This is a genomic window from Microbacterium sp. NC79, assembly GCF_019061125.1.
Taxonomy (GTDB): Bacteria; Actinomycetota; Actinomycetes; order Actinomycetales; family Microbacteriaceae; genus Microbacterium.
Genome location: NZ_JAHQYI010000002.1, coordinates 282,471 through 339,867, shown reverse-complemented (window position 1 = coordinate 339,867; position 57,397 = coordinate 282,471). Strand labels below are relative to the sequence as shown.

Genomic DNA, 57,397 nt, shown 5'->3' with positions numbered 1-57,397 from the left:
AACCCCGCGCATCGCGTTGTATGTGTCGCGCACGAAGCCGTTAAAGGCATCCTGATACCCCATGGGGTGGCCAGACGGAACCACAGACAAGCGGGCAGCATCGGGTGTCAGCTGAGAAGCATCACGGCTGCGCATCAGAGTGCCAGCGCGGGTTCCGATCGCCAACTGTTCGGGCTTCTCCTGTTCAAATCGCACCGACTGCTCAGAGCCGTGCAGCTCAAACTCGAGCGCATTCTTGCGCCCCGCGGCCATTTGCGACACGAGAAGCGTGCCAATGGTTCCGCTCGCAAACTCCACCAGCACTGCGGCAATGTCTTCGTTGTGTACCGGCTGGCCACCACGCTCGGCATACACCGTGCGCGAGCGCGCCGACAGGCGCACGATGCGGTCGCCCGCCACGAACTCAACCAGATCGCACAGGTGCGAGCCGATGTCGGCGAATGCTCGGGACTCGCCGTCAGACATGCGCCAGTTGGCGTCGGTCTGCAGCAACATCCAGTCTTGCAAATACGAAGCCTGAACGCTCAACACGGCGCCAATCGCACCCTGCTGAACCAGCGCGCGCGCCTCCCGCACCATCGGGTGAAAGCGGTACACAAACGGCACTGCATTCACTACGCCAGCCTCAGCGGCGGCGTTGACCAGAGCGCGAGCGTCAGCAGACGTCGCGGCAAGCGGTTTCTCGCACACCACCGCGACACCCGCCGCCAACACCTGCGCGGTGATGGCAGGGTGCGTGTCATTCGGTGTGCAGACGTGCACGACATCGGGCTTCAACGCCAACAGCTCGTCAAGCCCCGCAACCGCGGGCACGCTAAACGCCGCAGCAGTCTCTTGCGCTGACGCGAGCGTGCGCGACGCGATGCCCACGAGGTCAGCGCCCGCGGCGCGAGCGGCGCGCGCGTGCACTTCACCCATGAACCCCGCGCCAATGATGCCAACGCGAAGCGCAGTCATGGTTCCATTCGTCGTCACAGCACTCATCCCTTGACCGCGCCGCCAGACATGCCGGCGACCAGGTTGCGCTGCACAACAAGGAAGAACACCACAACCGGAATCGAGAACAGCACCGAAGCCGCGATCAGCCCGCCGTAGTCGATGCCCGTGTCTTGGTTGAACGACACGAGCCACACCGGCAGGGTGTACTTTGCCTGCTCCTGCAGCAGGATGTACGCCATGATGTAGTCGTTCCACGCCTCAATAAAGGTGAACACGGCCGTCGAGATGAGACCGGGCAGAACGAGCGGGAAGTAGATGCTCCACAGCACACGCATGTCGCCGGCGCCGTCGAGACGGGCAGCCTCGTCAATCTCTTCCGGGATCGACTGGAAGAACCCACGTAGCACCCAAATCGAGAACGGCAGTGCGCTCGCGAGATAGGCCAGCACCAGCGCCCAGTACGTGTTCAACATGTTGGCGTCACGGAACGTGAGGAACAGCGGAATAAGCAGAGCGATCGAGGGAATCATCTGAATCGCGAGGATCGTCACCAAAATCGCCTTGCGACCGAAGAAGCGGAACCTCGTGAGCGCTGCCGTCGCCAGGAAACCGACACCGATCGAAGCGATCACGACGATCGCGGCGATCAGCAGACTGTTACCGAGTGACGTCAAGAAGCCGGGCTTCGTGAACGCACGAACGAACGCGTCGATGCTGACGGGTGTGGGGAAGAAGGCCGGCTCAACCGAGGTTAGCTTGTCGGGCGTCTTGAATGCCGAGTTGAGCATCCAGTACGTGGGGAAGCCCCACAAGATAACGAGGGCGAACGCCAGAATGTGTGCGCCCGGGCCGCGACTGCGTAGGCTCCGCCGGCGACGCTTGACTTTAAGAGGAGTACTCACAGCTGTTCTCCCGAACGGACGAGACGGCGGACGTAGAAAGCGGTGACGAACATCAAAATGCCCGCGGTGACGACAGCAATTGCCGCGCCCTGACCGTAGTTATTGCCCGCGAATGCCTCACGGAACGACCAGATGCCCAGCGTCGTGGTTCCGCCCTCGGGGCCACCGCCCGTGAGGATCCAGATCTGGTTGAAGATGTTGAATCGCCAAATAATCGTGAGGATCGACACCAGGTAGATGATCGCCTTGAGGAAGGGGAAAGTCACCGTCATGTAGATCTTGAGCCCGCTCGCACCATCGAGCATGGCGGCTTCGTAGTACTCACGCGGAATCTGCGATTGGCCCGCGTAGAGGGTGAACGCAATGAACGGCGCACCCTGCCAGACAACAAGCAACGTCACCATGATCCACGCGTCAGTCGGCGTGGTCAGCCAGTTGTGGTCGGTGAAGTCTCCGAAGATGCCGAGCTTGGTGATGAGCCAGTTCACAACACCGTAGGGCGGCTGGAACAGCCACTGCCATATAAGCGTGGCGGTCACCGTCGGGATGGCCCACGCGAGAATCAGCACGACGTTGAGGGCGATACGCATGGGCTTGTTCAGACGCATCATCAGCTCTGACATCAGCATGCCGAGGCCGACCGTGATGATGAGGCAGGCGGCCGTAAACGCGACCGTGCGAAGAATGACGGGCCAGAAGTCGTCACTCGTGAAGATGTTGACGTAGTTGTCGAAGCCGACCCACGGCGTCTCGCCGAGGAACAGCGACTTCATGCCGAAGTCTTGGAACGAGCTAATAACCAGGCGAACCAGCGGGTAGCCGACGGCGGCCAGCAAAACGATGGCTGCCGGGGCGAAGAGGAAGAGCGGCGTCAGAGACGCCGACCCCGTCATACGACGAGATCGGCGCCCCTGTGGAGCCGCAGTGTTGCGGAGACTCATAGTGAAACGGCGTTATCCGGCGTTCAGAACGTCGTCGAGGTGATCTGCGAACTTCGCGGTTGCCTCTTCGACCGAACGTGCGCCCGTGGCGATCTGCACGAACAGGTCGTTCAGCGTCTTGTCGGCCTCGAGCGTTGCCCAACCAGCCGATGCGGGCAGCGTGATGCCCTTCTTGCCAGCGGTGTAGAACGCCTGTTGGATCTCCGGAACCTCGTCAACAATCGCATCGATGTAGGTCGGCGAAACCGGCACCGCGCCGTTGTTCAGCGCGACAAACTCCTGCTGAATCTCGGGGCTGGTGAGAATCTTGATGTACTCGGTTGCGAGGTCAGCGTTCTTCGACTTCGCAGCAATCGACACGACGGAACCAGCAGCCATCACCGGAGCGAGCTCGCCCGGGTGGTTGATGCTCGGCATCGGGAAGCTACCGATCTGGCCCACGAGGTCGGGGTTACCGGCCTCGATGGCAACGATCACGCTGGGGTTACCAGCGATGGTCGCCGATGCCTTGAGCTCTGCCATCACGCTCGAACCCTCAGGCGAGGTCGAGCTCGCGGTCTGCGACGACGCGGCCGAGTAGGTGTTCTGGAACTCCTTGTACTGCTCCAGGCCCTTGATCGACTCAGCGCTGTCAATGTCAGCGACCCATTTGCCATCCTTGAGCTTCGAGAAGCTTCCGCCAGCGTCGTAGACGAACGGCATTGATGACTGCCAGTCAGCACCCGCAAGGTAGAGCGCGGAGAAGTCCGATGCCGGGTTCTTTGCCTTGACGGCGTCGAGAGCCGCGGTGAACTCGTCCCAGGTCTCAGGCTCTTCGGTGACGCCTGCGTCTGCCCACATCTGCTTGTTGTAGGCGATCGCGTAGGTCGAAACACGCAGCGGCGCAGCGTAAACCTTGCCATCAACGATCGACGGAGCTTCAAGGCTCTCGTTCCACTCGACACCGTGCTTGAGTTCGTCAAGAACGTCGGTGAGGTCGCGAACGGCGCCGTTGGCGGCGAACAGCTGGATGTTCGTGTTTCCGATCTGCACGACGTCCGGCGGGTTGTCCGATGAAAGCGCCGTCGTCAGCTTGGTGACAATATTGTCCCACTGCTGAACTTCAACCTTGACCTTGGCGCCCGTCGCCTCTTCAAAGCGAGCGTTGACCTCAGGAACGGTCACGTCAAGGAACGCGCCCGTCTGCATGAACCAGACCGTGAGTTCACGGTCTTCGTTCGAGGTGACGTCGTCGGTCGGTGCTGCAGCCGTGCAGCCTCCGAGAGCGAGGGCGGAGATGAGTAGAGCGGCTCCGATGCCTGCCGCCCGCGTCGTAGGGCCGAATGCGGCGCGAGTGTTTTTCATGGTGGTTCCGATTTCTTTAGGGGGTCGTGCGGTTATGCCGACGTTTGTTGCTCGATTGCGATGTCAGCGCGCCGGGGCGAGCATGGTGATCAGGGCCTTGAGGTGCACGATCATGTCGACATCACTGTCGAGAAGCCATTGCGTCTGGAGGCCGTCGAGAGTCGCGAGGATGAGAGTCGCGATCACGGCCGGGGCCAGATCGTTGCGGATGAGTCCGTCTTGCTGAGCGCGTTCAATGCGCTGCGTCCAAGCGGTGCGGTTGCGCTCGTACAGCTGGGTGAAGTACTCGCGGCGATCGGTAGACGTGGCATCGGTCGCGGCAAGCGCTGAAACCACGGAGAACAGACCGATCAAACCCGGAACCGTCGCGTTGTGCGCGATGAGCTCAAGGAGGGCATCGAACTCGGCTCCTTCTTGGGTGGGGAAGCTTTGCCGGTTAACCCCATCGCGGTGCTTGACAAGCTCAAGCATCAGGTTGTCGAGCGACCCGAAGTGGTGCAGAACACCAGCTTTGGAACGCCCAACGCCATCCGCCACGCCCTGCAAGGTGGTCGTGTCAAAGCCTGACTCGGCCACCATCTTCAGGGCCGTGTCGAGAACTTCGAGACGCAACTGTTCCGTCTTTGCATATGCGCCACGGGCGTTGGTGGAAGGGGTTTTCTCTGCCATGGCGAAACACTACCTCTGGTTGGGATTAAAAATCAACCAACGGTCGAAATTGGGTATCAACCTGTTGTATCGTGCTGTTTGCATGCCTGGTACCTGTGCGTGTTCCGCCGAAGAGAGGCACTGATGACTAGCCCTGAATTGTCCGTCCAGCTGTACACCGTGCGAGAAGCGCTTGCCGCTGATCTGCCGGGCACGCTCGCCAAGCTGGCCGCCGCGGGCCTCAATAACGTCGAGGTGTTCTCCGTTGACGAGAACGCCGCAGCCATGCGCGATGCCGCCCAGGCCGCCGGTTTGACCATTCGCAGTGGTCACGAATACTTCCTCTCGGATCACGTGTCATCGCCGACGCGTTCGTTCGAGGTTCGCCCCGTCGAGCAGACGCTGGACTACGCGGCCGAAATGGGTCTTGACTACCTGATCGACGCATACGTTCCCGTCACCCGTTGGGCATCTCGTGACGAGATCGAAAAGACGGCCGAGCGCCTCAACAACGCCGTCGAGATTGCTGCTTCGCGCGGCATTCGCCTCGGTTACCACAACCATTCCCACGAGTTCCACAACGAAATCGATGGCACGAGCGCTTACGAAATCTTCGCCGGCCTCGTTGACGAGCGCGTCGGGCTCGAAGTCGATGTGTTCTGGGCCGCCACCGGCGGGCAAGACGTTCCTGCTCTCTTGCAGCGTCTTGGTTCCAAGGTTCGTGCTCTGCACGCGAAAGACGGCATCATTGGCGAAGACCCGTACCGTGCCGAAGACCGCTCGAAGGTCGATCTTGACCAGCGCATCGCCGGCCAGGGTGAGCTACCGTTGACCGAAATTCTTGCGAGCGCAGCGGCGGCTGAACTCGTTGTCATTGAATTTGACCGCTACAACGGTGACATTTTCGACGCGATCGAGAAGAGTGCCGCTTGGCTCCGTGAGGCAGGTGTTCGATGAGCGCGGCTCCCATGGGGGTCGGCATCATCGGCACCGGAATGATCAGCACGAAGTACCTCGACAACCTCACGACATTCCCCGATGTCAAGGTCGTCGCGCTCGGAGACCTTGATGTTTCGCGCGCCGCGGCGCAGGCAGAGAAGTATGCTGTTCCGGTCGCTGGTACCCCGGATGATGTGCTCAATCATCCTGACGTTGAACTCGTCATTAACCTGACGATCCCGGTCGCCCACGTGCCCGTCAGCCTTGCCGCCGTTGAGGCGGGCAAGCATGTCTGGAGCGAGAAACCGATTGGCGTGAACCGCGAAGAGGCGCGGGGGTTGTTGTCCGCAGCTACTGCCACCGGAGTTCGGCTTGGCATCGCCCCCGACACAATCCTTGGCCCGGCTGTTCAGACCGCGCTGCGTGCGGTCCGACGCGGCGATATCGGGGTTCCGCTCTCCGCACAGACGACCATGCAGTACATCGGCCCGGATCTATTCCACCCGGCGCCTGAATTTCTGTTCGGCTTTGGCGGCGGCCCAGTCGTTGATATGGGGCCGTATTACATGAGCACCCTTGTGAATCTGTTCGGACCGGTCGCCCGCGTTGCTGGCGTTGGGCTCAAGGGTCGCGAAATGCGCAAGATTGTCGTTGGCGAGCGCGCTGGCGACGAGTTCCCTGTCGAGGTACCGACCCACGTCCAGGCAATCGCTCAGTTCGAGCAGGGAGCTACGAGCCAGAGCGTTTTTAGCTTCGACTCACATATTTCGCGCTCAGGTGTATTCGAAGTGATCGGCACTGAGGGCACGTTGATCATCCCCGACCCGAATCGCTTCGTCGGTGAGGTGCGCATCGCTCGAGCGCCGTCGAAGTACGAAGAGCTGGATACACCATTGTGGGAGGTGGTTGAACCCACCGGAACTGAATCGGGGCGAGGTCTCGGCGTGCTCGATATGGCACGCGCAATTCGCGCTGGCGAGCCGCACATCGCCACGGGCGAGCTTGGCTACCACGTATTCGACGCTCTAATGGCGATCGAGGAATCGGTTTCGCTCGGACAGTTCGTCGAGGTCGCCAGCACCGTCGGCGAGATTCCACTCGTTCCCGAAGGCCGCGACCCGTTTGCCGCGACGCTGTAGTTGCCGGTGTTCCCCTGGTACACGCTCCACGAACTCCGGAGTGTGTACCAGGGGACTTCGATGTACATGCGGCTGTCCGCAGCTCCCGCGTGACGGTACCCCTGGCCCGCAACTCGTCATGTCGCGAGGTCCGGAATCCTGGCCGGTCCACTTCTCAAGAATCACACCCACCTTCTCTCATCTTCTTCTAATGTTTTCTCCTCCCAATCTGGGGAATATCGACCTCTCAATGTCGGAGGCCCCTGGGAGAATTGAGGCATGAGCAACACGACCCACGCTCTCGCCGACGCCACCCACGTCGTGCGCGAGAGCGTGGGTGAAATCGTGTCGACAGAGAGTGTTCGGGCGCTCACCGATGACGAGTTGCGATGCCTCGCGGTCGAGGCCGGCCAACTCTTGCGCTCGGTCGAAGCTGCCCTCATCGAAGTGGCAGGAGAAGTTGAAGCGCGGTCTCAATCAACAGCGCGCGAAGAACGCTTCAGCGTGCGCCACGGCTGCGCACGCACCAACGAGTTCCTCCAGCGCGCCACCGGCGTCAGCGCACCCACCGCAGCCAAATGGTTCCGCGCATCCGCAGCCCTCCGCGGCCGCACCTGCGTCACCACCGGTGAAGCCCTCCCCGGCGCGCTCCCCAAACTTCGCCAAGCACTCGCGTGCGGAGCCACCGGAGTCGACGGCATCCTCGCCATCGCCGGCCCCATGCTCACTGCCCGCGACCGCGCTGACGCGGCCGGCTTCGCCTCCGCCGACACCGCCATGGCACTCGTCGCCATCACCGGCGACGGCACCCAAGACTCAACAGTCCAAGACGAAGCCACGCAAGATTCAACAGACCCCGACGCCGCACCCCAGGTTCCGCACCTCCCCGACGCCGAAACCGCACGCGCCACCGTCGCCGCCGACGGCTGGCTGCCGGTCGCGGCCGACGTGCTCAAAGTGCACGCACACACCTGGGCCACCTGGCTCGACCAAGACGGCGCCGAACCCGCCGACGCCCGCGCCGCCAAGCAGCGCGGCATCACCCTCGGCGCCGCGCGCGACGGCCTCATCCCTATCAACGGCCTCCTCCTGCCCGAAGTTGCCGCCCAATTCGCACGCATCGACGCCGCCATCAACAACCCCCGCCTCCAACCCGCAAAAGGCCAGGCGGAAGACGCAACCACGGGGCACGACGGAACCACCGGTGCAGAAAGCGGAACCACGACAGACGCAGGGGGAGTGCGGTTTGTTGACTCCGCATCGCTTGCAGACGCTCACGCCGACCGCCGCACCGCGGCCCAACGCCGCCACGATGCGCTGGCGACCGTGCTCGGGGTCGCCGCCGCGTCTGAAAAACTCCCCACGATCGGTGGCGCCGCGCCCACCCTAGTGGTGCGCGTTACTGAAGAAGAGCTCACCTCAGGGCGGGGCTGGGCGCAGGTCGACAACTTTCCCGTTTCGCTCGCCACCGCACGTCACACCGCGTGCTCCGGCGCCATCCAACGGGTGACCACCACGTCCACCGGCCGCATTACGCGCATCGAAACCGAAGAACGCGTTTTCAATCGCCACCAGCGCCGCGCGATCGCCCTCCGCGACGGCGGATGCATCATTCCCGGCTGCTCCGTCACTGCCGCCTGGTGCGAAATCCACCACGTCACCGACCACGCCCGCGGCGGGCCCACCCATACCGACAACGGGGTACTCCTCTGCTGGCATCACCACCGATACCTCGACACCCACGGTTGGAACATCCGCATGCGGGGCGGAATACCCGAAGTGTGCCCACCCCGCTGGATCGACCCGCAGCAACGCTGGCGTCCCGCCCGGCCGCCCGGCCCGCCAAACTTGTCGCCGCGTCGAACGTAGGGGAGAAGTGCGTCGCGCAGTCATGTTCTCCATGCGGGCGCGGGCAGCAGGTGACTGGACCTACCCGCCAAACCTGTCGCTGCGTCGAATCTCGGGGAAGTGCGCCGCGCTGTCACAGCCGCGGAGCGTGGGCGGGGCTGACCAAACCGACCCGCCTTGCGATTACGGGTCAGGTGCCGACCGAACCCACCCGCCTGGCGAGCGTTGACAGGGGCCGACCGAGTCGACCCGTCTTGCGAGCGCCGGTCAGGGCCGACCGAACCCACCCGCCGAGCGGACTTTGGTGCTTGATGCTACGGTCTGAGGCATATGTGACTTTTGACCTGCGGTTTGTGTGAGAGGGAGAACGATGATGTTGGCCTCAAAACGATTGTCAGCAGTAGGTGCAGTTTTCATCGGGGTGCTGTGGTTGTCTGCCTGCGCTGGGCAAGCGACGCAGGCGCCGACGGAACCAACAAACAGCGCCGCGGAGGGTGCGGCAGAGGCGCAGGCGGCGGAACCTGCAGGATCGGCTGAGGGTTCGCGCGACGCCGAAGATGCTGACGCGACAGTACAAGCCGAGGAGACCGAAGCGGCCACACCAGAAGTTCGTACGCAGGAGAAGAGTTGCGGGTGGGATGCTCCGCGTCTGGACTCCGGCGTTCCGGCAACGCTCCCGGCCGATGCCGCCGGAGACCTCGCAACGGCCCTCATTGGCAGCTGGCAGCACACGCACTTCGATTCGGGTGCCGGATTCGAAATCGTCGACACCGCCGACGTGCGCTTTGTCTTCCCCTCCGCAACCGAAATGCTGTACTGCCAAGACGTGCCAGGCGTCACTGACCAGCGACAAGCAGAAGCGGCGGTCACGCTCGACGGCACCACGATTGCGCTACCCCCTCCGGCAACCGGTTACCGGGCGATCGCATGGGATGAAAGCGCGATGCTGTGGGAGAACCTCCGCGACGGCTCAACGTTCTTGCTGCAACGCCGCTGACACGGCGCCAAGCGCTGGCCGCAAGCATGCAGAGTAAACGCGCGACCGCCCCGATCACCGCCGGTACCTCACGCGGCCGCGCACTTCAACCCCTTACTCCGGTGCTCGCGTCGCCCATACGCTAACCCTATGAGCGGACTCATTCCCTACATCCTGTTCGACGGCACCGCGGCCGAAGCCCTCACTCGGTACCAAGAGATCTTCGGCGGCACCCTGCACCTCTACGACTACAAAACCCTCGGACGTACCGACGGCCCGCCCGAGGCGATCGGCCACGGCATGCTCATCGGAGATGTTGAACTCGCCGCCGCCGACGCGGCCCAGGGCGAGGCTGCACTCTCAATGACCGGCCTTCATTTCTCCCTCCTCGGCACCAAAGACCCCGGCACCCTCACACAGTGGTTCGATGCTCTTGCCGACGGCGGAACCATCACCGACCCGCTACAGAAGCGTGCGTGGGGAGACTACGACGGCACCGTCATCGACCGTTTCGGCGTCTCATGGCTGATCGGATACCAAATTCCTGAGGCGGCAGACACGTCAGTCGAAATGTCGTAACCCCGCGAAGGAATACTCCGTAACCGAGCACTCGCCAGCGAGATCGATAGATAAAGACCAAAACATATTCAAACTGAAACGTGGATAACGTTTACTTTTGGCCTTGGGCTGAGTAGATTTGTTTTCTTGCGTGTGGGAGAGACACGCGAATAACAAGACAAACCCGAACTTGGAGTCGAACGTGTCCGCTCAATCAGAGGTGCCGACCGTGCGCCACCCACGCAGAAGTATCCACCGTCGCGGCATCGGCAGCCTTGTTGCTGCCGCCCTCGTCACCGTTGGGCTTCTGGTTCCGGCCCTCACGGTTCCGGTGACGGCATCTGCAGAACCCGCGCCCTCGAGCACGGACGTTGCAAAGAGCTCCACGTCGGTCAGCATTTCCAGTCCAACAACGTTTTGGTCAATGGAGGACGTGGTGATCACAGCCGCGGTTGCGGGATCGCCGGATGCTTCTGCGCCGAACGGGCGGGTATCGGTCACGTTAAACACGCTCTACGCGTTCGATTCCGTCTATGACGGCAAAGACACAGCCACTATTAATATCGGGCATCTCCGGCCAGGCACGCATGTGATGACCGTCACGTTCGAGGGTAATGATGACCACCTCGCGTCGACTGTTCAGCACACGGTCACCGTTCTCGCCTCGGCGGGAGCTGCAACGAACGCCTCGGTCGTGCTGGGGCACAGCAAGGTCGACGTCAGAACCGCTATGCCAGCCACATTCGTCCTTTCAGGTGCATCGGATGTGCCCATTGCAGAACGGGCCTTCAGTGTCGCCGTCTTTCGGTATCCAGACATGACGTCGCCCGTGTTTGCTACCGATCTCCGATCCGACTCCGCTGGGATGGGTTCAATCGAGATTCCCCCACAACCGGTTGGCGCGTACGTGGTCAGGATCATTGTTCCCCCAACCGCATCTCACGCTCCTGCCACGCACACGTCGTCATATGACGTGACCCCGATCGTGACAACGACGACCCTCACGATCTCACCGCTTGACCCAAGCGGGATGCGCCCGGCCTTCACCGACATTACCTACACCGCGACGGTGACGCCCGCCATGGCTGGTATCCCCGTCAGCCTCCTGAAGACGTCACTGGTGCCCCCAGCGTCGGTCGTGCTTGGCACGGCCATCACTGACGCAAACGGTGTTGCGACCTTCACCGCGCGTACCGGCGCGCTGAGTCCCTTACCTGAGGTGTTTGCCGCGAAGGCAGAACCTACGGATCCCAACATCTTCTCGTCGACCAGTACGCCAATTGTGTCGGCCGTTGGCCTGCGGTATGCGAGCGCTGTGGTCACCACGCCTCCCACGGCTCGCATGACCGAAACGGAAACGAGCCTGGATGTCATCTTCCCCGGCGCGCCCGACGAGCTTGCCGGCTCCTCGGTATCCGTCTACCGCGGCGCCACCCACGTTGCCACCGAAGTTGTTTCTCAGGAGGACGGCTTCTTGCGTGCCGACTTTCAGATTCCTGCGCCAGCAGTACTCGGCCCGGACGTCCTCAACTTCCGCATGACGTCGTCGCAACCCTCCATCGTGACGATCTTCACCTATACGACCCCCACTGTATGGACGCTTGCCCCGCAGAACCTCGCCATCGAGGCGTTCCCCAGCGTCGACGCGATGACACCCATGCCGATCGCCGCGACGGTCACCGACGAGGGCGCTCCCGTTGCTTATCGCGATCTCACGCTCAATGTTTACGGTGTTGACGGCGGCCTTCCGCTGTTCACCACTGACCTCACCACCGGTGCCGAAGGTGCAGCCGGTGCTATGGTTCCGCCCCTCCCCGTTGGCAGCTACCGCGCCACAATCACCGCGGCGGCAACCGGTCTCTACGATGCGCTTTCCGAATCGGTGACGTACGACGTCGTTCCGATCGCATCGACAACCACTCTCACCGCGTCACCAACCGCGGTGCACGGTTCCGACCGCACGTTCACAGCCACGGTCGACGGCGACGACCCGACGGGTCTCGTGGAGTTCGTTGACGATGGCACCGTCATCGGCACGGTCGCCATTGTCGATGGCACAGCATCGATCACCATCGACACCCTCGATGTCGGCGACCACACGATCGTCGCGAACTACCGTGGCGACGTGCGCCATGCCGTGTCGCACGCGTCAATCACGGCGACCGTGAGCGGGTGGACAAGCGTCGTCACGACAAATCTGTCGGCAACGGAGGCGCTCGTCGCGGACGCTGTGGAGATGGACGTCACCGTCGCGCTGATCGATCCGAACGCGCCGACGATCTCGCGCGCGATTGGTTCGGCCAGTGCGCAGGCGAATGGAGCCGTCGAGCTGTTGATCGACGGACAGGTCGTTGGCGACCCGGTGGCATTGGTGGCTGGTGCTGCGACGCTTGCCGTGCCGACTACGACCGCCGGTACGTTCGACGTCGCGGCGCGCTACATCCCCATGCTCCCGTGGGTCAGCGGTACGGATTCCGCGACCAGCACGCTGACGGTGTCGCTGGCGGCGCAGAATATCGCGATTGAGGCATTCGCCAGTGTCGACGCAATGACACCGATGCCGCTCGCCTTCATCGTGACCGACAGTGAAAGCAGCCCCCTCGAAGCCCGCGACGTGACCGTCAACATCTACGGCGTTGACGGTGGCCTGCCCCTTTTCACCACCACCCTCACCACGGGTGCTGAAGGTGCCGCAGCCGTCATGGTTCCGCCCCTGCCTGTCGGCTCCTACCGCGTCATCGCCACCTCGCCGCAGACCACGATGTTTGCCGAGGCCACCGCATCGGCAACGTACGACGTGGTTCCGATCGCGACGACGGTGAACGTCACCGCGTCGCCGACAGCCGTGCACGGTTCTGACCGCGTGTTGACCGCAACGATCGACGGCGAAAACCCGACCGGCGTCGTTGAGTTTGTCGACGATGGAACGGTACTCGGCACCGCGCCGATCGTTGACGGCGTCGCAACGTTCACCGTCAATACGCTTGAGGTCGGGTCCCACACGCTGGTGGCCGACTATCTCGGCGATGACCGTCACGCACCGGCAGATGCGTCAACGACGGCCACGGTCGTCGCGTGGACCAGCACCGTCACGTCGCAGCTGTCAGCCGCCGAGGCGCACGTTGGCGACGCGGTCACGCTGCAGGTTTCTGTCACGCTAAGCGACCCGACCGCACCGTCGGTTACCCGCGCGATTGGTTCGCCTTCGACGGCGAACGGAACCGTGGCGCTGCTGATCGACGGAAAGATCGTCGGCGACGCCGTTGCGTTGACCGATGGCGCGGCGACGCTCACGGTGCCAGCGACGAGCGCAGGTTCGGTGTCGGTATCGGCGCGATTCGTGCCGGCCGACGCGTCGATGACCGCCGCGGACTCGGCCGCGCACACCCTGGCGATCGCTGACGTGCCCGAGCCGACTCCGGTGCCGACGCCGGAACCTTCGGAGATGCCGACGCCGTCTGCTTCGGTAACGCCGTCACCCACCTCGACGTCTGCGCCGCTCGCGTCCACCGGCGCGGGTGAAGCCCAGGGGCTCGCACTCGGCGTGCTGCTCCTGATGACAGGACTAGCGATCGCGGCAGGACGGGTATTGCGCAAACAGCGCACCTAACCCGCGCGAAAGCTATCGCGTGCGCTGCCTCTGCCGCCGCGCGACCGGGCCGAGGTCATTCCCCCAGATGACCTCGGCCCTCTTCCTCCCCGAGACCACCTTCTCGGCCAGCGCTCGGCACACCTCGGTACGATCGAGCGAGGGGGAGAGATGAAGACACCACCGATGGCAATCGCGATGCTTATCGCGGCTGCGCTGATGCTCACGGGGTGTGATGCGCACAGTGCGCCGGTCACACAGCCGACGATTACCGTGCCTGATGAACTCACCCCAACGAACGTGCCGGAGCCGCAGCAAAAGCTTGACGCGGCGTGCGCGTCATCGTGGGTCAAGTTTGAGCGGGCGCTCACGCAGTTCGACGCCGCCAGCACCGAGGCTTCGCACGACGCCGGCGTCGCCTTCGACGCAGAAGAACCCTTCGCCGTCGCTCCTGACGCTCCCGGCGCCGCCGACTACTACGCGAGTCTCAGCGACCTGACTTCGGGCTTCGGCGACACCGTCGTCAACATCGCCGCCGGCATCGAAAACGCTCGCGTACACGACGCGTTGACGAAAATTGGCGAGGGCCACATCGACGCCGGCGCGTTCTTAGCGACCTACACTGACGCCACCACCGACGATGACCTCACTCGTTTTCACGACGAGTACAGCGCCACCATCTCTGAGATGCTGACCTACGCATCGCTGTGCGGTGAAACGCTGAGCGGCGGAACCAGCGACAGCTGACGCTGGAAGGTCACCTTCCCCGCATCCTGCGCCGAGGTTCCGCGCCCTACTCGATCGGCGCGATACGCCCACGGGTGTGCTCGACCGGATACTTCAGCCGCGTCTTCTCCAGCTTCGACAGCAGAATCTCATCGAGGTCAAACCCCATCACGCGGGCCAGGGCGATGCAGTAGTGCAAAACGTCGGCGAGCTCATCGGCAACCTCTTGCCTGTCAGCCTCGTCGCTCCACTGATAAAGCTCAAGCAGCTCGGCCGCCTCGATGCTGATGCTTTTCGCGAGGTTGCTGGGCGAGTGAAACTGCTGCCACTCCCGCTCCTCGGCGAAGTGACGCAGGGTGTCGAGCGTGTGTTGACTCACCATATGCCGACGCTACCAGCGCGGCGGCCGGGGCTACAGGGTTGCGGTGTCGAGCAGCATCGTAAACGGGCCGTCATTGACCGATGACACCCGCATCATCGCGCCGAACTCACCCGTCTCAACGTGCGCGCCCGCCGCACGCAACAGCTCAACGACTCGTTCGACGAGGGGCTCGGCATGCGGTCTTCCTGACGCCGCCGTCCACGATGGGCGACGCCCGCGACGCGCATCGCCATACAGGGTGAACTGGCTCACGACGAGAATCGGAGCGCCCACATCTGACGCGCTCTTCTCGTCATCGAGAATCCTCAGGTCCCAAATCTTGCGCGCAATCTTCGCAGCCTCGGCCTCACCATCGTCATGCGTGACACCCACGAGCGCCAACAATCCGGGCTCCGACAGCTCGCCGACAATGGTTCCGTCAACCTCCACCGACGCGCTCGCTACCCGCGTGACAACTGCTCGCATTCTCCCAATCTAGCCGCGCATTGCGACGCCGCGACGCCAGTACCCCATGAACGCGACCTGTGTGCGATCGATGCCGAGATCCTTCACGAGGTGACGGCGGAGGGTCGTGACGACGCCGGATTCACCCGCGATCCAGAAGTACCGTTTTTCGGGTACGGAACCAGGGGCGGCGGCGGAACCATCGGTTGCGTGGGTGGGGTGGGTGGCGGAAGCGCCAGCGGCGAGTTGTTCGCCCAGACCCGAGTAGGCGGGGGTCTCCCACAGCAGCTCCTCTGTCTCGACATCCTGAATCTCAACCTCGGCAGATTCCGTGCCGAGGTAGTCGAGCACCGCAGGAATGAGGAGGGTGCCGTGCGCCTCGCCGTGTGCGCGAGCGAACCAGCGCACCGTGAACCCGGCGGGTGTAGCGATTGGCAATACGTCGGCGGCCGATGGAACCTCAATAAAGGCGACACCGCGCAATGCGGGGGAGTCTTCGATGATGCGCGCGATCGCCGGGGCGGCCGTTTCGTCGCCAGCGAGCACGACGCTCGGTGCAGCGGCCGGGGAAAACTCAATGCCTCCCCAATCCCGCCCGCGGCGCGGTCCGGCGATCACGAGTTCCTGACCCACCCGCGCCTGCGACGCCCACGTTGACGCGGGGCCGGTGAGGCCCGGCTGCAGGTGCAGCACAAAGTCGACATCGATCTCGGTCTCACCGTCCACAACGCGAATATCGCGGATCGAGTACGTGCGCATCGAACCCCGCTCGTGCTCTGGCAGCGCCACCCAGCCCTGGTACCAGCCGTCTGCTGCCGAGATGCGGGGAAGCACGCCACTCGCGGGCGGAAAGATCAGCTTGATCCGCAGGTCGAACACCGCGCCGGGCGTTGCGAATTCGCGGAGGTCTTCGCCGGCAAACGTGACACGCACGAAGCTCGGAGACAGGGGAATGACGGCGGCGACGGTGACCCGCGCGACGACGAACGGAGGAACGTCGATGCTTTCGTCGCGTTTTGGGTCACTGTGCTCGCTCAACGGGCGGGATTCGGTGCGGGTGGTTTCAACGGACATGATGTCTTCCCTTCGGGGTAACCATCGGCGTGCCCGAAACCGGGTCGATGGTGATGTGATTTGCAATGCCAAACACGTGCTCAACGGTCGCCGACGTCAATACGTCAGTCGAGGTTCCGTGTGCGATGATCTGCCCGTCTTTCATGGCGATCAGTACATCGGAGTAGCGCGCGGCAAGATTCAGGTCGTGCAGCACCATCACGATCGTGGTACCGCGCTCGCGGCAGAGGTCGGTGAGCAGATCAAGCACGTCAATCTGATGGGCGACGTCGAGAAACGTCGTGGGCTCATCAAGTAGCAGAATGTCAGTCTCCTGCGCGAGCGCCATCGCGATCCACACCCGCTGCCGCTGGCCGCCGGAGAGCTCATCGACCGACCGCTCGGCAAGCTCGGCAATGCCGGTCGCTTCGAGCGCATCGGCGACGACGGCGTAGTCGTGTTCGCTCCAACGGGCGAGGGCCTTTTGGTGCGGGTGACGCCCGCGGCCAACCAGATCGGCGACCACGATTCCCTCCGGAGAAACGGGACTCTGCGGCAATAGCCCCAGCACCCGCGCCACCTCCTTCGTCGGGCGAGCGTGAATGGACTGGCCATCCAGAACTACGGAACCAGCGGCCGGGGTGAGGAGGCGAGAGAGCGCCCGCAGCAGGGTCGATTTGCCGCATCCGTTGGCGCCCACGATCGACGTGATCGCGCCGGGAGTGATCGTCACGTCGAGGTCATTGACGATGGTGCGATCGCCGTAGGCGAGCGAGAGCGCCTCGGCCGAGAGCTGGTGCACGCCGGTCATAGTGATCCTCCGGATCGGTTGGTGCGAATGAGAAGCCAAATCAGATAAGGCGCGCCCACCACTCCCGTAATGACGCCGACGGGCAGGCGAGCGTCGAACGCGAACTGGCCGATCAGGTCAGCGGTGATCACGAGCAACGCCCCGACGAGGGCAGACGGAATCAAGAGCGAGCTGCCGGGGCGCACGAGTCGTGCGGCGATAGGCCCCGCCATGAATGCGACGAATGCGATCGGCCCGGTTGTGGCTGTCGCGAACGCGAGCAACACCACGGCGCCCGCGATCAGCGCGACCCGCGTGATGTTGAGGCGTACGCCGAGGCTCGCGGCCGAGTCGTCACCCAACGACAGCAACGTGAGACCGCGGGCGGTGAAGACGAGCGGAATGATCACGAGCGCCCATGCGAGCGCGAGTGGCCACACGCGCTCCCACGATGCTCCGTTGAGGGAGCCGGTGAGCCACCGCATGGCCTCTTGAATGTCACGCTCGCCCGCCCGGGATAGGAGATAGGAGACCACACTGTTGAGCATCGCCGCCAGACCGATACCCATCAGAATGAGGCGGGCCCCAGCGAACCCGCCCTTGTTAGACAGCAGGTAGAGCGCGCCCGCCGTGAGGACCGCACCGCCCAGGGCGAGAAGAGAGACGGCGGAGTCGCTCCATCTGAGAGCCACGATCCCGATCACAGCCGTCGCCGAGGCGCCCGGTGCGATGCCGATGATCTCGGGAGAGGCGAGCGGGTTACGCAGCAGCGTCTGAAATGTGACGCCCGCGACGCCAAACGCGGCACCCGCCAAGATCGCGGTCACCGATCGAGGCAAACGTAGTTCGCCGACCGTGAACGAGGCACCCGGAACCTGCTCGCCGAGAAGCACACGCATCACCTCGGCCGGGGAGTAGAACTGCTTGCCAATCATGAGGCTCACCACAAACACGGCGACCACGAGTGCGGCCAACACCAGGCTTACGACAAGTCGTTGGCGCTCGCGGGAGCGGCGGCTCGCGCGCACCTGGGCGGCCAGAGCTGTGCGTCCGGCGGTAGTCGTGGTTCCGAAACCAGAAATCACAGTCATGACAGCTCCCGCACGCGCTGGCGACGAACAATCCAGATAAAGAACGGGGCGCCGAACACGGCGGCGACAATGCCCACCTCGATTTCGCCAGGTCGTGCGATGACGCGGCCGAGCACGTCGGCGCCGACGAGGAGGGCGGCCCCGGTGACGGCGGCGAACGGAACCAGCCAGCGGTGATCGGTGCCGACGAGCAGGCGGCAGAAGTGGGGAATGACGAGTCCGACGAAGCCGATGGGGCCGGCGATGGCGGTTGCGGCACCCGCGAGAATAACCGCGCCGAGCGCCGAGATGAGGCGGGTGCGGGCGACGTTTTCGCCGAGCCCGGCGGCGAGGTCATCGCCGAGTGCGAGCGAGTTCATGCCGCGGGCGCTGAGCAGGCAGATCGCGGCGCCGACGGCGAGCACGGGGGTGAGGAGGGCGATCTTTTCCCAGCTGGCGCCACCCACCCCGCCGATCTGCCACGACTGGTAATTCTGCAGCAGGTCAACGCGCGGCAACATGATGGCGCCGATGAGACTACCGAATGCCGCCGTCGTGGCGGCGCCAGCCAACGCGAGCTTGAGGGGAGTCGCGCCGCCACGGCCGAGAGATCCGATGGCGTACACCAAGATGGCGGCGCCGGTCGCTCCCACGATCGCGAAACCGATGTACGCGATCGGGTGGGTGATACCGACGAACGCGATACCGATCACGACCGCGAGCGAAGCGCCATGGGTGACGCCGAGAATGCCCGGGTCAGCGATCGGGTTGCGAGTGACCGCCTGCATGGCGGTGCCGGAGACGGCGAGTGCGGCACCGACGAGGATGGCCAGAACGGTGCGCGGGATGCGCTGCTGCACCGCAGCCTCGGCAACGCCGTCACCGGTTCCGCTCAGCGCACGCAGCACCTCATCAACCGTCACCACCCGCACGCCGAATGCCACGGACAGGCCAGCGAGCACGGCGAGGGCGCCGACGCTGGCGAGCAACCAGAGGGTGCGCACCGATGTCGAGCGCCGCATAGTGGCGGTGCTCGACATCGGTGCGACGAGGGTGTTGGTCACTTCGCGGCGGCGTCCGCGAGGATGGCGAAGTAGTCGGTGATACCCCACCCGATCGACAGCGGCGACGGGTTGGCCGAAGCCGCGAGCGGCGTCGCATTCGGCAGCACGGCCACGCGGCCGGCGGCGATTGCGGGAATCTTCGACAGCAGCGGGTCAGCCTGCAGCGTCGCGACGGTGGTCTCATCGCCGTACGTCACGAAAACGTCGACGTCGTTGAACAGCTCGGCCTCTTCTGCGCTCACCTCGACGAAGAAGTCCGTGGTGTTCTTCGACTTCTCCTCGATGATGGCGGGCTGCGCCACCCCGAGGTCAGCGAGGAAGCTCGGGCGCGTGTCGTGGGTGGTGTAGAAGCTGATCTTGCTGAGATCGGTGAGGTCGAGGTACGAGAACATCACGGATGCCTCGGCGAGCGCAGGCTCGGCAGTGAGGGCGTCGGCCGTGGTCTTCTCGAGGTCGGCGATGAGCTTCTCGCCCTCGTCGGCCAGGCCGATGGCGGTCGCGTTCATTTCGATCATCTGTTGGTAGGTCGTGCCCCACGCGACGTCGGGATACGCCACCACCGGGGCGATCTTCGAGAGCGTCTTGTAGTCATCTTCGCTGAGGCCCGAGTACGACGCCAGAATCACGTCGGGCTCGGTGGCGGCGATCTCGTCGAACGGAATGCCATCGGTTTCGTCAAACAGCACTGGTGTCTCGGCGCCGAGCTCTTCGAGCTTGTCTTCTACCCACGGCAGCACACCGTCGCCGTCGTCATCGCCCCATGTCGCCTTGCTCATGCCGACGGGCACAACGTCGAGCGCGAGCGGAACCTCGTGGTTCGCCCACGCGACCGTCGCGATGCGCTCGGGCTTTTCGGTGATCGTCGTGGTGCCGTACACGTGCTCGATCGTCACCGGGAAGGCATCGGCTGATGCGGGATTGGCGCCGATCGCGGCGGAACCATCGGGTGCGTTTTGAGTGTTGGGCGCGGCAGAAGTGGCGCAAGCGGTGAGGGTGAGTGCCAGGACGGCGACCAGGCTCAGGGGAGCGAGGCGTGAAGTGCGCATGAGCGGTCCTTCGGATAGCGGAAGAGGAATCCTCGCCAAAGAATCTTGATCAGATGTTGGTAAGGCTTGCCTAAGCTAGCATAAGATTGTGCACAGAAAAACTGCCCAGATGCATGAATCACCGGGGCTATTTGTGGCGCGCTCCTCTCGCACAAATGGCGCGTGGCGAGCGTCGCAACGCGCGCCGATATGCACCAGGAGTGACTCTCAGCGAAGAGACCTAAGATCGATAAGTGACCTCGCACGATGACTCCCCAATCGACCCCGCTGATTCCGCACCTGTGCAGACCCCCGCGGGTGATGGTTCCGTCGCCGATTCTCCTGAGGACTCCAAGCAGGCCGCTATCGCCGCTGTGTTGGATGGCACGTTTGCCGGAATCGACCCGGCCGAGCTTCAGATCGCGCTGAAGGTGCTGAACCAGGTGCAGTTTCTCGAGGCTGACCACCCCGACCACATCACGGTGCGCCGGGCGACGAGCGACATGGTCAAAGACATTCGCGAGACTCGCCGCAATATCCGTAAGTTTGCGGCGCGCGCGGCCGATGCCGCCGTTATTGCGAACACGGCGACGGGTGCGCCCGACCGCATCGACGATGAGACCCGCGGTATTACGCTGACCACGTCGATCGAAGCGCCGATCGCGGGCGAGTTGCTGAAGCCGCAGAACTGCTACATCTGCAAGCAGCCGTTTACGCGCGTTGATGCGTTTTATCACCAGTTGTGCCCCGACTGCGCGGCCTCCAGCCACCGCAAGCGTGACGCCCGCACTGACCTCACAGGCAAGCGTGCGCTGCTCACCGGTGGTCGCGCGAAGATCGGCATGCACATTGCGCTTCGCCTGCTGCGCGACGGCGCGCACTTGACGATTACGACGCGCTTCCCGCGCGACGCCGTGCGACGCTTCCAAGCGTTGGAAGACTCGGCCGATTGGCTGCACCGTCTGCGCATCGTTGGTATCGACCTGCGTGACCCCGCCCAGGTGATTTCGCTCGCCGACTCGGTCGCAGCTCAGGGCCCGCTCGACATTCTGATCAACAACGCGGCGCAAACTGTGCGCCGCTCACCCGGTTCGTACTCGCTGCTCGTTGACGCCGAGTTGCAGCCGCTGCCCGACGGCCCGCTGCCCGAAATGGAAACGTTCGGCCACACCGCCGACCCGCACCCGCACGCACTCGAGGCTTCGGTTGCCGAGAACCCGCTGTTGTCGGTGGCTGCGCTGGGCGGAACCGTTGCTGTTGGTGCGCCGGCGATCACGGCGGAAGAGTTGACACGGTTGTCGATGGCGGCTGGTGCCGCGTCCATCGAGAAGCACCGCGATGGCACTGCGATCGATGCCGGTGGCCTCGTGCCCGACAAGGAACACTCCAACTCGTGGGTGCAGAACGTCGGCAATATCGACCCGCTCGAGATGCTCGAAGTGCAACTGTGCAACACCACGGCACCGTTCATCCTGATCAACCGCTTGCGCCCGTCGATGGCGTCGGTCGAGGCCGGTCGCGCGTACATCGTGAACGTGTCGGCCATGGAGGGGCAGTTCGCCCGCCGCTACAAGGGCCCTGGTCACCCGCACACCAATATGGCCAAGGCCGCGCTCAACATGCTCACCCGCACCAGCGCAGGTGAAATGTTCGAGGCCGACAACATCTTGATGACGGCTGTTGACACCGGCTGGATCACCGACGAGCGCCCGCACTACACGAAGCTGCGCCTCGCAGAAGAGGGCTTTCACGCACCCCTCGACCTGGTCGATGGCGCCGCCCGCGTTTACGACCCGATCGTGCGCGGCGAGGCAGGCGAAGACCTCTACGGCGTCTTCCTCAAAGACTACAAACCCCACCCCTGGTAAGCGCGGGGGAACGGCAAAACGCCAGCACCGTGGGGTGCTGGCGTTTTCCTTAGAGCTGGGGTGACTTAGAAGTCTGCGCCCTCAGCCTGGGAAGGGTGACGGTCGTACCATGCGGGGATTTCCGCGAAGTCCAGAGCGTCAGCGTCAAAGGTTTCGGTGCTAACCATCATGATGTTTCCTCGAATTCTCATCGTCATCGATGTGACGTGACCGGCGTGGTCACGGGCCGGGAAATCTGCTCCTGGCCGGTTATGTATATCCAGCATGCGCGAAGGATGAGAAGCGCAACCCCAAAATTCGAGTTAAGAGTGGCTCGTTTTTGCGGCCAACGTTAAGAATCGATGTTCTTGTCGAACAGTCTGCTGATCCCGCGTCCGATATTTGCAATCTCGTCGTCAACATGCGCTGGTACCGGGCCGCATGCCGACAGGGTGATTCCGATGATGAGCGCCGTCACAATGACGAAAGCGTGTCGTTTCATACGACCACTCTTGTGAAGCGCGGTTGGTCGCAGCGGACGCACTCATGTTTTGGGGATGGCGCAGCGAAAAGCCGATCTGGGGAGGAACTCCGAGACGCTACTCTCCGTCGCCCGCAGGCGCACTTGGTTCCGCCGGTTCCACTGGTTCAGCCGGCTCCACAGCGAACGCAATGGTGACCGTTCCGGTTGTGCCGAGGAGGCCGCTCACGGGCATGGATGAAATGTCGGGGGCATCATCGAGTCGGGCGGTGTCGAACTGCGGGTCGTAGGGCTCAGCGGGCAGGCCGCCCCAGTCTTGCGGTTGCTCCGGACGTGATTGAAAAAGTCCCATGCGTCCATTGTGCGCGCTCGCATGTGCGTTGTCTGCGTGCCGGTGATGAACGCGCGGCGAAGCCTAGAGCTGACCGACTGACACCACATCGATCACCGCAATACCCGCCTCGTCCGACGCGTCGAGGTCGACGGTCGCGGTAAACCCCCAGTCATGATCGCCGGCCGGGTCATGAAAGATCTGACGCACGGACCACACGCGGGTGTCGGTATTGCTCAACACCAGCATCGACGCGGAACGCGCATCGGCGTCGGTGAGAATCTCATCGTGTTCGGCGAAGTATCCGTCGAGCATGTCGTCCCAGCCATCCGCCCCGATTTTCGGGTCAAGCTCGGCGAGCGCATCCACGTCTTCGCGAGCCGCCAACTGCACGCGGCGGAACAATTCGTTGCGTACCAGCACACGGAACGCCCGAGTGTTTGTCGTGAGGCGGCGCGGTGCGGGCGGAATCACGACGTCGTCTGCCGTGTTCTCCACGCCAGAGACGAGCTCTTCCCACTCGTCGAGCAGAGACGAGTCGACCTGGCGCACGAGCTCCCCGAGCCATTCGATGAGGTCGTGTAACTCGTCAGTCTTGAGCTCGTCGGGAATGGTTTGGCGGGCGGCCCGATACGCGTCAGAAAGGTAGCGCAGCACAACGCCCTCGGAGCGAGCGATCTTGTAGAAAGCGACGTACTCGCCGAAGCTCATCGCCCGCTCGTACATGTCACGCACGACCGATTTGGGGCGAACCTCGAAATCACGAATCCACGGCTGTGCGGCGGCGAACGTCTCGAACGTGGCGGCCAGAATCTCTTCGAGCGGCTTGGGATACGTCACCTGCTCGACAAGCTCCATGCGCTCGTCATATTCGATACCTTCGGCCTTCATCGCCCCGATCGCCTCGCCGCGAGCCAAGAACTCCTGCTGGCTCAGCACTGCGCGCGGGTCATCGAGCGTCGCCTCCATGACCGAAATCATGTCGAGCGCGTAGCCAGGGTCGTCGGGGCTCATCACCGAGAACATCGCAAGGGCGTACGGCGAGAGCGGCTGGTTGAGCGCAAAGTTTGCCTGCACATCAACGCGCAACCGCACGTGCCCGTCGACAACTTCGACGACACCCGCATCACGCAGCGTGCGGTAAATGCCGAGCGCACGACGGGCCAGCTCAAACTGGCGCTTGCGGGACTCGTGGTTGTTGAATACGAGGTCGCGCACGGTGTCAAGCGCTCCATCGCCGCGCGCCAAGATGTTCAGCAGCATGCCCGCCGTCATCTGCATATGCGAGGTCAATGGTTCCGGCTCGCTCGCAATCAGCTTCTGGAACGACGGGTCGCCCCACGAAACAAAGCCCGCAGGGGCCTTTTTACGCACAATCTTTTTTTGCTTCTTCGGATCGTCGCCAGCCTTCTTCAGCATCGCCGCGTTTTCGGTCTCATGCTCCGGGGCCTGAGCCACGACGGTGCCTGCTGTGTCATAGCCTGCACGGCCTGCGCGCCCCGCGATCTGATGAAACTCGCGGGCGTTCAGTTGACGCATGCGGGTGCCGTCAAACTTTGTGAGTGCGGTGAGCAGTACCGTGCGAATCGGCACGTTGATGCCGACGCCGAGGGTGTCGGTTCCGCAAATCACGCGGAGCAATCCGCGCTGCGCGAGCTGCTCAACAAGGCGCCGATACTTGGGCAGCATGCCGGCATGGTGCACGCCGATGCCGAGCCGAAGCAGGCGACCGAGGGTCTTGCCGAAGGCTGTGGTGAAACGGAACCCTCCGATGAGGGCCGCAATTTCGTCGCGTTGCTCGCGGGTCGCGATTTTCGCCGACGAGAGTGCCTGGGCTCGTTCCATCGCGGCAGCCTGCGCGAAGTGCACGACGTAGACCGGTGCCTGGTTGGTCTGGAGAAGATCTTCAATCGTCTCGTGGATCGGCGTCGTCTCATAGAAGTAGTGCAACGGAACGGGGCGCTCGACACCCGTGACCTCTGCCGTCTCTCGTCCCGTGCGTTTGGTGAGGTCGGCGGCAAGTTCGGTGACGTCACCGAGGGTCGCCGAGAGCAACAAGAACTGTGCCTGGGGGAGAGTGAGTAGCGGAACCTGCCACGCCCACCCGCGGTCAGGGTCGCCGTAGAAGTGGAACTCGTCCATCACGACCTGACTCACCGGGGCGTCTTCGCCACCGCGCAGCGCAATATTCGCGAGGATTTCGGCCGTACAGCAGATGATCGGGGCATCCCCGTTGACCGAAGCGTCGCCGGTCACCATGCCGACGTTCTCGGCACCAAAAATATCGACGAGTGCGAAAAACTTCTCGCTCACCAGAGCCTTGATCGGTGCCGTGTAGAACGTGCGCTGACCGCGAGCCAGCGCGGTGAAGTGCGCGGCAATCGCGACAAGTGACTTACCGGTACCGGTTGGCGTCGACAGAATCACGTTGTTGCCGCTCATCAGCTCGATGGCGGCTTCATCCTGTGCCGGGTAAAGCGAGATGCCGGTCTGTTCGACCCACGTGACGAACGCCTCATAGATGGCGTCGTCCGATACCTCGCCGCCGGTTCGAAGGGCGGACGGGTCAAGGATCGGAGCTACAGACATGATCTATTGATCCTCCCACGCCCGCCCCGCACAATTGTTGTAGAGATGTGCGCCCGCCCGCATGCGGGCTCGCTCAGCAATCTGTCATGCTCTTGTGAGGCACCTCACGGCGAAGCGAACGCACCTTCCCATAGAGTCAGCACTGATACACCACACAGAGGGGGACACTGTGAACGATCCACGCATTCTTTTGAATGACCCGAACACGACTGCCGCACAACTTGCCGAGATCGCGGGTTCGCACCCGGAGTTCGCTGCGCAAATTGCCCAGCACCCGAACTGCTATCCGGCCCTGCGCGATTGGGCAGGCCAGCAGGTGGCGCGCATGCAGGCGGCTGCTCCGCAGCAGCCAGCCGCTCCGCAGCAGCCAGCCGCACCCGCCCAGCCGCAGCAGCCCGTGGTTCCGGGGCAGACGGCGCAGCCCGCATACCCGCAGCAACAACTGGCCGCGCCCGCGCAGCCGCAGTACCCGGGTCAGCCGCAGCAGCCAGGGTACGGACAGCCGCCGACTCAGCCGCAGTTTGGTGCGCAGCCGACTCAGCCTGGGTACGGCCAGCAGCCGACTCAGCCTCAGTTTGGCATGCAGCCGAGTGCGCCCGCTGGATACGGCCAGCAGCCCGGCTATACCCAGGGCTATGGTTCCGCACCCGCGGCACCGAAAAAGAAGACCGGCCTCATCGTGGGCATCGCGGCTGGTGCCGTACTGGTTATTGGCGGCGGAACCATCGGTGCTGTCGCGCTGAGCGGTGGCTTTGGCGGTTCTGGTGGCGCTGGTTCGCCGCAGGCAGCCGTCACGGGTCTGTTTGACTCGGCCAAGTCGGCCGACGTTATGGGGTCGTTGGGTGCCATCGCGCCGAGCGAGGCCAAGCTGTTCGCTGACACGTTTGCTGAGCTCTCCAAGATTAAGGGTGAGGGTGACGCTCGCTCCTACGACGAGATCATGAAGGATCTGCAGAACGCGATGCAGATCGAGATCACCGACGTCGAGATGACCGAGGAGCCCATCGCCGACGAGATCGTGCGTGTCGCGCTCACCGAGTGGACGATCACGATCGACGGAGACGAAGAAAAGGTCGCTGATCTCATGATGGAACTCACCGAGTCGTCCACGCGCGGTCAGTACGAAAGCCTCGGTTACACCGAGTCTGAGATCGACGAGATGGTCGAGGCCCAGCGCGCCGAGGCCATCGAAGAGATGGACTTCCCGCAGACCTTCACGGCCGCTGACTTCCGTGAGGAATCGGGCTCCGACCTGTCCGTGGTTTCGGTGAAGGAAGACGGTCAGTGGTACGTGAGTGCACTGATGACGTTTGCTGACGCGGCGTACCAGGCCTCGGCGCAGTGGGATGACTCGCTGCCGAGCCTCGGCGACAAGGTGCTCGAGCCCACCAAGTACACGTCGCCTGAAGACGCGGCAGTCGGCCTGACCGACGCGATCGCCTCGGGCGACCTCACCGAGATCACGAAGTCGTTGTCGCTGCCGGAGCGCCGCGTCCTGTCGATCTACGGTCCGATGCTCGACGGTGACCTTTCCGGTGGTCCGCAGTTTAACCCGACCGACTTCTCATCTGAGGTCGTCGACGGCAAGGGTCGCATCACGATCGACGAGCTCGGCATCAGTGAATTCGGCACGATCGAGGGTCTCTGCTTCACGCCTGAGGGCGGCTACGGCGAGACGATGTGCCTCGACGACATTCCGGTGCTGTCCAAGCTCGGTATCGCCGATGTCGATCTGATCGCCGTTGAAGAGAACGGCGGCTGGTTGGTTGCACCGCTCGGAACCCTCGGTGACGCCACATCGATCATCGCCAAGAACTTCGTTGAGTACTACAACGACGGTCGTATGGATGAGCTGACCGAAGGCTTCTAATAGCCATATTCCGCTCAGAGCGGTCGGGCCCGTGACCTTATGGTTGCGGGCCCGACCTCCCTTATTCACCCGGGCCTCGGCCTGAATCCCGAAAGTTACTAATTCGAATGACTCGGCCCGTCCAATGACGACCCAGATCTACAACGCCCTTCTCGCGGTCGCACTGGGCGCGGTCGTCTGCGTGGCGCTGTTCGTGCCGTTTGTCGCGATGAGCTATCGCCGCCGTGGCAGGCTGACCTGGGGTCGGGCACTCCTGTGGATTGCCGCTGCCGTCTACGGCTGGGCAATCTGGACTTACACGCTCATCCCGCTACCGCAGAGCGACGATTTTGCCTGTGTCGGGGTGAACCTCAATCCGCTTGCCTTTATCGACGACATCAACGCGGCCCTCGCCACTGGCAGCCCGCTGACCAGCATGTTCTTGCTGCAACTTGTCTTCAATATCGCGCTGTTTGTTCCGCTCGGCTTCTTCCTTCGGGTGCTCGGTGGGCGCGGAATCCTGGTCGCGGGTCTCGCCGGCCTTGGCATCTCCCTGCTGATTGAACTCACCCAGGTGACCGGCGTATGGGGGCTCTATCACTGCGCCTATCGCGTATTCGACGTGGTTGATCTGATGTCGAACACCCTCGGTGCGCTTGTCGGTTCGGTTGTCGCGCTCATGGTTCCGGTGCGGATTCGTACCGGTGCCGCCAGCACGCCAGCTGATGCGCCGCGCCCCGTTACGCGCGGCCGTCGCCTGCTCGCCATGCTGTGTGATGCCGCCGGATTCTGGATGGTTTCGGTGAGCGTGACGGTGGGCGTCGCACTCGTGTACTCGGCACTCGCTGGTGTCACCACGGTGGGCGAGTGGCCAGCGGCGGTCGGAACCATCACCGCCGTTGTGATCTGGAGCGCGGTAACGCTCGCCACAGGACAATCGGTCGGTGATTTCGCTGTGATGCTGCGGTACGTCGACGCCCGTGTACCGCTCGTGTTCGCTCGCGTGCTCCGTCTTGCCGGTGGCGTCGTCGGATGGATCGCTGTGGACTACGTGCCGCTCATCGGCGGTCAACTGCAGACCGCGTTCGGCCTCGCCGCCGTTGTGCTGATCTTCCTGGCCCCCGATTCTCGCGGTCTTCCGGGGCTCATTTCGACGCAACGCCTGACAGACGCACGAAGCCGTCGCGACTAGTTTCTGGTTCCGGAACCTGCGGTTTCGTGGTTCCGGAACCTGCGGTTCAGTGGGTGGCTGTGCCGTCGCCGTAGTCGCGGCGGATGCTGGCCGGTGCGCGTGGTGCCGGCGCCCGACCGGCGGGGGTAGGCATGCCCGCGCGGTCTTGGCCTGGCACGGCGCGGGAGCGGCGTCCATAGACGAGGTCGGAGGAGTCCAAGAGCCACGGCACGATCGTGATGGTCACGCCGTGCACGAGCATGAGCTGGCCAGCGACGCGGCGCGCGCGGCGGTTGTGCAGGAACGACTCCCACCAGTGACCGACGATGTATTGCGGCAGATAAACGGTCACGACGCTCGACCCAAACTTCTGCCGATATTCGTGAATGAACCGCGCGATGGGTGCTGCGTACTCGCGGTAAGGCGACTGAATGATGACGAGCTTGAGCGGAACCTTGCGCCGCTGCCATTCGGCTTCGAGCGCCTCAGCCGCTTCGGCGTCGGCGGCGACGTGCAGTGCGAACGTCGTCCGATGGTGTGCGGCGACGGCGTAGTCAACCGCCTTCATGACGGGCTTTTGCAGGCGGTTGACGAGCACGATCGCGACGTCACCTGAGGCGCCGAAGTGTGACGTGTCATCGAGGGTGATTTCTGCTTCAACGTCGCGGTAGTAGCGGTTCACACCCACCATGAGCGCGGTGAGCACCGGGATCGCGAGAAACACCATCCACGCCCCGTGCGTGAACTTTGTGATCGTTACGATGACGAGCACCGTCGAGGTCATGATGGCGCCCACCAGGTTGATGCTCATGCTGCGCACGGTGGCCGCGCGCTCGCGAGCAGACAGCGGCCCGCGCAGTACGTGCGTCCAGTGCCGCACCATGCCAATCTGACCCATCGTGAACGACACGAAAACGCCGATGATGTACAGCTGAATCAGCGCCGTCAGGCTGGCGTTGAAGACGATAAGGATCGCGCACGCTGCCACACCGAGGGCGAGCATTCCGTTGGAGAACACAAGCCGGTCGCCGCGGGTGTTGAGAGCTTTCGGGGCGTAGCCATCGCGCGCGAGCACAGCCCCGAGTAGCGGGAATCCGTTGAAGGCCGTGTTGGCGGCCAACAACAGTACGCACGCGGTCACCGCCTGAATGATGAAGAACGGGACCGAACCCATGCCAAACGTCGCCGCCGCCAGCTGCGCCATCAGGCTGGGCTGGGGTTGCGTGCAGTCAAAGCCTTCCAGGTGGCACGCGTTTTCCGCGTAGTGCACGTGCGTAATGAGGGCGAGCGCGACGAGCCCGGCAAACAGCGTCGCGGCGGTGGCTCCCATGATCGCGAGGGTCGTCTTCGCATTGCGCACTTTCGGAACGCGGAAAGCCGGAACCCCGTTAGCCACCGCTTCGACACCCGTGAGAGCGGAACAACCACTTGAGAAAGCGCGCAGGATCAGCAGAATGATGGCGGCTTGTGAGAGCTGTTCGGCCTGCACGGTGAACTCCGCGCTCGACGCCACCGGAGCGTCACCAAGCACGGTGCGGCCCAGCCCCACGACCAGCATGATCGCGACCGACACTATGAATGCGTACGTGGGGATGGCGAAGACGAGAGACGCTTCGCGAACACCACGCAGGTTCACGACCACGATCAGAATGACGAAGGCGACGGCGAGTTCGACGCGAACCGGGTTGAGCTCAGGAACCGCCGAAATGATGTTATCCACGCCAGAGGCGACCGACACGGCGACCGTCAACACATAGTCGACAAGCAAGGCGCTCGCGACGATGACGCCGGGAAGTTCGCCGAGATTCTTGCGTGCAACCTCGTAGTCGCCGCCACCCGAGGGATACGCCTTGATGAGCTGTCGGTAACTCAACACCACAACGAGCAGCAGCATGACAACGCCGGCCGCGAGCCACGGACCAAACGTGAGAAAGCTCAACCCGCCAAGCAGCAGAATCATGAGGAGTTCTTGCGGTGCGTACGCCACGCTGGAGAGCGCATCCGAGGCGAAGATGGGCAACGCCCGTCGCTTCGGTAGCAGCTGTTCGTCGGCGGTTTCGCTGGTCAGCGGGTCGCCAAGCAGGAGGCGTTTCACACCGCCGTGATGATGCGCAGTATCGCGCTTTTCGGTTACCACGGCGGGCGACATTACGCCTGTCCTTTTAGCTCCGCAAGCCCCTTCTTCCGCAGGTTTCCTGGCAATTCTGCATCGAGGTTCCGGAACCAGCAGCCGCGAGTCCGCACCTTCACGGCGCAGGGGGCCGCATGGGGCGGTTTATCTCGCTGTGTGAGAAGACGTCGGACGCTTTGGGACGGCACGCCGGTGGACGTGCTGTTGGTGGGGTGTGTGAGGGATTCTGTCCGACGGTTGCACACATCGAGCGGAACCGCGCTGCGTCCAAGGGCGCCAAGGGCGCCACGGACGCCGAGGGTGCCACGGCCGCATAACCAGGGTCGTCGAACCACGGGCCGTGGGGCCGGAGCCTGCGCGGCGCCCGAAGTGACGGCCCGCGTGAATCGCGCTCGCTAGTTCAGGAACTCACGGGCGGCGATGACGAGGGCGTCAACACCGCGTTCGATCGTGGGGTGCAAGATCGGAGCAAAGTAGGGGGAGTGGTTGCTCGGAATGTCGGCTTCGGCAGTACCCGCCGCAGTGGCCGCCGCGAATGTCTCCGGCTCAACGCCGCCCCAGAACCAATAGACCAGGGGAACACCGGCCTCGGTCGCGAACCAAGAGACGTCTTCTGACCCGGTGAACATGCCAGGGTCAACCACAGCATCCTCACCGAAAGCGGTCTCCCACGCGAAGATGAGCCGGTCGGTGGCGTCCACATCGTTGATCGTCGGCGGCAGCGTGTGCAGGATCTCGATTGTCGGCTCTTCGGTAGCACCGGAGGCGAGAGCCTCGGCCTTGATGATGCGCTCAACCTTGGACATAACGCCAACGCGGGCTTTTTCGTCTGGATAGCGCAGGCTGATGTCGATTGTCGCGGTGGCCGGAATGATGTTGTTCTTCAAACCCGCGTGCATCGAGCCGACCGTGACGACGGCCATCTCGCGGGGGTCAGTTTCACGGGAAACAATCGTCTGCAATCGCATCACGGTCGCCGCCGCCATCACGACCGGGTCGATCGTCGTGTCGGGGCGGGAGCCGTGGCCACCACGGCCGTGCAGCACAACGTGCAACCCATCGGATGCCGCCATTTGTGCTCCGGAACGCACGCCAATGGTTCCGGCAGGCAATGGTGCCAGGTGCTGGCCGAGAACGATTGTTGGCTTCGGGAAGCGGTTCAGCACATCGTCGGCAATCATTGCTTGCGCGCCGGAACCATATTCTTCCGCCGGTTGGAAGACGGCCACAATGGTTCCGCTCCACTCGTCGGTCGTTGCCTTCAGCCGTTCCAATGTGCCGAGGAGAGCTGTGACGTGCATGTCGTGGCCGCACGCGTGCATGACCGGAACATCGGTGCCTTCGGGGTCAACGCCACGGGCGGTCGACGCATAGTCGAGGCCGGTCTGCTCGAGCACCGGGAGCGCGTCCATGTCAGCGCGCAGCCACACGACCGGGCCATCTCCGTTGCGAATGACCGCGGCAATTCCGGTCTGGCCAATGCCCGTTTCGTGCTCGATGCCGAGGGCGGTCAGGTGCTCGGCGATGACACTCGCCGTGCGAGTCTCCTGAAACGACAACTCGGGGTTGCGGTGCAGGTCGATGTAGATGGCTTCAAGGTCGAGGGTCATGACCGAAGCCTAGCGACTACCGTGGCGCGCGGGCAGTCGTCTCGCGCACGACCAGCTCGAACGGCAAGGCGTTGAGCTGGTGCTTGACCGGCTGGGCCGTCTCTTCCAGCTCGCGGAACACCGCCTCGGCCGCGCGGGCACCCTGCTTGAGCGGAAACTGGTCAACCGTGGTGAGGCGGAAGAATTCGCCGAGGTCGTGACCGTCAATTCCGATGATTGACAGGTCATCTGGCACCCGGAAACCGAGGTCGCGGGCGGCGAGTATTGCACCAATTGCCATCTCGTCGGAGCCCGCGAAGATTGCGGTGGGACGGTCATGCGGGCGGCCGAGGAGCTGTTTAGCCGCACGGTAGCCACCCTCGATTGTGAAGTCAGCGGGTTCGTACAGTGAGGGGTTTGGCTCGATATCAGCGTCGCGAAGTGCCTGCTCGAAACCCAGACGGCGCGTGGTCGGCACGTGAAAGTCAATGTCGAACTCGGGGTTTGCGCCAATGTGCGCGATTGTGCGGTGCCCGAGGGTAATGAGGTGGTTGGTTGCCATGCGTGCGACGGCATAGTCATCGACCGTCAGGGTCGACAGCTGCGGGTTTGGCCCGCCGATAGCAATCACCGGAATGCCGAGGGCAAGCAGAGCCTGCGTCTCCGAATCATCGAGCTGAATCGACACCGCGATGACGGCGTCAACGCGCCCACGACGCAAGAACGTGCGAAAAATCTCGCCGCGAGCCTTCTCATCTGCGGTGATGTTGTACAACGTGATGTCGTAGCCTGCGCGGGTCACGGCGGCTGCCAACCCGCTCAGGACAGCGGAGAAGAACCAGCGATCGAGATACGGAACAATCACGCCAATATTGCGCGTGCGTCCCGATGCGAGAGAGGAGGCGCTCGATGACACCACATAACCCAGGGCATGCGCGGCCTTCAGCACGCGCTCCTTGGTGTGAGCTGACACATGACCGCGTCCGCTCAGCGCGCGCGATACCGTCGCCGTTGAGACGCCCGCAGAGCGCGCGACCTCATCGATGCTCACCATTGAGCGTCCTCCAATCGGGTTTTAGACGTCGCGAACCCACACCGTGACATCGGTCGGCACGGAGCCGCTGATGCCAGGTTCGCTCGAGACGAGCACCGTCTTGTCGCCGAGATCCACGGGGGCGGCGCCGAAGTTGGTGATGACTTCAATGTCGCCATTACGGAAGGCGACCACGTCACTACCGTACTGGTCGATCCACTCGAGAGTGCCGGTTCCGAGTCCGAAGTCCGAGCGCAGCGTCAGCGCGTTTGTGTACAGCGACAGCGTTGATTCCTTCACGCCGCGCTGCACGTCGCGTGCGAACGCCGCGAAACCGACCGGCTGCGGAAGCCACGCCTCGCCGGTCTCGTTGAAGCCGAAGGCGGGGGCTGCGCCTGTCCAGGGCAGCGGCACGCGGCAACCGTCGCGGCCGTAACGCTCACGGTTGGTGCGGAACCACGTGGGGTCTTGACGGGCATCGTCTGGCAGGTCGATGACCTCGGGAAGACCGAGCTCTTCGCCCTGGTACATGTAGGCAGAGCCGGGCAACGCCAGCATCATGGTCGATGCCGCGCGTGCACGGCGCAGACCGAGTGCGGGGTCGGGGCGCGGGCCGGGGGTCTTCGGGCCGATGCCCTCACCCTGCGGGTTGTCGATCGTCAGGGCGAGACGCGTTGCGTGACGCACGACGTCGTGGTTGGAGAGCACCCAGGTGGAGGGAGCGCCCACACCGCCGTAGCTTGCGAGCGACTTCGTGATGACGGCACGCTGTGCGTCAGCCGCCCACGGCGTCTCAAGGTAGGCGAAGTTGAAGGTCTGGTGCATTTCGCCCGGACGCACCCACTTCGTGGTCTGCTCGATCGTCGGCAGCCAGGCTTCACCACACAGCGCGCGGTCGCCGTCGTATTCGGCGAGGAGCTGATGCCAGTCGCGGTAGATGTCGTGCACCCCGTCCTGACCCCAGTACGGAACGTCGGTGGCGTCGCCGCCCATCGAGCCGCCGTCGGGGTTGGGTGTGTAGTCGGGCAGGCCATCGGCCTTGATCATGCCGTGCGCGACGTCAACGCGGAAGCCATCGACGCCACGGTCGAGCCAGAAACGCAGGATGCGGCGGAACTCTTCGCGCACCTCGTCGTTGCTCCAGTTGAAGTCGGGCTGGCTCGAGTCGAAGATGTGCAGGTACCACTGACCGGGCGTGCCGTCGGCGTTGGTGGTGCGGGTCCATGCGGGGCCGCCGAAGACCGACTCCCAGTTGTTCGGCGCGATTTCGCCGTTCTCACCCTTGCCATCGCGGAACATGTAGCGCTCACGCTCAGCACTGCCGGGGGCAGCGGCAAGCGCCTGCTGGAACCATACGTGCTGGTCAGAGGAGTGGTTCGGAACCAGGTCGACGATCACGCGGATGTTCCGCTCGTGCGCTGCCGCGAGCATCGCATCGAAGTCGGCGAGCGTACCGAAGAGCGGGTCAACATCGCAATAGTCGGCGACGTCGTAGCCAGCGTCTTTTTGCGGGCTCGTCATAAACGGGCTCAGCCAAATGGCGTCAATGCCAAGGTCGCGAAGGTCGTCGAGCTTGCTCGTGATACCCGGCAGATCGCCGATGCCGTCACCAGACTGATCTGCGAAAGAGCGCGGGTAGATCTGGTAGATGACGGCCGAGCGCCACCACTCTGATCCGGTGGTCGCGTCATTGCGGGGGGAAGTCTCCGACATGCTCATATCGCCACCCTACTGTAAGCGCTTACATTTCGGCAGGGGGTGGGCGAGATTGCTCGGAATATTGCGGGCGAGAGCGGTTAGTGCAACCGCGTGAAAGCAGAGTGGGGATGACGCATTTTGCGCCATCCCCACCGTTGTCATCCCGCTTTATGCGTGCCGGCGGCGTACCGTGAACACGCCGCCCAGAAGCAGCAACGTGCCCAGCGCGAGCACCGGCCAGCTCACCGAGGCTCCGGTGTGCGCCAGGGGCGCGGAACCGGAATTTTCGCTCCCGGCGGCGGTGTCGGCTGCGTTCGCGGTTGCGGTGCTACCGGTTGCATTTGCCGTTGCGGTGCTGCCGGTTGCGCTGCCTTCGGCTCCTGCTCCGGCCCCCGCGGCGGCGTCTGCACCTTCAGCTCCGGCGTCTGCTGCGGCTCCTGCGTCGGTATCGGTTGCTGCGTCGGTATCGGCGTCGGCTTCGTTTCCTGCGTCAGTTGTGCCGTCGGCTTCGTTTCCTGCGTCAGCTGTGCCGTCGGCGTCTACATTTGCGTCTGCATCAGCCGCAGTAGCAGCGTCTGCCGCGGTGCCCGCGTTGGTGTCAACGTTTGCGTCGGCATCGTTACCTGCGTCGGCGTTGGCGTCTGCCTCGGCGTCGGCTTCGACGTTTGCGTCGGCTTCGTTTCCTGCGTCAGCTGTGCCGTCGGCGTCTACATTTGTGTCTGCGTCTGCTACGGTTCCGGCGTCTGCTGCGGTTGCTGCGTCGGCTGTGCCGTCGGCGTCTACATTTGCGTCTGCATCAGCCGCAGTAGCAGCGTCTGCCGCGCTGCCCGCGTTGGTGTCAACGTTTGCGTCGGCATCGTTACCTGCGTCGGCGTTGGCGTCTGCCTCGGCGTCGGCTTCGACGTTTGCGTCGGCGTCGGCGTCTGCCTCGACCTCCGCGTCGGCTGCGGCTCCTGCGTCTGCGTCCACGTTTGTGTCGGCGTCTGCCTCGACCTCCGCGTCGGCTGCGGCCCCTGCGTCTGCGTCAGCGTCAGCACCTGCTTCGGCGCCGGGGTTGGTGCTGTCGTCATCGCAGATCAACTGGCCCAAGAAGGCATGGTGGTGGATTTCGCCGCCGCCGTTCGTTGTGACGTCGTCGGCAAACCACTGGCCGTTCGTGGTGGTTCCGGAGTTGAACGCCAGCGATGCATTCGGCGCCCAAATTGCCCCGAGCTCGAAGCCGTCAATGGTGACTTCTCCGGTGACCTCAGACATATCGAGCATGATGTAGCGGGCGTACGTCTGCTGAGCCGAGGCACTGGCCGACCATCCCTCGAACGTGATCTTGCTGATCGTGGTCGTACCAGCCGGAACCCGCACAATAAGTGGTGCGGCCGCGGTCGGCTCGTAACCGCCAGCGTTGTCCATCTTGATGGTTTTGTTCACCAGATCTGCGTAGTTGATCACGTTGGGCTGATCGGTCACGAAGCCTTCAGGGAGCGCCATGCCGCCGTTATCGACCACGGTCACGGGGTTGCTCAGCGAAGCTCGGGCGAGTACATCGAAGCGAGGCACGCGTTGGTTGCCGTGATATGTGCGACGGGGTCGGCAAAGTACGCCGCAACCGACGATTCTGTCGTCTTGAGATCGCTGACCGATGCGCCCGCAAACGGCACCGCCTTCAGGTCGAGGTTGCCGCCTTCTGCGTTAGTGACACGGAGGAAGTCGCCGCCCGCGTTGCCGCCGCCGCGATTGCTGCCGGTGAGGCCATCAATCGAGACGAACTTCGCGGTCGCGAGAGCTTCGGGCGAATCTGAGGCGATGGAGTGTGAGTCGTCACGGTTGCTGAGATCGAACGAGCCAGCTGCAACGAATTCTGTGGCCAATAGGTGAACCGGCACGCCATCGATGGTCGGAACCGTGTAGTCAGCGAGGCCGGCGGCCTTGTGAATCACGGGGTAACCGTTCTGGTTTCCCGACTGCAACGTGCCGAATGCGGCCACGGAGCCTTCGACCTCGCCATTGTTGAGTGTCGCATCTCCCTGCGCCACCACCGTGAAACCGTTGTTAATTGAGAACGGGTTGAATGCCGTCGGTGCCGCCACGGCAGCCGGGGATCCGGCGACGGCGAGCGAACCAATGAACAGCGTTGCGACGCCAGCACCTATTAGGGTGCGGCCGCGCGCTTGAGTTGAGCGCGTGCGCCTCATGAGACTCCCGAAGTTTCGGGTCCGAGGCGCGGCGGGAGTCTCGTTGGGCAATGCGCACCTGAAGTCATCGCGACGGTGCCCGGCAAGAGGCAACAGAGATGCGCACACCACACGTATGACGTGGATATCTTACCGTGAGAGCGCTTTCATAATGGGCATCATGACCCGATATTCCGTGCGGAACCAGGAATCTTCTGGCCGGCGCGGGAGCGAGCAGTCCATCAAACTCTCATGTGGCGCGAGTATCCTTACCAGAGTGACTTCGGCTGAGCTTGACCGCGCCCATTCCCTGATCCGCAACATCCCGGACTACCCGCAACCCGGTGTGCTGTTCCGTGACATCACCCCGCTGCTGGCTGACGCCCGCGCGCTCGTCGCCACCATTGACGCCCTCATCGCCCCGTTCAAGGGTGAGTTTGACTACGTGGCAGGCATCGAGGCTCGTGGCTTCCTGCTCGCCGGTGCAGCTGCAACGTACGCGAACGTCGGTCTCATTCCGATCCGCAAGGCAGGCAAGCTGCCTCGCCCAGCGGCTGCTGTTTCGTACGCGCTGGAATACGGAACGGCGACGATCGAAGCGCACGACGACATTCCCAACGGCGCCACGGTGCTACTGATCGATGACGTGCTCGCCACCGGCGGCACCCTCGGAGCAGCCCACGACCTCGTCGCTCGGCTCGGTGGTTCCGTCATCGGCACCGCCGTGCTGTTCGAAATCGACGAGCTCGGCGGCCGCGAAGCCGTCGGCGACCCGCGTCTGCACGCCGTCTTCCACTCGTAAGCCTCGCGAATGTCGGTGCCGCGCTTTATGGTGGCGCTATGACACTGCAGTTGCGACTCGTCACACCCGACGATGTCGATACCGTGATGCGTTGGTCGCAAGACGAGCGGGTGAACCGATACGTCGGTGGCGCTTCGGTGTGGACTCCGGAGTTCACGAAAGCACGCGTGCTGAGTGCGGGCGGCGGCGACACGTTTCGCCGCTGGTATCTCGCGTTTGATGGTGAGGCTGTGGTCGGGCTGGGCGCGATCATGTTTCCGGACGATGCGACCGAGCTCGGATATTGGGTTGACCCCGACCGCTGGGGGCACGGGTATGCCGGGCAAATTCTCGACGCGATGATCGAGATTGCCCGCGCTGAGCAGCGCGATGTGCCGCTGAGCGCGCAGATTCAGCCGGCGAATGGTGCATCGGTGCGAGTTGCCGAGCGCGCCGGGTTTGCGTGGTTCGCGAGTCATGCGGACTTTGACGAGTATCGTCGCGACGCCTAGTCCGAGGCGTGCGGAACCATGTGTCTGGCCGCAACGCGCGTCGCGCCCCAGCCGATGGTTCCGAGTAGTTCCGCGCTGATTGCTCCGTGCCGAGAGTTCCCAGCGGATGGTTCCGCATAGTTCCGAGCTGATGGTTCCGTGCCGATGGCTCCGAATGGTTCCGAGCCGTGGTTCCGCGCCGAGGCCGTGACTCTCTTCTCGCGTCGGAGATGTTGCGCGTCGTCACGCGACACGCCGTGAAACGGCCTCACCAGTCACACAAGTTCCGACGAGAGACAAGCGGCGCGGGCGCTCGGCCACCGCTCTGACGAGAGCCGCCGAGCCCATCCGTTGGCTTATCAGCCGGGCTGCTGGGTGAGTTTGGTCATCTCGGTGGTGAGCACGCTGTGGCGGAGCGTGCGCAGCGCGGCGTCAGAGTGCAGGGCCATGAGGTGGGCGGCTGCTGCGACGTCACGAGAGCGGATCGACGTGAGAATACGGTCGTGCTCGTTGAGCAGGATCGCGGGGTCGATGCTTTCGGCGATGTGCGCACCGAGGCCGGACGAATCGAGCGCACGTGAGAGTGACGTGTCGAGGTCGGCGAGCAGACGGTTGCCTGACGCCTGAGCAATCGCGCCGTGAAAGAGCGTGCAACGGGTGACGCCGCCGGGGATGCCGGCGTTGTGTTCGCGCATGGCTTCCATCTCGATGGCTACCGCCGTCTCCATGGCCTCGAGGCGTTCGGGTACCCACTGGGCCGCCGCGGTCTGAGCGGCTTCGACATCGAGCGCCCGGCGGATTCCGATGAGTTCGGCCGGGTGATAGGTCTGCAGCGCATCGAAAAGGAGCGACGGCGCGGGGGTGAGTGAGCGTACGAATGTGCCGCGGGCCGGGAGCGTTTCGATCATGCCGAGCGTGGCCAGCGAGCGTACGGCCTCGCGCACGGTGGAGCGGCCAACACCGAGTTGTTCGGTGAGCTCTGGCTCGGTCGGGATGCGGGATCCGACGGGCCATTCTCCAGCGGAAATTCGCGCCTTCAACTGTGCCAGCGTTGTGCGCGCCAGCGCGCTTCCCATTGGTTCAGCCACGGGCACCTCCCTCGTTCCTCTCAGCCTATTGCGCTGGACGATGTTCGCCCGGGCTATTTGCTGCTGAGGCAGCAATTAGTGCGGTATTTCGCGGTGATTTTGGCGAATCCGTCACTTTGGGTCGTGCGCAGAGGAAGCTCAGCGAATCATCAGATGAAGATCTTCATCTGATGATAGGTTGACCGCGTGCCTGAAACTCCCCGCGCCACCGCCCCATACGACGCCCTGCTGGTCTGCTCCTTCGGCGGACCCAATCGCACGCCCGATGTGTTGCCCTTCCTCAAGAATGTGACCGATGGCAAAGGTATTCCAGACGAACGCCTTGTCGAAGTGGGGGAGCACTATTACCACTTCGGCGGCAAGAGTCCCATCAACGAGCAGAACCTCGCGCTCATCGACGCGCTTGCCGCTGAGCTTCGTGCACGCGGTGAGAACCTGCCCGTGATCTGGGGCAACCGAAACTGGCATCCGTTTACCGTCGACACCCTGCGCGACGCGAGCGCCTTCGGTGCGCGCCGCGTCCTTACCCTCGTCACCAGCGCCTACGCGTCGTACTCGGGCAGCCGTCAGTACCGCGAGCATCTCGCAGAAGCCGTCGCCGAGCTCGGCGACAATGCGCCCGACATTGACATGCTCCGTCCGTTCTTCAATGACCCGGGTTTTGTCGGTGCCAACCGCGAACAGATCATCACGGCGATTGACTCACTCGAGGGCGGTGCGACCGACACTCATGTCGTGTACGTCACGCACTCCATCCCCAACACGATGCAGGACGCGTCCGCCCGCACCGGTGCCGGATATGCCGAACAGCATGAAGATGTGCGGGCAACCATCGACGCCGGCCTCCGGGCCCGTTACGGCCATGACCTGCCGTCGTCGCTGGCGTACTGCTCCCGCTCCGGCAACCCCATGGTTCCGTGGCTCGAACCCGACGTCAACGACCACCTCGAGGAGTTGGCAGCGGCCGGTGTTCGCAAGGTCGTGATCGCGCCGATCGGCTTCATCTCCGACCACATGGAGGTCGCGTACGACCTCGACACGGAGGCGCTGGAGACGGCGACGTCACTCGGCATGGTCGCGGTGCGCGCCGGAACCGCGTCGACGCATCCGCTGTTCATCAGTGGCCTGGTTGACATGGTGCTTGAGCGCGAGGCACGCGAACGCGGCGACAGCGTTTCGGCCGTCACTGTGGGCGCATTGCCCGCTTTTCCCGACGTTGCCCCCGCCGGAAGCTGCCGCATGCGCGACGGCGAAATTACCGGACTCCCCGTCATCGCAGGATCGGAAGACTGACATGTCACATCACCCCCTCATCGACCACTCGCACCTCGCCGAAGAGGTCAATGCCGCCGTGAACTACACGATGTACGCCGTCTTTCGAGCGCAACGTGTTGGTTCCGCCGCCCCCGCAGACGTGCTGGCAACCCTTGCTCGCGTCGACGGGCTGACCACGCGCGGCTGGTATGAAATCTCGGGCTTCCGCGCCGATGCCGATGTGTTGATCTGGTGGCATGCGGGTGAAGTGGAGACACTGCAGGCCGCGTACCGCGCGGTGGTTTCTGCGTCTGCGGGGGCACTGGAACCGGTGTGGTCGAACATCGGCGTGCACCGCGCGGCCGAGTTTAACCGCGCGCACGTGCCCGCGTTTTTGGCTGGCGAGAAACCCGGTGGATACATTTGTGTCTACCCGTTTGTGCGCTCGCGCGAGTGGTATCTGCTACCAGAAGCTGAGCGCGCGCAGATGCTCCGCGACCACGGTGCGGCCGCCCGCGACTACCGCGATGTGCTCGCCAACACTGTCGCCTCATTCGCGCTTGGTGACTATGAGTGGCTACTCGCGTTCGAGTCGGATGACCTCATTCGCATCGTTGACCTGATGCGCGAGCTGCGCGCCACCGAGGCCCGCCGCCACGTGATTGAGGAGACCCCGTTCTTCACCGGCCCCCGCGTCGAGCCCGAGGTGTTGTTGGAGCGGTTGCTCGGGTGACGTTCTGGCACGCGACGGCGTTGGGCGATGTCGCGTTAGCGCCCCGCGACTGCGTGGGCGTCTAGCGAGGATCCGCAGCGACCGCGAACCCGCCGCAGCGCCCAGCGCCCAGCGTGCGGCGATCAGCGTGGCCGACGTCGCGTCAGCGCCCAGCGTGCGCGCGGGTGCATCGCGACGCCGCGCTGGTGTGGAGTGAGGATGCCCAGCGCCCAGCGTGGGCGTGGAGGTCTAACGAGGATCTGCAGCGACCGAGAACCCGCCGCAGCGTGGTTCCGCTTTCGCGTTCCTTAGCTGGTGAATACGACGTTTTCGGGTGCTTCGCCAGCCAGTAGGTGACGAATCTGACGCACGATGAGGCGAGCGATGCGCGGCTGCATCGACGATGCCGCGCCGCCGACGTGTGGCGTGATGAGCACGTTTTCGATGCCCCACAGCGGGCTGTCGGCGGGGAGCGGTTCGGGCTCGGTGACATCGACGGCGGCGCGCAAGCGACCGGATGCGGTGTGTTCGACGAGCGCGGCCGGGTCGATGAGTGAGCCGCGGCCAACGTTGACCACGAGTGCGCCATCGGGGAGCGCGGAGAGCACCGCGTCATCGATGACATGGTGGGTCTTGTCGCCGCCAGGCAGAGAGGTAATGAGGATCTCGGTCGTCGGGAGCAGGTCAGCGAGCTCATCGATGCCGTGCACCTGCACGCCATCTTCGTCGCGGGCGGTCGACGCGACCGGAATAATCTCAACCTCGAACGGCGCGAGGCGGGCGGCGATGGCCTTCCCCACTCCGCCGTAGCCGAGCACCATCACGCGGCGGTCGGCGAGGCTGGGGGAGAAGCGTCCACGCCACGTGCTTTCGGTCTGTTGGCGCACGTAGAGGGGGAGTCGGCGCTGGCTCGCGAGCGTCAGCGCGAGGGCGAGTTCGGCGGTTGCCGCCTCGTGCACCGAGGTCGCATTCGCGAAAGTGTGGCCGGCAGGCAAGTGTGCCGGAACATCGTCCCACCCGATCGACTGGCTCTGCACGAGCTGGGTCGTGACGCCAGCAAGTGACGGCAGCGTCTTGGTCGCCGACATGTATGGCGCAACGACGATGTCGATGTTGTCGCGGCCGGATGCATCATCGAGCGCCCATTCGAACACCTCGACGGTGGCGAGTTCATCCGCAGAAAGCAATGCCGTGACATCGCCGAGGAGTCGGGCAGTCGGAACCGAAACAGTCAGAGAAGCCATGTCATGAGCCTAACGAGAGGGGGAGCGGGTGGGGTGATGTGTGGCGATCACGTCGTCGTGAGAGCGACAGAATGTCGCGACAGCGATAGATTTTCGGCCGAAAAGCATGGTTGCCGCTGTTTTCTCTCGTTCTCGCGACAGAGCGGCGGCGCGAAGCGGCGCAACCCGCGGGCCGCTGGTGCGCAACCACTGGTTCCGGAACCATGGAGCCGAGCCAGGGAGAGAGAAGCGGCGGCGCGAAGCGGCGTATACCTCGGGGCGGCGGGTGCTGGGGAAGGTAGCGCGCGCCCTCGGCGTCGCGGCGGGAGGAAAGTGACGTGGGAGGAGGAGATTTTGGCCGAGTTCTCCTTCCCTCACGACGTTTTCCGTACGTCAGGACAGGGCCGACGGAACCAGAAGGGTGGAACCAGAAGGGCGGAACCAGAAGGGCGGAACCACGGGGCAGGCGAAACCAGATACCTAGCGGGAGACGGGGTCGCCGGTTGCCAGGAAGGCGGCGAGGTCGCGCCGAGTGGGGGCGGCCTCCCAATCACCGTGGGCGAGGCATGCGTACGCGCCGGTTGCGGTTGCGGTCTCGAGGCACTCGGCGAGGGTGAGTCCGCGTGCGGTTTCAGTGAGGAACCCGGCGACGAAGGCATCGCCAGCGCCGACCGTGTCGACGGCGTCAACGGTCAGGGCCGCCACGCGCACGACGGTGCCCGCGTTGGTTCCGGCGAGCGCGCCATCGGCACCCAGTTTGACGACCGCAGTCTGCGCACCCAGCGCGAGTAGGGCATGCAATTGTGCCTCGTGTTCACGCTCGCCGGTGAGAATCTCCGCTTCGTCATCGCCGGCAAAAATGATGTCGGCACGCTCGGCGAGGGCACGGTAGATCTCGCGCGCCTCAGTGGCATCGGGCAGCAGTGAGGCGCGGTGGTTGACGTCAAACGACACCGTCACGCCAGCGTCGCGAGCGATGTCGATCGCAGCGTGCAACGCCGCGCGAGACGACTCGGCTAGCGCAGCGGAGATACCGGTGATGTGCAGAATGTTCGCGCCGCGAATGGCGTCAACAGGCAGATCTGCGGCCGACAGACGGCTACCCGCAAACCCGCGGCGGTAGAACGACACCGACGTTGCGCCGGGCCTTGGACGAGACTTCATCATGAGCGACGTCAGTGCCGCATCGTCGCGCGCGGCGAACACTGAGACGCCCTCGCCACGCAGTTCGCGCACGATGAGATCGCCGAGCGCATCGTTTCCGAGACGTCCGACCCACGCCGCCGCGCCACCGAGACGGGCAACGCCGATCGCGACATTGGATTCTGCCCCACCAAACGTGAGCGTCAGCTGGTCACCACGCATCGGCGCGCCGATTTCATTGGCAACCGTGAGGCCGAGGCTCTCGCCGATCGTCAGCACGTCGAGGCTCATGCGATCACCGCGCTTCCCGCAGCGGATCCTGCGGCTGCACCCGTGGTTCCGGAACCAATAGCGGCGGCCGTGGCTGCGCGTTCAGCGACAGCGTCGGGTCCGTCTGCGGCTACGGCGGTGATCCAGCTGCCGCTTGCCGCGAAGACACCGGCGTGCGCGAGGAAGTCGGCGAGGTTAGCCGCGCTCACTCCGCCCGATGGCATGAACTTCACGTCACGGAACACCGACGCATACGCATCGACAAGCGAGAGTCCGCCGAAAACGCAGGCCGGAAAGAGCTTGAGTCGGCGCAGACCCAGCGCCATGGCGGCCTGAATTTCGGTCGCTGTAATGACACCAGGAACGATCGGAACCCCGGCATCGGTCACGTAACGCACAACCTCCGCGTCGAGCCCGGGCGTAACCACGAAGTTCGCACCCGCGTCAAGCGCCTCGCGCGCCTGCGCTGTCGAAAGCACCGTGCCAGCACCAACCAGAATGTCGCCCCGCGCCGCCAACGTCGCGATTGCAGGCAGTCCGTGCTCGCCGCGCAGCGCGACCTCGGCGACCGGCAGGCCGCCGCGCACGAGACCCTCGCCGATGGCGTCGACGGTCGACGGGTCGCTGACGGAGACCAGCGGAACCACGCGGTGCGAAAACAGGGGGTGATCAAGATCGACGATGCTCACCTGACCATCCAACCATCGAGGGTGCCGCACCGCCCGAAGATTACCGAGAACCCGTGCGGGCCCACGCCGCCTGCCGTTTCATTCCGGAACCACAGCGCACCCCTGGTTCCGGAACCACAGCGCACCCCTGGTTCCGGAACCAAAAGCAAAGTCCCCCGCACCGGTTCACGATGCGGGGGACTTTGTGACGTGTTTTACGCGACGGCCTTGGCGAGCGCGGCGATAGCCGAGACGAAGAACTTGGCACCGTCTTCGCCTGAGCGCATGGCCACGGCAGTGTCGGGGCCGAAACCGGCTTCAACGGCGTGCTCGGGGTGCGGCATGAGGCCCACAACGTTGCCCTGCTCGTTGACGAGCCCTGCAATGTCGTTGAGCGAACCGTTCGGGTTGATGCCGATGTAGCGGAATGCCACGCGGCCCTCACCCTCAAGGCGCTTGAGCGTCTCGTCGTCGGCAATGTAGCCGCCGTCGCCGTTCTTCAGCGGGATGACAATTTCGTCACCCGTTTCGAAAGCGTTGGTCCACGCGGTGTCGGCGTTCTCAACGCGCAGGCGCTGGTCGCGACGAATGAACTGCTGGTGCGCGTTGCGAATCAGACCGCCAGGAAGCAGGTGTGCCTCAACAAGCATCTGGAAACCGTTACAGATGCCGAGGATCGGCATGCCCTTGGCAGCAGCGTCCTTGACCTCGGCCATGATCGGCGCGAGCGCGGCGATCGCGCCGGCACGGAGGTAGTCGCCGTAGCTGAAACCGCCGGGCAGCACGAGAGCGTCAACACCCTGCAGGTCGTGGTCGCCGTGCCAGAGCGCGACGGGCTCGGCGCCAGCAAGGGCAATCGCGCGCTGTGCGTCGCGGTCATCCAGCGAACCGGGGAAGGTAATAACCCCGATCCGCGCGGTCATTCGACGACCTCGATACCGACAACATCCTCGATGATCGAGTTGGAGAGCACGTCTTCGGCAACCTTGCGGGCCGAGGCGAGCACCTCTTCGGTAACTTCGCCCTCAACCGTGAGCTCGAAACGCTTGCCAATGCGCACGTTCGAGAAGGTGTCGACGCCGAGACGGCCCAGTGCGCCGCTCACCGCCTTGCCCTGAGGGTCGAGGAGTTCGGACTTCGGCATAACGTCAACGACGATGGTGGGCATGAGTGGCTCCGTGTTGCGGTGAGGCGATTGGCTCCAGTCTAGCCCGGTTATTTTTTGTGCGTGACGGTACGACTACCGCCAACCGACGGCTCCGGTCGATGGCGCCCAGCCGGCGGCGTCAAGGACGCAACCAGAGCCGCTGGAGTGAGTCGAATGGTTCCGGAACCAAGACCGCCGACGTGAGCGGATATTTGCTTCGCAAATTGATGCTTGACAGCCCTGGGAGCGCTCCCATACAGTGGTGCCACGTTGGTTTGGGAGCGCTCCCACGACTGTGAGAATGTGCACGGTTTGCCAGAGCTGCCGCCAGCGTCCCGAATCAGAACCCCGGTTCAGCCCCGCAATACCCCCGACAAATCCCTCAGCAACACAAGCAATACCTGCTACATCACAAAGGAGTGAAACTGTGACTACACACGCATTCGCACGCACCACGGCCGGGCTCGCCATGCTCGGTGTCGGCGCGCTCGTCCTCGCCGGTTGCGCTGCCACCACGGCAGACGCCGGTGGCTCAGGCACCACAGAAGGCGGCGCAGAAGGCGGCGATACCGTCATCACCATTACGACGTTCGGCACATTCGGCTACGACGACCTCTACAAGGAGTACGAGGAGGCAAACCCCGGCATCACGATCGAGGCCACCAACATCGACACCGGTGGCAATGCCCGTACCGACGCGTTCACGAAGATTGCCGCCGGCTCTGGCCTGAGCGACATTGTCGCGATCGAAGAGGGCTGGCTCGGCTCGATCATGGAGGTCTCGGACAAATTCGCTGACCTGCGCGACTACGGCATCGAAGACCGAAAGGCCGATTGGGTCGACTGGAAGTATGCGCAGGGCACCGACATTGACGGCCGGGTGATTGGTTACGGCACCGACATCGGCCCCACCGGCGTTTGCTACAACTCGGCAGCCTTTGCCGCTGCTGGCTTGCCCACCGATCGCGCCGAAGTCGCCACCCTGCTCGAGGGTGACTGGGAGCACTACTTTGAGGTCGGCGCCGACTACGTCGCCAAGACAGGCAAGGCATGGTACGACCACTCCGGCTTCGTCTGGAACTCCATGGTCAACCAGCTTGACGAGGGCTACTACACCGCCGACGGTGAGCTCAACGTTGAGGGCAACGCCGCACTGAAGGAGCGCTTCGAACTCCTCGGATCCGCCACCGAAGGCGGCCAGTCAGCGGCACAGAGCGCGTGGGACTGGAACGCAGGCAAGTCATTCGTTGACGGAACCTTTGCCACCTTCGTGTGCCCCGGCTGGATGCTGGGTGTCGTCAAGGGGCAGGTCGAGGCAGGCGGCGGAGACGCCAGCACCGGCTGGGACTTCGCCGACGTCTTCCCCGGCGGCGCCGGAAACTGGGGTGGTGCGTTCCTGAGCATCCCGGAGACCAGCAAGAACAAGGAGGAAGCCGCGAAGCTCGCCGACTGGCTGACTCAGCCCGAGCAGCAGATTAAGCAGTTTGACGCCGCCGGAGCCTTCCCATCGACCGTTGACGCACAGCAGACGCTGGCCGCTAACGCCACACCGAACGAGTTCTTCAACGATGCGCCCGTTGGCGAAATTCTCGCCGGCCGCGCCGAGGGTGTTGTCGCACAGTTCAAGGGTCCGGACGACTCGCTAATCCAGGAGAACGTGTTCGGCGCTGCCCTCACCCTGCTCGACAAGGGCGACCTTGACACCGCAGGGGCCTGGGCCAAGGCGCTTGAGCTGCTCAAGGAACAGGTCAAGTAGCTCCTTCCCGCAGCACGTTTCGACTCGCTGCTTCGCGTCTCGCTCACCGTCCGGGCCACCCGAACCCCGGACGGTGAGCGAGCGCAGCGAGACGAAGCGGTCGCCACTCGCTCAACGTCCCACCTCTCCAGAACCCGTGAGGAAGTCATGACGATTACCGCGTCACGCCCCACCGATACCGCGGATCCGCCCGCGAACACGGCCAGACCGCCGCGCCGCACATGGCGCACCCGCCTCTCGCGTTTCGACTACCGCGCATCGCCTTACGGCTACATCGCACCGTTCTTCCTGCTGTTCGGGCTCGTCGGGCTCTTCCCGCTGCTGTACACAATCGTCGTTGCAATGCACGATTGGGATCTCCTCAAGGGCCAGGGCGAGTTCGTCGGCCTCGCCAACTTCACCGATACCCTCGGCAGCGCCACCTTCTGGAACTCCATCGGAAACACGATCAGCATCTTCCTGCTGTCATCGATCCCCCAGCTCGCGGTCGCGCTTGTGATCGCCTACCTGCTTGATCGCGGGTTGCGAGCGCCGACCTTCTGGCGCATGAGCGTGCTCATCCCGTTCGTTGTCACCCCCGTCGCCACGGCACTCATCTTCTCCAGCATCTTCAACGAGGCCGACGGTCTCGCCAACAACCTGCTGAACCTGCTCGGTGCCGCCGATCAGCGCTGGAAAACCGACCCGTTCCTCAGCCACGTCGCAATCGCCATCATGGTCAACTTCCGCTGGACCGGCTATAACGCGCTCATCCTGCTCGCCGCCATGCAGTCCGTTCCGCGCGACCTGTACGAGTCCGCCGCGATCGACGGCGCTGGCCCCGCTCGCCGCTTCTTCAACATCACCATCCCGACGATTCGCCCCACCCTGATTTTCGTCATCATCACATCCACAATCGGCGGCCTGCAGATCTTCGCGGAACCACGACTCTTCGACGTCTCGGCGGCTGGCGGAATCGGCGGAGCCGACCGGCAGTTCCAAACGACCGTGCTCTACATGTGGGAGCTGGGCTTTGTGCGGCGAGATCTCGGCATGGCATCAGCCGTCGCGATCCTGCTTTTCCTGCTCATCATCGTGATCGGCCTGATCAACTTCATCATTTCCCGCCGTATATCTTCCGGAGGCCGCAAATGACAACGCTCGCTGCTCCCGCCACGCACACCGAACTCGTCGTGCAGCCTGACATCAAGAGGCGTCGCCCGCGCGGCGGTACCGCCGGAGTCGGCTCCCGCCCAGGCTTTCTCACCTACGGCCTTCTCACCGCGTTTCTGCTCGGCAGCATGTACCCACTGTGGTGGTCGTTTGTGGTCGGCTCCGGCACCAACGCAACCCGCGGTGAGACGCTACCCCTGGTTCCGGGAGGCAATTTCTTTGCCAACGCCGCGCAGGTGCTCGACGCGATCCCGTTTTGGCTCGCGCTTGGCAACTCGCTCCTCATCTCGACGATCATCACGCTCTCGGTCGTCACCTTTTCAACACTCGCCGGATACGCGTTTGCGAAGCTGCGGTTCCGTGGGCGGGATGGCCTGATGGTCTTCGTTGTCGCCACGATGGCGATTCCGACGCAGCTGGGCATCATCCCGCTGTTCATGGTGATGAGCTCGATGGGATGGACCGGAACCATCGGTGCGGTTATCGTGCCGACACTCGTCACCGCATTCGGAGTGTTCTTCATGCGCCAGTACCTGGTCGATGTGATTCCGGACGAGCTGATCGAAGCGGCACGCATGGACGGTGCGAATCAGTTCCGCACTTTCCTGGCGGTGGGACTACCCGCTGCCCGACCCGCGATGGCGATTCTCGGGTTGTTCACCTTCATGACAGCGTGGACCGACTACCTCTGGCCGCTCCTCGTGCTCAACCCGCAGAATCCGACGCTGCAGACAGCACTGAGCCAACTGCAGTCGGGGTATTACATCGACTTCTCGGTCGTCCTGACCGGCGCGGTGATGGCCACGATTCCGCTGCTTGTGTTGTTTGTTCTTGCTGGTAAGCAGCTCGTCAGCGGCATCATGGCCGGTGCGGTCAAGGGCTAGTACGAGACCCCTGAAAAGAGAAAGATGTCTGTTATGACTGCTGACCAGCGTGCCTTCCCGCCGGACTTCCTGTTTGGTTCCGCCACTGCCGCCTACCAAATCGAAGGAGCCACCGCCGAAGACGGCCGCACGCCCTCAATCTGGGATACCTTCTCTCGTCTTCCCGGGGCCGTCGTTGGCGGCGATAACGGCGACGTCGCATGCGATCACTACCACCGCTCACGCGATGACGTGGCGCTCATGAAGAGCCTCGGGCTGCAGACCTACCGCTTCTCCACCGCGTGGCCGCGGGTGCGCCCCGATGGGGGAGCGCCCAACCAAAAGGGCATCGACTTCTACTCTCGGCTCGTCGACGACCTGCTCGCCGCTGACATTTTGCCGTGGCTCACGCTGTATCACTGGGATCTTCCGCAGGCATTGCAAGACGTGGGCGGCTGGACGTCGCGGGACACCGCAGACCGCTTCACGGAATACGCGCTCACCCTGCACGACGCGCTCGGCGACCGAGTCGCCACCTGGACCACGTTGAACGAACCGTGGTGTGCGTCGTTCCTCTCCTACACGGGCGGCGAGCACGCCCCTGGTCACATGAGTGTGCGTGAGGGGCTTCTTGCATCGCACCACCTGCTGCTCGGACACGGACAGGTCATCCGAGAGCTGCGTGCCCGCGACGCGAGCCTCAACCTCGGCCTCACCACCAACCACACCGTTGCGGTTCCGCTCGATGCGACCAATGCTGACGACGTCGATGCCGCACGTCGTATCGATGGCCAGTTCAACAGGTGGTTCCTCGACCCGATTTTTCGTGGTTCCTACCCCGCTGACATCGTCGAAGACGTGCGCGCTGTCGACGCCCGCGCCGTCGCGGACTTCGAGGCCGCGGTGCACCCAGGTGATCTCGCGCTCATCTCACAGCCCATCGACACGCTCGGGGTGAACTACTACCACGGTGACCTCCTCTCCGGCACGGAACAGGAGCAGCCGCCGGTATCGGGCGGCCCCACCACCACGCGCACGGGCCGCAGCCCGTACCCGTCTGACGCCGGAATTTACAACGTTGAGCGGGGCCTGCCGCGCACGGCGCAGAACTGGGAGATTGAACCAGCCGGCCTGACGACTCTGCTGAAGCGCATTTGGGATGACTATGCGCACGACGCCGGAACCACGTTGTACGTCACGGAGAACGGTGCGGCGTTTGACGATGAGCTGGTGATTGAGGGTGAGGAGCGGCGTGTTCACGACGATCGGCGCGTGACTTTCTTGCGCGACCACCTCGCTGCCACGCTTGACGCGAGCGACGCCGGGGTTGACGTGCGTGGCTACTTCTACTGGTCGCTGCTCGACAACTTCGAGTGGGCTTGGGGCTACGACAAACGATTCGGAATCGTGCACGTCGACTACGACACCCAGGTGCGCACGTTGAAAGACAGTGCCCTAGAGTATCGTCGGATCATTGAAGGCCGCGCGATCACCGGCGCCCCTGAGTAGCACGCCAAGGAGGCTCAATGACGACGCCAGCGACATCGGCCGTCACGATCGAAGAGGTCGCCGCCGCTGCTGGAGTCTCGCGATCGACCGTCTCGCGGGTGGTCAACGGCTCCACTGCGGTCAGCCCAGCGGCAATCGACGCCGTTAACAAGGCCATCGCCGACCTCAAGTACGTGCCGAACCGTGCCGCCCGCACCCTCGCCAGCCGTACCACCAATGCCCTCGCGCTCGTGGTTCCGGAAGACCCCACGCGCTTCTTTGGCGACCCGTATTTTGCCTCGGTGGTCGGTGGGATCTACAGCAGGCTCGCGTCGACACCGTACGTGTTGAACGTGTTCTTGGCCTCCGACGATCAGGGAGATAAGACCACCGCCTACCTGCGTGGCGGCAACATCGATGGCGCGATGATCGTGTCGCACCACGCACGCGACTCGTTTATCGAGCGCATTGCCGATTCGGTTCCGGTCGTGTTTGCGGGTCGACCCTCACAACCCGAGGTGGCCGCCCGCTCGTACTACGTTGATGTCGATAACGTGCTGGGCGGACGCTTGGGAACCCAGGAGCTCATTGACGCGGGGCGGACGCGCCTGGCCACGATTGCCGGGCCCGCCGATATGCCTCCGGGCGTTGATCGCCTGATTGGTTTTGAAGGCGCGCTCGCTGATGCGGGTTTGGAACCAGCGGCTGTCGTCGCCGCCGACTTCTCAGAGCAGGGCGGGGCAGACGCGATGCGCGAGTTGCTTGCGAGCGGCACGCAGGTTGACGGCGTGTTTGTCGCAAACGACCTCATGGCGCGCGGCGCCATGGCTGTGCTTGCGGACGCCGGACTTCGCGTGCCGGACGACGTCGCGGTCGTTGGTTTTGATGACTCGGTGATTGCCGCCCGCACGTCACCGCAACTCAGCACGGTCAGCCAGCCCACGTTCACACAGGGCGAGCTGATGGTTGATGTGTTGTTGCGGCTCCTGTCGGGAGGCGCGCCTGAGCGCGTCACCATCGTGGAACCACAAATGGTCGCCCGCGACTCCGTCGGCTAAATCGGCCGACGCTTTTCGCGCGATGCGTCGGCGCGGCCCGTTAGCCGCGCGCAGGCACCGTCGCATGCAGTGCGTTGTTCCACGGATCGGTGAACGAGAGCGTGCGTCCATCGTCACGCACCGCGGCGCCGAAGTGCCCGAGGCGTTCAGTGAGCTCTCCGAGGGCGTCGCTTGTCGGTAAGACGAGATCGACCTGACCGAGTCCGAGGGCAGGCATGCGGGGGCCAGCGCCGCGAGAGTTCCACACGTTCATGGCCATGTGATGGTGATATCCACCGGCACTGACGAACAGGGCCTGGTTGCCGAGCGCGGCGGTCTGGTCGAATCCGAGCTGTTTCACGTAAAACTCGCGTGCTGTTGCCACGTCGCCAACCGACAGGTGCACGTGGCCGATCTGTGCGGATGCCGCAGCGACCATTCCGCTCGCCGCTTCGTCGGTGAGATGCTTCTGCAGAAACGAGTTGGGGTCGAGGTAGAGCGTGTCCATTTCAACCTGGCCGTGCGTCCACGACCACTCGGTGCGCGCGCGGTCCCAATACAGCTCGATTCCGTTGCCTTCCGGGTCGGTCAGGTAAAACGCCTGGCTAACGAGGTGGTCAGCGCTGCCCGTGAAAGTCTGCGGTGCGTGGCGCGCGACCGAATAGAGCGCGGCGGCGAGCGCCGCCTGCGTCTCGAAGAGGATCGCGGTGTGAAAGAGACCGGCGGAACCATGCGGCGCGTGGTGCAGGTCGGGGCTGTGTTGCAAGATCACGAGGGGTAGCGCCTGCCTGCCGAGCGTCACGGTGTCGCCCTCCGTGGTGAGCACATCAAGCGTCACGACATCGCGGTAAAACGCGGTCATGCCGTCGAGGTCGCCAACGAGAAGCGTCACGGCTCCCATCGCGGTGTCCGCAGCCAGTCGACTCGGCAGAATTTCATTCATATGAATAGCAACACTGTGGCGGCCGTTGCCATTCCCGCATCCGCAAGAACGGGTTCCGGAACCTCGTGCCGGGCACAAGTGCTCCGCAACGGTGGGGGGAACATGAAAGGCGCCACCCCGGAGGGCGACGCCTTTCATGAAGGGGGCCTAGTTGGCGGGGTCGCCACCGAGCGGGCCAACCGCGGGGATCGGGCCGCCGTCGTCGGCGCCAGTTTTGCGTGCGCGAGCGATCGCGTTGCCAACGTGGTAGATCACGAGGGCTGCGACCGTGCCGAGCACGATGCCACCAAACTCGAAGCCTTCCGGCTGCCAGGTGAAGCCAGCGATCGCAATGACGAGGGAAACGGCAGCGGTGTACTGGTTGACGGGACGTGAAAAGTCGACGCGGTTGTCGACCCAGATCTTGATGCCGATGATGCCGATCAGACCGTAAAGCACGGTGGTCACGCCACCGAGCACGCCCGCCGGGATCGAGTTGAAGACGGCGCCGATGACGGGCGACATTGACAGCACGATGGCAAATAGACCCGCGACCCAGTAGACCGCGGTCGAGTACACGCGCGTTGCCGCCATGACGCCGATGTTCTCACCGTACGTCGTGGTTCCGGAACCACCGAGGCCACCGGCGAGCACGGTGGCGGCGCCATCGGCGATGAGGGCCTTACCGGTCATCTGGTTGATCGAGTCGTCTTCTGCCATCGATGCGACGCCGCGCACGTGGCCGACGTTTTCGGCGACGAGCACGAGAACGACGGGCAGGAACATCGCCATGGCCGACCATGTGGACGGCGAGACGAAGTCGGGGAAGTCAAACTGCGGCAGACCGACCCAGGCGATGCCCTCGAGGTTCAGATCGACCTCACCGCGAACGGCGGCGACGATGTAACCGACGATCACGCCGAGGAAGATCGAAATGCGCCCGAGGAAGCCGCGGAAGACGACACCGAAGATGATGACTGCGCACAGCGTGATGAGCGCGGTGATGGGGGCCGCCTGGAAGTTTGCCCACGCGACAGGCGCCAGGTTGAGTCCGATGAGCGCCACGATGGCACCGGCAACAACCGGCGGCATGAACTTGTCGACCCACGCCACACCCGCAGTGTGCACAACGACACCGATGAGGGCGAGTAGCACACCAACAGCGACGATCCCGGCGAGCGCCGAGCCGGTGCCGCCGACCGCGACAGCGGCCGTGACCGGTGCGATAAATGCAAACGATGACCCGAGGTAGCTGGGCAGCTTATTGCCGGTGATGATCAGGAAAAGGATGGTTCCGATACCGCTGAACAGCAGCGTCGTCGATACCGGGAAGCCGGTGAGAGTCGGAACCAGGAAGGTCGCGCCGAACATGGCGATGACGTGCTGAGCACCCATCGCGATAGTCGACGGCCAACCGAGCCGTTCGGTGGGTTTGACGATGGCGCCGGGCTTAACGGCCTGGCCATCGCCGTGGCGGGTCCACAGGGGCATTCGGGCACTCCTTTAAGGGGAAGAAGAAAGGACTACCCAAACGATAGCGAACCTGAACAATTGCTGAACGCGAAAACGGCGAGATTTCACGATGAGATCCTCGCCGAGACCCGGGCGGGGGGTACTCGGGTCACGATCACCGGCCTCGCTGACCACATGCGAACCGCGGCGACGACCCCTGCCCGCGGGCAGGGAGCGGATGATTCGAACGGCTTACCGGCTCGCGAAGAGCAACTCGCGCCGCGTCAGAAGTTGGTACAACACCGACGTCGGCGTGCCCTCCGTCGGGGTCAATACCACGGCAACCGTGCTGTCTTTTACGAATACGTCGCTGACGGTGGCCAGCGTCGAGATTCGCTGCTTGGAGGAGAGAGTCGCTCCCTGCTCCCATACAGCCCGCAGAACCTGCGCGCCGTCCTTTGCGCCGTCTTCCGACAGGAAATGGTAGGTCGCAATCCAGCGGGCAGAGCCGTCTTCGACTGTCCAGCCCAGGCCGACGAGGTCGTAAGGGGCGGGCGGAACCAGGGCGTCGAACTCCGTGAATGCGGCTTCCGCTTCTGCTGGGGTTGCGTCGGGGCCGAGGATGGTCTGACCGCTAAATACTGCGGGCTGCGAAATGACCGCAGACAGGGCGCCGTACGCGTCGAGCGCTTCGGCGATGGCTTTCATGGCCGGGTCATCGGCAAGCGTCCCGCCGTCGCCGGTGATCCAGGATTCGGCGAGGTCGGTTTTCGAGCTCAGCGCGATGAGGTTGCCCTCCTGCGCGAGGCGTGTGGGGCGGCCCATGCGGTCGATCGCGTCGCCCACTCGGGTGAGATCGACGGCTAAGTCCTCGCCGTCCAGATCCGTGACGATACCGTCGGAGACCTCATTCAACGTGTTTGGCAGCTCAGGCAAATCGCCAGCCACCACGGTAAAGGTCACCGGCAGTGCGGAGTACGAGACGAATCGGTCAACGTTCTGTGCGCCCCACCCCAACGAGTCCGTGCTGTATCCATCAGACTGCGGCAGGAGGAAGTCTGGCAACGGCACGAAGGCTCGCTGGTCGTTGTCGGGGGTCGTGAGTTTGATGAGCCAGTCGTATGACGTGTCTGAGCGTTCGACACCCGCGAGCTCAGCAATGGCCGCAACGTCGGCGGCGACAAAGTCGTAGCGCTCGGCGTCACCCGCAGGCACCTGACTGGCCGCCGCCGTCACCGAAAACCCGGAGTTAAAGTCTTTCTCAACCGACGCGGCGCACCCACTCAGTGCGAGGATCGCGGTCGTCATCACGCCGGCGAGAGCGAGGAACCTGCGCGAATGCTTACGGCTTGTTGTGCGCGATGAGTCATCCAACATGTGTTCCCCTAATCCCCTTGTCCCCGAGGCTGCCACCCGCTGGTTCCGCCCCACACGGTCGGCTCGACTGTCACCTTGAGGGTACTCGCTCGTAGGGTGGAGTGAAGCGCACATCGCTGTGCGCGGCTTTCGATACGAGGAGTGACATGACGACGTTTGCAATCACCGGTGCCCACATTGTGCCGATTTCTGGCGAAGAGTTTGACGGAACCATCGTGGTTGCCGACGGGAAGATTGTGGCCCTCGGGCCTGACGTCGCTGTTCCGGACGGAGCCGAAGTCGTCGACGCGATGGGACGCTGGGTGCTGCCCGGGCTCATTGACGCCCACGTGCACGTCGGCACGCACGAAGAGGGTGAGGGCAGCGGCGACGACGACACGAACGAAATGACAGACCCGGTGACTGCGGGAGTGCGAGCCATCGACGCCATCAATCCGTTTGACCCTGGATTCAATGAAGCCCTCAAGGGCGGCATCACAACTGTCAACGTCAACCCCGGTTCTGGCAACGCGATCGGCGGTCAGGCCGCGACGCTGAAGACCTTTGGCCGCCGCGTTGACGACATGGTGATGCGTGCGCCGAGCGGTGTGAAGAGCGCGCTGGGTGAAAACCCGAAGCGCGTGTATGGCGGTAAGGACAAGACGCCGTCGACGCGACTGGGCACCGCGATGGTGATTCGCAAGGCTTTCGCGGAGGCGCAGAACTGGATCGACGAGGGCAAGACCGGCCGCAACATTGCGCTGGAACCGCTCATCGCGGTGTTGAAGCGTGAGATTCCGTGGCGTCAGCACAGCCACCGCGCCGACGACATTGCCACCGCGCTGCGTCTGCAGGAAGAGTTCGGCTACGACCTGGTTATCGACCACGGAACCGAGGCGCACGTGATTGCGGATGTGTTGGCAGAGAAGGGTGTGCCTGTGCTGATTGGGCCGCTGTTCACCACAAAGTCCAAGGTGGAGTTGCGCGGCCGCTCGATCGCGAACCCGGGCAAGCTCGCCCGCGCTGGCGTTGAAATTTCGCTCATCACCGACCACCCGGTTATTCCGATCAACTTCTTGATGCACCAGGTGACCCTCGCAATCAAGGAGGGGCTGGACCGCGAAACGGCGCTCCGCGCCGTCACGATTAACCCCGCGAAGGTACTCGGCGTTGACGCTCGCGTTGGCTCGCTCGAGGTCGGAAAGGACGCTGACCTCGTGCTGTGGTCGACCGACCCCGTCGACATCATGGCGCGCGCCGAGCGCGTCTGGATCGATGGCGTTGCCGTGGGTCACTACGACGCCGCAACGGCAGACTTTGTCGTGATTGAGCGCGCCCCCAAGTTCTAAGC

51 protein-coding genes (1 of these 51 running past the window's edge) are annotated in these 57,397 nt (G+C 63.8%); 20 read left to right on the top strand and 31 right to left on the bottom strand.

Annotated elements, in window-relative coordinates; genetic code table 11:
* The 5 genes from KTJ77_RS11865 to KTJ77_RS11845 form a co-directional block, all read right to left on the bottom strand.
* Positions 1–984, bottom strand: the 5' portion of a protein-coding gene (locus KTJ77_RS11865) for a Gfo/Idh/MocA family protein (RefSeq protein WP_217338746.1). It extends 111 nt beyond the left edge of the window; only the first 984 of its 1,095 coding nucleotides appear in the window; its start codon is at positions 982–984; the stop codon falls past the left edge of the window.
* Positions 981–1,841: a carbohydrate ABC transporter permease gene (locus KTJ77_RS11860; protein WP_217338745.1), complete on the bottom strand. Its 861-nt coding sequence runs from the start codon at positions 1,839–1,841 to the stop codon at positions 981–983. The genes KTJ77_RS11865 and KTJ77_RS11860 overlap by 4 nt, the downstream gene beginning before the upstream one ends.
* Positions 1,838–2,782 (bottom strand): carbohydrate ABC transporter permease, encoded by a 945-nt coding sequence (locus tag KTJ77_RS11855; RefSeq protein ID WP_217338744.1) that lies wholly within the window; start codon positions 2,780–2,782, stop codon positions 1,838–1,840. Before KTJ77_RS11855 ends, KTJ77_RS11860 begins: the two co-directional genes overlap by 4 nt.
* 12 nt (positions 2,783–2,794) lie before the next feature.
* Entirely contained in the window at positions 2,795–4,126 is a 1,332-nt protein-coding gene (locus KTJ77_RS11850; RefSeq protein WP_217338743.1) for an extracellular solute-binding protein, read from the bottom strand.
* A gap of 63 nt (positions 4,127–4,189) precedes the next feature.
* Positions 4,190–4,795, bottom strand: coding sequence for a TetR/AcrR family transcriptional regulator (locus KTJ77_RS11845; RefSeq protein ID WP_217338742.1), 606 nt, complete (start codon positions 4,793–4,795; stop codon positions 4,190–4,192).
* Between the two features lie 123 nt (positions 4,796–4,918).
* Here KTJ77_RS11845 and KTJ77_RS11840 point away from each other — a divergent pair, with 123 nt between their 5' ends.
* From KTJ77_RS11840 to KTJ77_RS11820, 5 genes are all read left to right on the top strand, one after another.
* The gene (locus KTJ77_RS11840; RefSeq protein WP_217338741.1) at positions 4,919–5,731 is read left to right on the top strand and encodes a sugar phosphate isomerase/epimerase; all 813 of its coding nucleotides are present in this window, start codon (positions 4,919–4,921) and stop codon (positions 5,729–5,731) included.
* The gene (locus tag KTJ77_RS11835) at positions 5,728–6,852 is read left to right on the top strand and encodes a Gfo/Idh/MocA family protein (RefSeq protein ID WP_217338740.1); all 1,125 of its coding nucleotides are present in this window, start codon (positions 5,728–5,730) and stop codon (positions 6,850–6,852) included. Before KTJ77_RS11840 ends, KTJ77_RS11835 begins: the two co-directional genes overlap by 4 nt.
* 258 nt (positions 6,853–7,110) lie before the next feature.
* Entirely contained in the window at positions 7,111–8,700 is a 1,590-nt protein-coding gene (locus KTJ77_RS11830) for an HNH endonuclease signature motif containing protein (RefSeq protein WP_217338739.1), read from the top strand.
* Between the two features lie 349 nt (positions 8,701–9,049).
* On the top strand, positions 9,050–9,676 hold the full coding sequence (locus KTJ77_RS11825; protein ID WP_217338738.1) for a hypothetical protein: 627 nt from the start codon (positions 9,050–9,052) through the stop codon (positions 9,674–9,676).
* A 129-nt stretch (positions 9,677–9,805) separates the two neighbouring features.
* Complete coding sequence (locus KTJ77_RS11820) at positions 9,806–10,234, top strand: VOC family protein (RefSeq protein ID WP_217338737.1); 429 nt, start codon at positions 9,806–9,808, stop codon at positions 10,232–10,234.
* Positions 10,235–10,423: 189 nt separating this feature from the next.
* Here the strand turns inward: KTJ77_RS11820 and KTJ77_RS11815 are convergent, their stop codons facing one another.
* Positions 10,424–10,714: a hypothetical protein gene (locus tag KTJ77_RS11815; protein ID WP_217338736.1), complete on the bottom strand. Its 291-nt coding sequence runs from the start codon at positions 10,712–10,714 to the stop codon at positions 10,424–10,426.
* A gap of 91 nt (positions 10,715–10,805) precedes the next feature.
* On the opposite strand from KTJ77_RS11815, the gene KTJ77_RS11810 reads away from it, so the two are divergent.
* The gene (locus KTJ77_RS11810; RefSeq protein WP_217338735.1) at positions 10,806–13,823 is read left to right on the top strand and encodes an Ig-like domain-containing protein; all 3,018 of its coding nucleotides are present in this window, start codon (positions 10,806–10,808) and stop codon (positions 13,821–13,823) included.
* Positions 13,824–13,973: 150 nt separating this feature from the next.
* On the top strand, positions 13,974–14,549 hold the full coding sequence (locus tag KTJ77_RS11805; RefSeq protein WP_217338734.1) for a hypothetical protein: 576 nt from the start codon (positions 13,974–13,976) through the stop codon (positions 14,547–14,549).
* Positions 14,550–14,595: 46 nt separating this feature from the next.
* Here KTJ77_RS11805 and KTJ77_RS11800 read toward each other — a convergent pair whose 3' ends face one another.
* The 7 genes from KTJ77_RS11800 to KTJ77_RS11770 are packed head-to-tail and all read right to left on the bottom strand — an operon-like array spanning position 14,596 to position 20,377.
* On the bottom strand, positions 14,596–14,910 hold the full coding sequence (locus tag KTJ77_RS11800; protein WP_217338733.1) for a nucleotide pyrophosphohydrolase: 315 nt from the start codon (positions 14,908–14,910) through the stop codon (positions 14,596–14,598).
* Between the two features lie 30 nt (positions 14,911–14,940).
* Entirely contained in the window at positions 14,941–15,375 is a 435-nt protein-coding gene (dtd, locus tag KTJ77_RS11795; RefSeq protein ID WP_217338732.1) for a D-aminoacyl-tRNA deacylase, read from the bottom strand.
* Between the two features lie 9 nt (positions 15,376–15,384).
* Complete coding sequence (locus tag KTJ77_RS11790; protein ID WP_217338731.1) at positions 15,385–16,428, bottom strand: siderophore-interacting protein; 1,044 nt, start codon at positions 16,426–16,428, stop codon at positions 15,385–15,387.
* Positions 16,418–17,218 carry an ABC transporter ATP-binding protein gene (locus KTJ77_RS11785; protein ID WP_217338730.1) on the bottom strand — a complete coding sequence of 267 codons (801 nt, stop codon included), beginning with the start codon at positions 17,216–17,218 and terminating at the stop codon, positions 16,418–16,420. Before KTJ77_RS11785 ends, KTJ77_RS11790 begins: the two co-directional genes overlap by 11 nt.
* Positions 17,215–18,288 carry an iron chelate uptake ABC transporter family permease subunit gene (locus KTJ77_RS11780; RefSeq protein ID WP_217338729.1) on the bottom strand — a complete coding sequence of 358 codons (1,074 nt, stop codon included), beginning with the start codon at positions 18,286–18,288 and terminating at the stop codon, positions 17,215–17,217. Before KTJ77_RS11780 ends, KTJ77_RS11785 begins: the two co-directional genes overlap by 4 nt.
* Positions 18,285–19,307 (bottom strand): iron ABC transporter permease, encoded by a 1,023-nt coding sequence (locus KTJ77_RS11775; protein ID WP_217338728.1) that lies wholly within the window; start codon positions 19,305–19,307, stop codon positions 18,285–18,287. Before KTJ77_RS11775 ends, KTJ77_RS11780 begins: the two co-directional genes overlap by 4 nt.
* Positions 19,308–19,327: 20 nt before the next feature.
* Positions 19,328–20,377 carry an iron-siderophore ABC transporter substrate-binding protein gene (locus KTJ77_RS11770; RefSeq protein ID WP_217338727.1) on the bottom strand — a complete coding sequence of 350 codons (1,050 nt, stop codon included), beginning with the start codon at positions 20,375–20,377 and terminating at the stop codon, positions 19,328–19,330.
* A gap of 344 nt (positions 20,378–20,721) precedes the next feature.
* Between KTJ77_RS11770 and KTJ77_RS11765 the strand changes: the two genes are divergently transcribed.
* A complete protein-coding gene (locus KTJ77_RS11765) occupies positions 20,722–22,224 on the top strand; it encodes an SDR family oxidoreductase (RefSeq protein ID WP_217338876.1) in 1,503 nt (500 codons plus the stop codon).
* A 331-nt stretch (positions 22,225–22,555) separates the two neighbouring features.
* On the opposite strand, the gene KTJ77_RS11760 is transcribed toward KTJ77_RS11765, so the two are convergent.
* The 3 genes from KTJ77_RS11760 to KTJ77_RS11750 form a co-directional block, all read right to left on the bottom strand.
* Complete coding sequence (locus KTJ77_RS11760) at positions 22,556–22,705, bottom strand: hypothetical protein (RefSeq protein ID WP_217338726.1); 150 nt, start codon at positions 22,703–22,705, stop codon at positions 22,556–22,558.
* A gap of 97 nt (positions 22,706–22,802) precedes the next feature.
* Positions 22,803–23,036, bottom strand: a complete 234-nt coding sequence (locus KTJ77_RS11755) for a hypothetical protein (protein ID WP_217338725.1) — start codon at positions 23,034–23,036, stop codon at positions 22,803–22,805.
* A 63-nt stretch (positions 23,037–23,099) separates the two neighbouring features.
* Positions 23,100–25,604 carry an RNA helicase gene (locus tag KTJ77_RS11750; protein WP_217338724.1) on the bottom strand — a complete coding sequence of 835 codons (2,505 nt, stop codon included), beginning with the start codon at positions 25,602–25,604 and terminating at the stop codon, positions 23,100–23,102.
* A 169-nt stretch (positions 25,605–25,773) separates the two neighbouring features.
* On the opposite strand from KTJ77_RS11750, the gene KTJ77_RS11745 reads away from it, so the two are divergent.
* Complete coding sequence (locus KTJ77_RS11745; protein ID WP_217338723.1) at positions 25,774–27,474, top strand: hypothetical protein; 1,701 nt, start codon at positions 25,774–25,776, stop codon at positions 27,472–27,474.
* Positions 27,475–27,598: 124 nt separating this feature from the next.
* Complete coding sequence (locus KTJ77_RS11740) at positions 27,599–28,645, top strand: VanZ family protein (RefSeq protein ID WP_217338722.1); 1,047 nt, start codon at positions 27,599–27,601, stop codon at positions 28,643–28,645.
* Between the two features lie 46 nt (positions 28,646–28,691).
* Here the strand turns inward: KTJ77_RS11740 and KTJ77_RS11735 are convergent, their stop codons facing one another.
* The 6 genes from KTJ77_RS11735 to KTJ77_RS11710 form a co-directional block, all read right to left on the bottom strand.
* A complete protein-coding gene (locus KTJ77_RS11735) occupies positions 28,692–30,773 on the bottom strand; it encodes an APC family permease (RefSeq protein ID WP_217338721.1) in 2,082 nt (693 codons plus the stop codon).
* Between the two features lie 377 nt (positions 30,774–31,150).
* Positions 31,151–32,365 carry an amidohydrolase gene (locus KTJ77_RS11730; RefSeq protein ID WP_217338720.1) on the bottom strand — a complete coding sequence of 405 codons (1,215 nt, stop codon included), beginning with the start codon at positions 32,363–32,365 and terminating at the stop codon, positions 31,151–31,153.
* Between the two features lie 16 nt (positions 32,366–32,381).
* The gene (locus tag KTJ77_RS11725; RefSeq protein WP_217338719.1) at positions 32,382–33,398 is read right to left on the bottom strand and encodes a LacI family DNA-binding transcriptional regulator; all 1,017 of its coding nucleotides are present in this window, start codon (positions 33,396–33,398) and stop codon (positions 32,382–32,384) included.
* A gap of 21 nt (positions 33,399–33,419) precedes the next feature.
* Positions 33,420–35,096, bottom strand: a complete 1,677-nt coding sequence (locus KTJ77_RS11720) for a glycoside hydrolase family 13 protein (RefSeq protein ID WP_217338718.1) — start codon at positions 35,094–35,096, stop codon at positions 33,420–33,422.
* 147 nt (positions 35,097–35,243) lie between these two features.
* Entirely contained in the window at positions 35,244–36,629 is a 1,386-nt protein-coding gene (locus KTJ77_RS11715; RefSeq protein WP_217338717.1) for an LPXTG cell wall anchor domain-containing protein, read from the bottom strand.
* Entirely contained in the window at positions 36,593–37,264 is a 672-nt protein-coding gene (locus tag KTJ77_RS11710; RefSeq protein ID WP_217338716.1) for a collagen-binding domain-containing protein, read from the bottom strand. The genes KTJ77_RS11715 and KTJ77_RS11710 overlap by 37 nt, the downstream gene beginning before the upstream one ends.
* A gap of 256 nt (positions 37,265–37,520) precedes the next feature.
* Here KTJ77_RS11710 and KTJ77_RS11705 point away from each other — a divergent pair, with 256 nt between their 5' ends.
* Complete coding sequence (locus KTJ77_RS11705; protein WP_367948917.1) at positions 37,521–38,045, top strand: adenine phosphoribosyltransferase; 525 nt, start codon at positions 37,521–37,523, stop codon at positions 38,043–38,045.
* Between the two features lie 38 nt (positions 38,046–38,083).
* Complete coding sequence (locus KTJ77_RS11700; RefSeq protein WP_217338714.1) at positions 38,084–38,536, top strand: GNAT family N-acetyltransferase; 453 nt, start codon at positions 38,084–38,086, stop codon at positions 38,534–38,536.
* Positions 38,537–38,874: 338 nt separating this feature from the next.
* Here KTJ77_RS11700 and KTJ77_RS11695 read toward each other — a convergent pair whose 3' ends face one another.
* Positions 38,875–39,603, bottom strand: a complete 729-nt coding sequence (locus KTJ77_RS11695; RefSeq protein ID WP_367948916.1) for a FadR/GntR family transcriptional regulator — start codon at positions 39,601–39,603, stop codon at positions 38,875–38,877.
* A 186-nt stretch (positions 39,604–39,789) separates the two neighbouring features.
* Here KTJ77_RS11695 and KTJ77_RS11690 point away from each other — a divergent pair, with 186 nt between their 5' ends.
* Together KTJ77_RS11690 and hemQ are read left to right on the top strand one after the other, a co-directional pair.
* On the top strand, positions 39,790–40,896 hold the full coding sequence (locus KTJ77_RS11690) for a ferrochelatase (RefSeq protein WP_217338713.1): 1,107 nt from the start codon (positions 39,790–39,792) through the stop codon (positions 40,894–40,896).
* Between the two features lies 1 nt (position 40,897).
* The gene (gene hemQ / locus KTJ77_RS11685) at positions 40,898–41,590 is read left to right on the top strand and encodes a hydrogen peroxide-dependent heme synthase (RefSeq protein ID WP_217338712.1); all 693 of its coding nucleotides are present in this window, start codon (positions 40,898–40,900) and stop codon (positions 41,588–41,590) included.
* A 287-nt stretch (positions 41,591–41,877) separates the two neighbouring features.
* On the opposite strand, the gene KTJ77_RS11680 is transcribed toward hemQ, so the two are convergent.
* The 5 genes from KTJ77_RS11680 to purS form a co-directional block, all read right to left on the bottom strand.
* On the bottom strand, positions 41,878–42,813 hold the full coding sequence (locus KTJ77_RS11680; RefSeq protein ID WP_217338711.1) for an NAD(P)-dependent oxidoreductase: 936 nt from the start codon (positions 42,811–42,813) through the stop codon (positions 41,878–41,880).
* Positions 42,814–43,272: 459 nt separating this feature from the next.
* Complete coding sequence (locus KTJ77_RS11675) at positions 43,273–44,226, bottom strand: sugar kinase (RefSeq protein WP_217338710.1); 954 nt, start codon at positions 44,224–44,226, stop codon at positions 43,273–43,275.
* A complete protein-coding gene (locus KTJ77_RS11670) occupies positions 44,223–44,894 on the bottom strand; it encodes a bifunctional 4-hydroxy-2-oxoglutarate aldolase/2-dehydro-3-deoxy-phosphogluconate aldolase (protein ID WP_217338709.1) in 672 nt (223 codons plus the stop codon). Before KTJ77_RS11670 ends, KTJ77_RS11675 begins: the two co-directional genes overlap by 4 nt.
* Before the next feature lie 194 nt (positions 44,895–45,088).
* Complete coding sequence (gene purQ / locus KTJ77_RS11665) at positions 45,089–45,796, bottom strand: phosphoribosylformylglycinamidine synthase subunit PurQ (RefSeq protein ID WP_217338708.1); 708 nt, start codon at positions 45,794–45,796, stop codon at positions 45,089–45,091.
* Positions 45,793–46,041, bottom strand: coding sequence for a phosphoribosylformylglycinamidine synthase subunit PurS (gene purS, locus KTJ77_RS11660; RefSeq protein WP_217338707.1), 249 nt, complete (start codon positions 46,039–46,041; stop codon positions 45,793–45,795). The genes purQ and purS overlap by 4 nt, the downstream gene beginning before the upstream one ends.
* Positions 46,042–46,489: 448 nt before the next feature.
* Between purS and KTJ77_RS11655 the strand changes: the two genes are divergently transcribed.
* The 5 genes from KTJ77_RS11655 (at position 46,490) to KTJ77_RS11635 (ending at position 52,337) form a co-directional block, all read left to right on the top strand.
* A complete protein-coding gene (locus KTJ77_RS11655) occupies positions 46,490–47,776 on the top strand; it encodes an ABC transporter substrate-binding protein (protein ID WP_217338874.1) in 1,287 nt (428 codons plus the stop codon).
* Positions 47,777–47,923: 147 nt separating this feature from the next.
* Positions 47,924–48,910, top strand: a complete 987-nt coding sequence (locus KTJ77_RS11650; RefSeq protein WP_217338706.1) for a carbohydrate ABC transporter permease — start codon at positions 47,924–47,926, stop codon at positions 48,908–48,910.
* Positions 48,907–49,812, top strand: a complete 906-nt coding sequence (locus tag KTJ77_RS11645; RefSeq protein WP_217338705.1) for a carbohydrate ABC transporter permease — start codon at positions 48,907–48,909, stop codon at positions 49,810–49,812. Before KTJ77_RS11650 ends, KTJ77_RS11645 begins: the two co-directional genes overlap by 4 nt.
* A 33-nt stretch (positions 49,813–49,845) precedes the next feature.
* A complete protein-coding gene (locus KTJ77_RS11640) occupies positions 49,846–51,300 on the top strand; it encodes a GH1 family beta-glucosidase (RefSeq protein ID WP_217338873.1) in 1,455 nt (484 codons plus the stop codon).
* Between the two features lie 17 nt (positions 51,301–51,317).
* On the top strand, positions 51,318–52,337 hold the full coding sequence (locus KTJ77_RS11635; RefSeq protein WP_217338704.1) for a LacI family DNA-binding transcriptional regulator: 1,020 nt from the start codon (positions 51,318–51,320) through the stop codon (positions 52,335–52,337).
* A 40-nt stretch (positions 52,338–52,377) separates the two neighbouring features.
* On the opposite strand, the gene KTJ77_RS11630 is transcribed toward KTJ77_RS11635, so the two are convergent.
* The 3 genes from KTJ77_RS11630 to KTJ77_RS11620 all read right to left on the bottom strand — a co-directional run bounded on the left by KTJ77_RS11630 (position 52,378) and on the right by KTJ77_RS11620 (position 56,067).
* Positions 52,378–53,259, bottom strand: coding sequence for a VOC family protein (locus tag KTJ77_RS11630; protein ID WP_254367771.1), 882 nt, complete (start codon positions 53,257–53,259; stop codon positions 52,378–52,380).
* A 147-nt stretch (positions 53,260–53,406) separates the two neighbouring features.
* Positions 53,407–54,729, bottom strand: coding sequence for a uracil-xanthine permease family protein (locus KTJ77_RS11625; RefSeq protein WP_217338703.1), 1,323 nt, complete (start codon positions 54,727–54,729; stop codon positions 53,407–53,409).
* A 213-nt stretch (positions 54,730–54,942) separates the two neighbouring features.
* Complete coding sequence (locus tag KTJ77_RS11620; protein ID WP_217338702.1) at positions 54,943–56,067, bottom strand: hypothetical protein; 1,125 nt, start codon at positions 56,065–56,067, stop codon at positions 54,943–54,945.
* Positions 56,068–56,213: 146 nt separating this feature from the next.
* Between KTJ77_RS11620 and KTJ77_RS11615 the strand changes: the two genes are divergently transcribed.
* Positions 56,214–57,395: an amidohydrolase gene (locus tag KTJ77_RS11615; RefSeq protein ID WP_217338701.1), complete on the top strand. Its 1,182-nt coding sequence runs from the start codon at positions 56,214–56,216 to the stop codon at positions 57,393–57,395.
* Positions 57,396–57,397 lie beyond the last annotated feature (2 nt).

Coding starts and splice junctions, on each gene's coding strand:
- KTJ77_RS11850 (WP_217338743.1), bottom strand. CDS start 4,126: ATGAAAAACACTCGCGCCGCATTCGGCCCTACGACGCGGGCGGCAGGC.
- KTJ77_RS11650 (WP_217338706.1), top strand. CDS start 47,924: ATGACGATTACCGCGTCACGCCCCACCGATACCGCGGATCCGCCCGCG.
- KTJ77_RS11635 (WP_217338704.1), top strand. CDS start 51,318: ATGACGACGCCAGCGACATCGGCCGTCACGATCGAAGAGGTCGCCGCC.
- KTJ77_RS11775 (WP_217338728.1), bottom strand. CDS start 19,307: ATGTCGAGCACCGCCACTATGCGGCGCTCGACATCGGTGCGCACCCTC.
- KTJ77_RS11760 (WP_217338726.1), bottom strand. CDS start 22,705: ATGAAACGACACGCTTTCGTCATTGTGACGGCGCTCATCATCGGAATC.
- KTJ77_RS11825 (WP_217338738.1), top strand. CDS start 9,050: ATGATGTTGGCCTCAAAACGATTGTCAGCAGTAGGTGCAGTTTTCATC.
- KTJ77_RS11645 (WP_217338705.1), top strand. CDS start 48,907: ATGACAACGCTCGCTGCTCCCGCCACGCACACCGAACTCGTCGTGCAG.
- KTJ77_RS11855 (WP_217338744.1), bottom strand. CDS start 2,782: ATGAGTCTCCGCAACACTGCGGCTCCACAGGGGCGCCGATCTCGTCGT.
- purS (WP_217338707.1), bottom strand. CDS start 46,041: ATGCCCACCATCGTCGTTGACGTTATGCCGAAGTCCGAACTCCTCGAC.
- KTJ77_RS11680 (WP_217338711.1), bottom strand. CDS start 42,813: ATGGCTTCTCTGACTGTTTCGGTTCCGACTGCCCGACTCCTCGGCGAT.
- KTJ77_RS11755 (WP_217338725.1), bottom strand. CDS start 23,036: ATGGGACTTTTTCAATCACGTCCGGAGCAACCGCAAGACTGGGGCGGC.
- KTJ77_RS11700 (WP_217338714.1), top strand. CDS start 38,084: ATGACACTGCAGTTGCGACTCGTCACACCCGACGATGTCGATACCGTG.
- KTJ77_RS11835 (WP_217338740.1), top strand. CDS start 5,728: ATGAGCGCGGCTCCCATGGGGGTCGGCATCATCGGCACCGGAATGATC.
- KTJ77_RS11620 (WP_217338702.1), bottom strand. CDS start 56,067: ATGTTGGATGACTCATCGCGCACAACAAGCCGTAAGCATTCGCGCAGG.
- KTJ77_RS11800 (WP_217338733.1), bottom strand. CDS start 14,910: ATGGTGAGTCAACACACGCTCGACACCCTGCGTCACTTCGCCGAGGAG.
- KTJ77_RS11805 (WP_217338734.1), top strand. CDS start 13,974: ATGAAGACACCACCGATGGCAATCGCGATGCTTATCGCGGCTGCGCTG.
- KTJ77_RS11615 (WP_217338701.1), top strand. CDS start 56,214: ATGACGACGTTTGCAATCACCGGTGCCCACATTGTGCCGATTTCTGGC.
- KTJ77_RS11750 (WP_217338724.1), bottom strand. CDS start 25,604: ATGTCTGTAGCTCCGATCCTTGACCCGTCCGCCCTTCGAACCGGCGGC.
- KTJ77_RS11770 (WP_217338727.1), bottom strand. CDS start 20,377: ATGCGCACTTCACGCCTCGCTCCCCTGAGCCTGGTCGCCGTCCTGGCA.
- KTJ77_RS11820 (WP_217338737.1), top strand. CDS start 9,806: ATGAGCGGACTCATTCCCTACATCCTGTTCGACGGCACCGCGGCCGAA.
- dtd (WP_217338732.1), bottom strand. CDS start 15,375: ATGCGAGCAGTTGTCACGCGGGTAGCGAGCGCGTCGGTGGAGGTTGAC.
- KTJ77_RS11655 (WP_217338874.1), top strand. CDS start 46,490: ATGCTCGGTGTCGGCGCGCTCGTCCTCGCCGGTTGCGCTGCCACCACG.
- KTJ77_RS11810 (WP_217338735.1), top strand. CDS start 10,806: ATGACCGTCACGTTCGAGGGTAATGATGACCACCTCGCGTCGACTGTT.
- KTJ77_RS11780 (WP_217338729.1), bottom strand. CDS start 18,288: ATGACTGTGATTTCTGGTTTCGGAACCACGACTACCGCCGGACGCACA.
- KTJ77_RS11640 (WP_217338873.1), top strand. CDS start 49,846: ATGACTGCTGACCAGCGTGCCTTCCCGCCGGACTTCCTGTTTGGTTCC.
- KTJ77_RS11675 (WP_217338710.1), bottom strand. CDS start 44,226: ATGAGCCTCGACGTGCTGACGATCGGCGAGAGCCTCGGCCTCACGGTT.
- KTJ77_RS11725 (WP_217338719.1), bottom strand. CDS start 33,398: ATGGTGAGCATCGATGAGGTCGCGCGCTCTGCGGGCGTCTCAACGGCG.
- KTJ77_RS11710 (WP_217338716.1), bottom strand. CDS start 37,264: ATGAGGCGCACGCGCTCAACTCAAGCGCGCGGCCGCACCCTAATAGGT.
- KTJ77_RS11845 (WP_217338742.1), bottom strand. CDS start 4,795: ATGGCAGAGAAAACCCCTTCCACCAACGCCCGTGGCGCATATGCAAAG.
- KTJ77_RS11790 (WP_217338731.1), bottom strand. CDS start 16,428: ATGTCCGTTGAAACCACCCGCACCGAATCCCGCCCGTTGAGCGAGCAC.
- KTJ77_RS11840 (WP_217338741.1), top strand. CDS start 4,919: ATGACTAGCCCTGAATTGTCCGTCCAGCTGTACACCGTGCGAGAAGCG.
- hemQ (WP_217338712.1), top strand. CDS start 40,898: ATGTCACATCACCCCCTCATCGACCACTCGCACCTCGCCGAAGAGGTC.
- purQ (WP_217338708.1), bottom strand. CDS start 45,796: ATGACCGCGCGGATCGGGGTTATTACCTTCCCCGGTTCGCTGGATGAC.
- KTJ77_RS11720 (WP_217338718.1), bottom strand. CDS start 35,096: ATGAGCATGTCGGAGACTTCCCCCCGCAATGACGCGACCACCGGATCA.
- KTJ77_RS11830 (WP_217338739.1), top strand. CDS start 7,111: ATGAGCAACACGACCCACGCTCTCGCCGACGCCACCCACGTCGTGCGC.
- KTJ77_RS11625 (WP_217338703.1), bottom strand. CDS start 54,729: ATGCCCCTGTGGACCCGCCACGGCGATGGCCAGGCCGTTAAGCCCGGC.
- KTJ77_RS11785 (WP_217338730.1), bottom strand. CDS start 17,218: ATGACCGGCGTGCACCAGCTCTCGGCCGAGGCGCTCTCGCTCGCCTAC.
- KTJ77_RS11735 (WP_217338721.1), bottom strand. CDS start 30,773: ATGTCGCCCGCCGTGGTAACCGAAAAGCGCGATACTGCGCATCATCAC.
- KTJ77_RS11740 (WP_217338722.1), top strand. CDS start 27,599: ATGACGACCCAGATCTACAACGCCCTTCTCGCGGTCGCACTGGGCGCG.
- KTJ77_RS11730 (WP_217338720.1), bottom strand. CDS start 32,365: ATGACCCTCGACCTTGAAGCCATCTACATCGACCTGCACCGCAACCCC.
- KTJ77_RS11630 (WP_254367771.1), bottom strand. CDS start 53,259: ATGAATGAAATTCTGCCGAGTCGACTGGCTGCGGACACCGCGATGGGA.